Source organism: Chitinimonas arctica, from assembly GCF_007431345.1.
Taxonomy (GTDB): Bacteria; Pseudomonadota; Gammaproteobacteria; order Burkholderiales; family Chitinimonadaceae; genus Chitinimonas; species Chitinimonas arctica.
In genome coordinates, this window is the sequence record NZ_CP041730.1 from 1,375,647 (window position 1) to 1,433,317 (window position 57,671).

A 57,671-nucleotide genomic window follows, 5' to 3' on the forward strand; every position below is an offset into this window, starting at 1 on the left:
GACCAGGCCGGGACTGGCGCCCAGGGCCAGCATCACCCCGAATTCACGGGTGCGCTTCATCACCGAGATCAGGATGGTGTTGAGGATGGCGGCGGCCACCACGACAAAGACGATGACCATCAGCAGATACATGCCGGCCGCGTCCAGCGTCACCGCCGAGTGCAGTTCCGGCGCCACCTGGTCCCAGCGCAGCACCTCGTATTGGCTGGCGGGTAGCTCGCCGGCCAGCCTGGCCGCCAGCGCGCCGACCTGCTCGACATCCTCCAGATAGAGCGCCAGCATGCTGACTTCCCCGTCCAGCCGCGCCAGCCGCTGGGCATCGGCCAGGTCTAGTTCAGCCCAGAAAGCGTCCAGCTCCTGCATGCCGGTCTTGAAGATGCCGGTAACCTGGAAGGCTTCGCGCGATAGATCGGAACCGTTCTTCGGTTTGACGCTGAGCGTCACCCGGTCGCCCACCCCCACTTCCAGATTACCGGCCAATTGCTGGCCGATCACGATGCCCGGCAGTGCGTGCCTGGCCTGCCGTGGCGGCAGATCGGCCAGGCTCAGGCCGGACACGATGGACTTGCGGTCGGCGATGCGCGATACCCGTTGCTCGGCCGCCGGCTCCACCCCGGACAGGGTGATGGGTACGCCATTGGCGCCGGCCTGGATCAGGCCGTTCAGATGCAGGCGCCGCACCACGGTCTGCACTTCCGGTACGGTGGCCCGCAATTTTTCGACGGTGGCGACCGAATCGCGCATCAGTCTATCCAGCGCGGGATCGTCGTTATAGCCGCGCTGATAGACCAGCACATGGCCCAGGCCCATCTTGATACCGATATCGACCATGGCCCGATGGCCACCGTCGGAGAGGCCCTGGAACAAAATCATCAGGCTGACCGTGACGATGATCATGACCGAGGTCAGCAGGCTGCGCTGCCGATTGCGCAGCAGATTGCGGATGGCGAGTTTGCGTTCGAGTGTCATGCTGCCCTCATGCCCAGTGCCGGCGAAATACGCGCCGCCCGGATGGCCGGATGCAATGCCGCCAGGAGGGAAATGACCCACATGGCCAGCAAGGGAATCAACAAGCCGCCGGCGGTCAGGCGGGCCCGCAGGACCGGCGCCACTTCCACGCCGGACAAGCTGAATTCGCCGAAATGGCGGATATCCCAGCCGACCTGCTGCAAATAGAGAATCAGGCCCAGCCCCAACAACAGGCCGGTCAGCGAAGCCAGCAAGGTCAGCGCCAGGGTTTCCAGCAGCACCAGCGCGGTGACGCCGGGCGCCGACAAGCCCAGTGCCTTCATCATGCTCAGCTCCTTCTGTCGCTCCAGCACGCTCATCAGCATGGTGTTGAGCACGCCGCTGCCGGCGATCAGAAAGACAATGAAGACCAGGCTGCCCATCAGCATCCGATTGGAGGTGATCAGGGCCAGGATATCCGGCCGCAGCGCCGACCAATCCTGTACCGCCAAGGGCTGGCCATCCTTCAGCAGTTGCTGTAGCTGGCCGGCCAAGGCTTGCGCCTGTTGCGGTTGCCGCGCCCGGATGGCCAGCTCATGCACCTGCCCCGGCAAGCCCAGCATCTGCTGCAGATCGGCCAGGTGCAGCAGGGTACGGGTGCGATCCAGCAGGTCGGTGCCGGTGCGGCTGATGCCGACTACCTTGACCATGAGCGACAATTGCGCGCCCTGGGCGTTTTCATACAAGAGCGTCACCAGGTCGCCCGGCCTGGCGCCCAGATTGCTGGCCAGCTTGCTACCCAACACCACGGCCGGCGGCTGGCTGGGCGATGGTGCGATCTGCTCGACGATGGCCTGGGTCTGCGCAGCCAATCCGGCGGGTGCGGCGGTCTCCTTGCCGCCATCCAGGCGCTCCAGCTGGTCGAACGCATTGGCGATGGCCTGTTCGGTCAGCGCCTTGTCGTGCGCCTGCTGGGCCGCGCTCAACTGATGGCTGGCCGGCCACGGGGTGGCGGCCGGCGGCAGGAAATTGCCGGCGACGATCTGGCGCGGCAAGCGGGTGACCCGCCCTTCCGCGCCCGGCTCCACGCCCAGCAGCTGCACACCGACGGCGCGTTGCCGGAAACTGAGATAGGCCCAGCCATACAGCCGGCCGCTGACCGCTTCGACACCGGCTTGCGAGGCGATGCGCTGGCTTACCGCCGGCGCTTCCGACACGGTCTTCAGCAATTGGCGGCGACCGAGGTAATCGGGATGGTGGACCTGGATATGGCCCAGCTGGCCGTCGGTGGTGCCGTTGATCAATTCGGCGCTTAGTCCCTCCATGATGCCCAGCACGGCGATACACATGCCCACCCCCAGGGCGATACCGGCCCCGGTGATCAGCGTGCGGCGCCGGTTGCGGCCCAGGTTGCGGAAGGCGATCCTGGCGATGGCGTTCATCCCGTCTCTCCTACTGCAAGGCGCGTTCGCCGAAATTGTCGGCGGACACCTTCACGTTGAATTTGAGCTTGCGATATTCGATCTCGGTGAATTCGCCGGCCTTGGCAGGCACCCGCATGGTGAGACGCGTGGGCACGGTCTTGCCGTCCATCGCCTTCAGCTCGGAATAGACCAGGCTGCGGGCGGCCTGCGCATCGTCGGCGCGCTGGAAGTAGTCGAGCTGGCGTGGATAGGCTTGCTGCTGGTTATCCAGATAGAGTTGGTAGATCACCTTGCCCCAGGCCACCGGCGCCGTCGGCTTGGGGCTCAACTTGACGGTATAGCGCTTGACCGCGCCCAGTCCTTCTTCCTGGCCGGCCTGCTGCTGCAGCAACTCATACTCGTAGTGGCGCGACAGATCCGTTTCGCGCATCAGATCGTCGTTGCTGAAATGGCTGCCCATCCAGCTATCGCCCAGCATGGAGCTGCCCATCACGGTGACCCTGCTGTTGCGCGGGTCATAGAAGCTGATCTTGTCGTCCACCTTGACCGTGGCATTGCCGCGCCACAGCGCCGGTCCCAGCATCTTGATCAGGACCTTGTTCGAGGCGCTGCGATCATCGGTCAGCACCATCAGGTCATAGTCGCGCTGGTAGGCTTCCTTCTTGATCTTCATATTCATGATGGCGGCCGAGGTGTCGCCGCGCAGGATGGTCTCGGCCTGCTTGATCCATTGCGCCAGCGGCGGCGCGTCGGGGGCGGCGGAAGCGGTGGCGCAAAGGCCGAGCGCGAGCGCGAGGGAATAGATGCGATACGAAGCCATGCGTGTATTCCAACAAGTGGGAGTGGAGGGCGCCGCACAACCGAATGGCGGCCGGCGGGGTGAAATGGAGGGATTCAACATAGGAGCGGCTCGACCGTGCGCCGATAGCGGAACTGCATGGCCGGCGGCGCGATCGGCTGCCCCAGGCGAGCGAAGAACCAGACTTCGTTCGGCTCGGCCAGCAGGCATTCCAGCCGTTCGCGTATCTCGCCGTGCTGCAGCACCACGCTGACCGGGTGCAGCGCCAAGCCTTGCTCGGTCGCCGCCAGCCAGTGGGCCAGCATCGCTTCGCCGGCCAGGACCTGCTGCTGGGCGGCCGCGCCGGCATCGCCGGAATAGCTGAGGTAGCACAGCGATGCGCTGCGGCCGACCAACTCGCCCAATTGGCTGGCAATGCGGCCGGTAAAGCCGCAGCGAGCGCTGAGCGGCACCAGCGCCGGGGCCAGCGCGCAGCGATACAGCCAACGCTTCCAGCGCGGCAGCGGGCCGGTCAGTTGCTGGATATTGAAGCCGTCGCCCTCGATGCTGCCGCTGCGGGCGGAGAAGTCGATAAAGCGGTAGGTCTCGGCCCAGGCGCGGGCATCGCTGAAATCACGTTCGGCGTACTGCCCGACAAAACGGGCCAGCCGCTCGATATCCGCTTCATTGTCGCAATGCCGCCAATGCAGCAAGGCGCTGGCCTGCAGGCGATACGGCAGCGCCGCTTCCGGATGCAACGCAGGCGTGCCGCGCTGCGGCCGCATATAGGGCGTACGCAGGGTGCGGCGTGCCTCGACCGTTTTCTGCAACCTGGCCAGCGTCACCGGCTGGGCGTCGCCTTGCTCCTCCCCCACCAGCAGCACCAGCAGCGGTTCGCAACCGTCCAGCCGCTGTGCGCCCAGATCGGTCAAGGCGCAACCGAATTCCGGCACCAGGCGCGCTTCGACCGCCAGCCCCTGCAAGCGCAGGAAGTTGTGGAACAGGGTGGCAAAGGCACCGATGCTCATCCGCATTTCCCGCTGCAAGCTGGGCAAGGCGGATAGGCAGCGGGCACGGTCCAGCCCCAGCACCAGTACCTGCCTGAGCGGGTGGCGCGAACCGGCCGCCAGATCCAGGTTGGCGTAGTAGAACTCCGGCGAGAACACCCGTACCAGCCAGGGCTGGCAGTTATGCGAAGACGGCGCCAGCCGTGCCAGATTGGCGGCATGGCGGATCTTGTCGCTAAGGGTCATGGCGTCGGACCGGCTCAAAACACGCTCACCAGTTTTTCCTTATGCAGTTCAAAGCCGTGCATACGCGCCAGGGCTTCGATCTCGCGCACCTGGCGGGTAGTGACCGCGCCCTTGCTGAAGTCCGACTTGATCCCGGCCAGCCCCAGCAGCAGCGTTTCACCGGCGCAGGCGTAGACCTGGCCACGGCCGAGCTGGATGCCGGGCAGGTCGAACTCGGGATTGTGCGGCAAACCCACCACCCCGCCGCGAATCAGCCGCAGACCGTTGGCCTGGCTGGGCAGGTCGCGCACTACATCGCCGGGAATGGCGATATCGCTGATCAGCACCGGCTTGTGGTCGGCGAAATGGCTGGCATCCAGGAAGGGTTTGCTGCTGTTGGAAGCACTGACGACGATATCGGCCTGCCGGCAGGCGCTCGTCTCCTCGCTGCACACCAGCCGTCCCTCCGCCATCAGGCAATCGAATGCGGAGGCACGGGCCTGGACCGCATCGGCACCATCGCGCAAGGCCCGTTGATAGTGCTGCACGAAGCGTTGCTTGAAAGGGCCGCCATGGGTCGCTTCGCCATCGGCGTGTTCGCTCAGGTCGAGCAGGACATATTCGGCGACCGCCGCCAGGCGCGAGGCGGCGCCCGTCCGGCCCACCAGGCTGAGGCGAGCGCATTCATGGGCGACCAGGGCGGCATGCACCATGCCGATATTGCCGGTAGCGCCCACCACCGCCACATGCGCCTCGGCCAGGTCGAGGCCATGCGCCTGGGCGGTGTGGCGCAGGGTAGCCAGGCTGGTGGCCACGGTCAGCGCATTGCCGGAGGTGACGGCCGGGAACTGATGGTCGAACTCGCTGCAGTTGGCCGTGACGATGGAGGTGTAGCCGCCGAAACCGACCATGGAACAGCCATCCTGGCGAGCCAGCTCATAAGCGCTCAGTACTTGCTTGCGGATGCTGTCGGACTTGTTGAAGCGGATATCGTCCTCGATCGTTTCGGCATCCATCAGGATGCCGTACAGCACGATCTCCACCTGCTTGCCCAAGGGCGAGCGTACCTGACGGCGGACGATGCGCTGCGGCTCCAGCGCTGCCTGGATCTGCTCGCGCAGGCGGCCCAGCTGCTCCTCGTCGAAGGCGGCCAGGGAAGGGTCCCATTCCACCAAGCTGGCGCTATCGATCAGATGGGCGATAAATCCGACCTTTTCCATCGCTTCGCCGCCATCCGGCTCGCGCCGTGGATGGGCCAGCGGCGCGGCTGCCGGCAGGGGCTGGCTGCCGGACTTGCCCGGTTCGATCAAATAGGCCAGCAGGCCGGATACATCCTCGCCGGCCAGCTCCCGGCAAAGGGCATCGAGGCCGTCGTGCACTTGCTGAATGTACTCCGGCCGGAAATAGGCCGATGGCTCCAGGCGCAACACGCCTCGCTTGCCCAATGAGGGCAGGACGCGGATCTGCCGGCGGTGCAGCAGATAACCGGCGCATATCATGCTCAGCATGCCGTCCTGGGCCAGGCTGGCCAGCACGGCGGACGGATGGTCGGCCAGCTCGTGCAACTCGACACCCAGCATGGCGCCCTTGCCGCGCACATCCTTGATCACCCCGGGCCATTTGCGCTGCAAGGCCCGCAGCATCTCGAGCAAGGCGTTACCCAGTTGGGCGCAGCGGGCCGGCAGGCCATCGCGTTCGATGATCTCCAGCGTGCGCTTGGCCACGGTGGCCGACAAGTCGTCCTCGGCAAAGGTCGAGCTGTGCAGCATGCTGAATTCATTGCGGTAGCGATCGGCGGCAATGGCCAGGGCCGATATCTTGGCGTAGCCCCCGCCCAGCGATTTCGAGAAGGTCAGGTAATCGTTCGGCAGACCTTGCGCCTGGCTTTCCACGAAGCTGCCGGAGCGGCCCAGGCCGCATTGGATCTCGTCGGCGATGATGGCCACTTCGGGATGCTCGGCCTTGACGCGCAGCAGCAGGGCACGCCGTTCGGGACTCAATTCGATGATGCCGCCCTCGCCCTGGATGGGTTCGTAGATCAGCGCCGACATGGTGTTGAAGTACTTGGTCTCCAAGCGCAGCGGGGCGAAGGCGAATTGGTGGTAGCACTGGCGCCGGTCCTGCAGCAAGGCTTCGAAAGCGGCACAGTCGTCTATGAATACCGCGTCGGCGTTATTGCGGATAAACGGCAACCGGGCGTCGCGGTTCCAGGTCAACGCCAGCGAGCCACGGGTCTTGCCGTGGAAAGCGCCCTTGAAGGCGGCCACGAAGTCGTTGCGGTTGAAAGCCTGCTGGTTGCGATGCGCCAACGCGGTCAGCAGGGCATCCAGATCTTCCAGCGGCTCTTGCTTGAGCACGCGTTCGCATTGCTGCAGAAAGTCGTCGTCGATTTCCAGCTCGCCCCGCTCCAGCTTGATCTGCAAGGTCCGCACGGTGGCCGTCGCCGCCTCTGCCATCGCCTGCAGGCGGCGGCTGTATTCGTACTGGGCATGCTTGAGCGCCGCTTCCACCGCCTCGGTGCCGGTATTGAGCACGACAATCCGATAGTCGCGCCCGCCATGCTGTTTCAGGCTGTGCGCCAAGGTATCGCGCAGCATGGCGGTCTGGCCGCGCCGCGAACCCTGCACGTGGATGGGCCGGCCGGCCGCCACGCACTGCTCCAACACCTGGCGGATTTCGCTGTTGTTATGCCCCAGCAAGGTGGAACCGAAGCCCCCCACCAGATCCAGCACCGGCGTGGTGCCTTCGCCCTCGTCGCCGTCCTCCATATAGAGCAGGTCGCCCTCGGCCCGGCTGAAATCCACCAGCAAGCCGGCGGCCTGCAACAACGCTTCCTTACCCATCACACTTTGACCGACCAGCTTTTCCATCTTTTCTTCCTCATCAAGCTTGGGGCGCGGCGTCAGTGCGTGCCGCGTATCGTTTTGTTTATTCGTCTTTGTCCTGCCGATAGGCCGCCGCCAGCCGCAGCTGGCGGGCCAGGTTGTTCTTCAGCACCTCGCTGGTACCGGAAAACACCTGGGCAGGCATGGCGTTGCGCAGCTGCCGCTCGATCTCGCCGCTGAGAATGCCTTGCGCGGCATGGATCTGGACGGCGGCCAGGCTGTTCTGCACGCAGGCGTCCGATACCAGCAGCTTGGCCATCGCGGCCGCACCGTTGTCGGGCTTGCCCTGGTCCAGCTGCCAAGCCGACTTGTAGAGGGCCAGCCGCGCCGATTCCAGCCGCAGGGACATATCGACGAGCTTGTGGCTGACCGCCTGGTAGCCGGCGATGGCCTGGCCGAACTGATGGCGCGATTCGCTCCGTGCCACGCACAGCGCCAGCTGGCGCTGCATCACGCCCAGGTAGAGGGCGAACAGGCAGGTACGCTCCCAATCCATCGAAACCTGGAAGATCGGTCCGCCGCTGCCCTCGGCGCCGATACGGTCCTGTTCCGGAACCCACACATGTTCGAAGCGGATATCGCCCATCGCGGCGGTGCGCAGTCCCAGTTTTTCGTGCGGAACCGGGCTGATGCTGACGCCGGGAGTATTGGCGGCGAGGATGAAGGTGCTGAAATCGAAGTAGCGGTGACCCGGGCCGGTGCGGGCATGCACCAGCAGGAAATCCGCCACCGGGGCATTGGTGATGTAGCACTTGCTGCCGTTGATCACGTAGCCCGCACCCTCGCGTACCGCCCGGGTCTGCATGGCGAACACATCCGAGCCGGCTTCCGGTTCGGTGATGGCATGGGCGCCGATCAGTCCCTGCTGGATGCGCGGCAGCCAGCGGTCCAGCTGGGCAGGGCTGCCGTGTTTGAGCAAGGGTTGCAGGCAGGCGCACAGATGGGCGGCCAGGCCGAAAATCAGTCCGCTGTCCTGGCAATGCCGACCCAATGCCTCCAAGGCCAGGGAAGCATCGAAGGCACCATAGCCGCGCCCGCCCCGCTCGCGCTCGATAAACAGGGTATCGAAGCGATGCCGGTGCAGTACCTGCCAGAGCGGCCGCGAAAACTCGCCCGCCAAGTCACGCTGCTGCAGCTGCGGGTCGGCCAATTGCGCGGCGAGTTCGCCGATTTCCCGCTGGATGGCGGTTTGCTGATCGTTCAGTGAAAAATCCATGGCTCACTCGATGGGAAGACTCAAAAATTTGTGAAGCCTGAAAGCTCAGTTCAGCACCAGGGAAACCCGGGTGTTAACCAGCCGTGAAATATCAACGTTTCCTTCGCTTTTTCATTCCACTCCCCCCGCCCTCGCCGCCGCGAGGGAGCCTCGCTGACGCTCGAACAGTGACTCGTCCAGAGGCTCCTTGGGCGTTGCCGCGCTGGGAGAAGACTCCAGCAGCAAGTGGAAATTGATACCGCCGGTGCCAAAGGCATTGACCGCCGCCCGCCGAGGGCCGGCCACCGGCTCGGGCCAGGCTTGCGCGTCGGCAAGCGGATCGAAGCCGAGCTCCGCCAGCTGCAAGTGCGGATTGATGGGCGGCCGCAGGCGGTTGGCCGGCAGCCAGCCGCGTTCCATGGCCAGCACCACTTTGATGACGCTGGCCATGCCGGCTGCCGCGAAACAGTGGCCGAAACGGGTCTTCAGCGCGCCGAGCGGACGGCTACGGTCCGGCAGGGGCCGGTAGACCCGCGCCAATGACGCGATCTCGACCTGGTCGCCGATGCGGGTACCGGTGCCATGGGTTTCGATAAAGTCGATGTGGTCGCCGTCATAAGCCACTTGGTCGAGCGCCCGCTGCATGGCTTTGATCTGGCCTTCGCTATTGGGCGCGATCATCGATTTGCTGTCGGTGCAGCCGGCCAGGGCCGTAATCAGCGCCCGCACCGGCGGGCCGTCGCCGGCACTGAGCGGACGGCGGCTCAATACCAGGGTGGCGGCGCCGTCGCCGGGGGTGAAGCCGTTGGCCTCGCTGCTGAAGGTGGCGATCAGGTCGGGCGCCAGCATGCGCTGCGAGGAACAGAGGCAGAGGTCATTGATATTGACCGGCAATTCCACCCCGCTGACCAGGGCCAGATCGCAGCGGCCGGCCCGCAGGCTATTGACCGCCAGGTCGATGGCCGCCAGCGAACCGGCACAGGCCGCCTCGACCGCCACGCATTGCGCTTGCAGGCCAAATTGTTCCGCCACCAGGCGGCTGATACCGCTGGCCGCCAATTGCTCCAAGGCAGGGATATGGGCGGCTTGCTGGGCCAGGCGGCAGGCGACCGCGACCAGGCCGGCGCGGATGGCCGCATCGGACAGGCCTTGCATCACCGCGGTCTTGCGCAGGCTGTCTTCCACTTGCAGGCGGAAGTATTTGCAGGCGGCCAGCTTTTCGGCCGCCAAGGTCAGATTGGAGGCCGTCACGGCCAATACCCGCCCACCTAGCAATCGTCCCGCCAGGCCTTGGGCCGCCTCTTGCGCGGCGGTGCTGGCCGCCAACTGGGGCGCGCCGTAGCCCTGGCCGGCCAGGTCGGCCTGCACCCGCTCCAGCCATCCCAAGGGCAGTGCCGAGGCGCGGCCGATGTAATAGCTGCCCGGCTCCGCCGGATCGTCGTGGCGATACACCTGCGGCAGGAAGCGTGGCCCTTCCAGTGCGCTGAAGCTGTCGGCCGGACCGACCAGATAGTCCCAGTACTCGTCCAAACCCGCCGCCTGGCCGAAACAAGCTCCCATGCCCAACACGGCGATGTCCGCCCGATCCACGGCGGGTGCGGCTTCGACCGCGCCCGGAAACTCGCTGCTCAAGCGCACACCGAAGGCGCTGCCGCGCAGATCCTCGCCGGCTACCAGGGTGGCGATCCGGCCCTCGCCCAGCGGGATGGCCTGGCTGGGCAGCAATAGATTGAGCAGATCGTTGAAGCGCCGCGCCACCGGCTCATCGGCCGTGCGCGAAGGGGGAACCTGGCGATGGCGCATCACCAACAGCGCCTTGACCAAGCCGGTCAACACGCTGGCGGCATAGGTATAGCCGGTGGTGTTCTGCGCCGCGCCCCAGTAGCACATGCGCAGCGGGTCGCTGCGATAGACGGCGGCGGCCGTGGCGGCCAGCATATTGGCGTAGCGTGCCTCGCAGCAGTTGCGCAGCATATCGACGTAGACCAGGTCGCGATCGCATAGCGCCGTCCGTTGTGCCGCCAGGCCGGCTTCGTCACCGGGCTGGCAAGCGTAGAGGCCGTCCAGATAGGCCAGCGCACGCGGCTCCGGCGCGTGGCAAGCCTTCAATACCAGGGCGCAAGCACCTTCGCCTATGCCGCCCAAGCCATCCTCGGCAAACGTCGCCCCCTGTTGGCGAACGGCAATGCCCTGGCTGGACAGCACATCCAGCATCAATTCGGATTCCACCCCCTGGGCAGCCAGCAACAGCACCGCCCGCGCCCTGCCCTGCCGCAGCGATTCGCATGCGGCCAGCAGCGCCTGGATACCGGCCCCATCCAGCGATTCCAGCGCCATGGATTGACCGCGCAACTTGAAGAATGCTGCGATGCGGGCCGGGATGGAGCTGGCCATCTCACCGACCTTGTCATGCGAAGTGGCCGAGAAATCCCGTTGCAGTCCCTGCCTCAGTTGCGCGGCCAGGCGCTCGGACGGATCGCCCGCCGACGGCCCCCCCAACGTTTCCGCTTCGCCTTCCGCCACGGCGGCAGCGGCGAACTCCACCGCCAATTGCTGTGCATGGATGCGGGCGAAATTCTCATAGCCGCGATTCAAACCAAAGCCGGTGCAAAAGATCACGTCGGTGAATTCGGCGTCGATACCGCCCTCGGCCAGACCGGCTTGCTCCAAGGCCTGCTGGGCCATTTCGAACAGATGCAGCTGGATGGTATTGATGGAATCGCGATAGATGGGCGGGATGCCGAATTGGGCCAAGCCGGCCTGGACCGGCCCCATGCGCCGTAGCGCTTCGGTTGCCGGTGCGGGTGCTTGCAGCCGCTGCCAAAAGGCATCGGGGTGTTCAATGCCGCCATACCGGCAGGCCATGCCCACCACGGCCACGCTCGCCTGGGTCACGGAAGCTTGCGGCATCAGGCGCTCACCAGCTTGTCGGCGTCGGCCAGGGCACGGTAATCGATCTTGCCGTTGGCGTTCTTGGGCAGCGCTTCCAACCGGCACAAGCCGTGCGGAATCATGTACTTCGGCAGCCGGGTGGCACAGAAGGTCTTGAGATCGGCGATACCGATCGCGACATCGGCATCGCGGGTGGCCAGATAGACCATCAGCCGCACGCTTTGGCCCTGCTCGGCCACCACCGCCACCTCGGCGATATCCGGATGGGTCGCCAACACCGACTCGATCTCGCCCAGCTCCACCCGATAGCCATTCAGCTTGAGCATGCGGTCGATCCGGCCGTGGTACACCAGGATGCCGTTGCGATAGGAACCATAATCGCCGGTGGCATGCTGGTTGAGCAGATGGTTCTCGGCATTGGCCGGGTCGTGCCTGCGCCAGTAGCCCGGCGTCACGCAGGCGCCCGCCACCCAGATCTCGCCGATATGCCCATCGTCGGTGCCCAAGGGGTCGCCCTCCTTGTTGCGCAGCCAGACTTCTGCGCCACGGATGGGTTTGCCGATGGGCAAGGGCGAAGCGCTGAGCAAGTCGGCCTTCGTCACCTTGTGAAACAGACAGACATTGGTCTCGGTCGGCCCATAGAAGTTGTACAGCTGGCAGGTAGCCGGCAGGTAGCGGGCCAGCGACTGCAATTGCGGCATCGGCATCACTTCGCCGGCAAAGATGACATGGCGCAAACGCAGCGGGGCGACCGCATCCCAGATGCCGGCCCGGCTGATCAGCGCCAGCAGCGAGGGCACGGTATAGAGCACGGTAATGTCCTGGTAGCGCAGGATGTCGGCCAGCCGGCTGATGGCTTGCTGTTCTTGCTCATGGCTGACATAGACCGCCGCACCGTGACGCAGGCTGCCGAATAGATCGAAGGTGCTGAGATCGAAATTGAAGCTGGCGATATTGAGCAGGCGGTCTTCCCGGCGTAGCCCCAGCTCCTCCCCGCACCAGTTGATGAAATTAGCCAGATTGCGGTGGCTGAGCTGCACCCCCTTGGGCTTGCCCGTCGATCCCGAGGTATAGAGGATGGCAGCCAGGCAATCCGGCGCTACCGGCTCGCCGGCAGCCAGGCTCAAGCCCCGCTCGTACAAGGACGCGTCGTGCAAGACCAGCAGCCTGGCATCGTCCAGCTGGGGCGCGGCTTCGCCCTCGGCCAGTAGCAGCACCAGCCGTTCGACACAATCGGGCACGCCCAATAGCTGCAGTTCGGCAAGGTGGGCCGAATCGACGATCAGCACGCGCGCCTCGGCATCTTCGACGATACCCGCCGCCCGGTGCACCGGTTGGCCACCGTCCAGCGGTACATAGCAGGCGCCCGCATACAGGCTGGCCAGGATGGCCATGGCGTAGCGATTGCCCTTGCTCATCCAGATCGCCACCCGTTGCTGCGCCATCCCCGCCAATTGCTCATCCGCCAGCGCAGCGACCCAAGCCGCCGCCTGTCCATAGGAGACCCCCCCTTCCGCCAGCAGGAACACATCCTCCGGGCGGGTACGGGCATAGTGCGCAAGGGCTTGGTGCACGGCGCCGGCCGGTGCGAAATGACGGTTCTGTTCCATTACGATCTTCCCGAGGAGTCGGGCCCGGCGATGGCCCGGTATTGAAGTCGATACCAGCCCGCGCCGCCGCGCGGGCCGTCAGGCGTTTCTCTAGTGCTTGGCCAGCAGTTGGTTTTCGTGCGCCGACTCGGTAAAGATGGCGATGGCCTGGTCCAGGTCTTCCTGGGTATGGGTGGACAGCACGCTGATACGCAGGCGGGCATCACCCACCGCTACCCCCGGGAACACCACGGTCTGGCAGAACAGGCCACGCTGGCGCACCGAGCGGCCCATGGCCATGGTCTTCTGCTCATCGCCGATCACGATGGGGATGACCGCGCTTTCGCTGTGCTCGGTATTGAAACCGGCTGCCTGCAAGGCACTGCGCAGATAGCGGATATTCGCCCACAGCTTGGCCAGCCGTTCCGGCTCCTGCTCCATCAACTCCACCGAACGGATCAAGCCGGCCGCCACGCCGGCCGGGATGGTGGCGGCGAACACATAGGAGTTGGCGTAGAAGCGCAGGTAGTCGATCACCTCGCGGTCGCCCACCACGAAGCCGCCCATGCCGGCCAGCGCCTTGCTCATGGTGCCGACCTCCAGGTCCACTTCATGGCACAGGCCGAAATGCTCGGCCGTACCGGAACCGCGCTTGCCCAGCACGCCGGTGGCGTGGGCATCGTCGATCAGCAAACGTGCGCCGTACTGCCGGGCAAGTTCCACCATCTGCGGCAAGCGGGCGATATCGCCATGCATGCTGAATACACCGTCGGCCACGATCAACTTGCCACCCGAGCGGGCATCGGCCTTTTGCAAGGCGGTTTCCAGCGAGGCCATATCGTTGTGCTGGTAGATGCGCCGCGCGGCACCGGACAGCTTGCAGCCGTCCTGGATGCTCATATGGTTGTACACATCGCTGATCACCGTATCGTTGCCGCCCAACAAGGCCGAGATCACGCCGACATTGGCGGAGTAGCCGGATGGGAAAACGATGCAGGCCTCCCGCCCCTTGAATGCGGCCAGCTTGGCTTCCAGCTCCAGGTGCAGGGTATTGGTGCCGCCGATCAGGCGACAGCCGGTATTGGTCGCGCCATAGCGCTGGGTGGCATCGACGATGGCCTCGATCACACGCGGATCGTTGGCCAGTCCCAGGTAGTTATTGGATGCGAACATCAGGAACTCGCGTTCCATGCCGCTGAATTCGTCAAAGATCACCGCCCGGTTGGTACAGGCGCTGCGGAAGGGCATGCCGTACCAGAACAGGCCCTTGTCGGTGCGGTCACGCAGGAAGGGAGCGAAGCGATCCACTTTGGCAAACAGATCGCGGCTGCTGTCGCCGACGAAATCGCGCATGGTGAGCTTGTCGAAATCGACCTGTTCCTCGGCTACCGGCACCTTGTCCGCAACGACGTCCGCCGCCTCGGCCACGGACAAGCGGTCGGACGCGCCATCCAGCAGAGGATGGCGGCTGAATCGCTCGATCAGGCACCCCAGTGTCTCCAGACCTTCCGCGTCCACGGTAGCCGGCAGGCTGAACAGCTTGTTCAGATCGCCCACGATATAGGCCAGCATGATGGAATCGACACCCAGTTCTTCCTGCAACAGCGCTTCCGGCGGCAGATCGGCCAGGGCGTACTGGGTATGCTGCCGGACCACGTCCAGCACCACGGCACGCCCGATCGCATAGGCATCCACCGGCATTTCGCCCTGCCCTTCCTCGGCCTGCAGCCGTGCCAGTACTTGCGCGGCATCGCTACGCAGTGCATAGGGGCTGAAGCGTTCGATCAGCATGGCCAAGGTTTCCACGCCCTGGATACCGATGGTCTGCGGCACCTGGAACAACTTGTTCAGATCCGCACCGATGGTGGCGATCATGATCGAATCGATACCCAGCTCCTCCTGCAATAAGGCAGTGGCGACCAGATCCTCGGCGGCGTAGCGGGTGTGCGTCCTGACGACGCTGAGGATCAGTTCTTCCTTGTCCGATCGCGAGGCGATGGCTTGTTCGTTCATTGCGCAGTCCTTGTGCGTTGGCCGCGCCGGCCATGCGGGCAGCGGCGCGGTAGGTAATAGCGAAGCTCAGAGAGAGTTGGTTTCCAGCGGCGAATCGGCGGCCTGCGGCACCAGCTGGATCGGAATGGTCGGCGCTGCCGGCGCCGGACGATTCTCGGCTGCATCACGGATCAGCTTGTCGCGCAGGCGCAGGTAGTAGGCGTTGACCTTATCGACCGGAATCAGGTTATTGGCCTTCAGGCTGGAGGCACGCGGCCACTGGCCTTCGATGGCTTCCAGGTCCTTCGCCTGCTGGATAAAGCGCTCCATGCGGCACATCATCCAAGGTCGCAGACGGCGCCAGAGTGGGATGGGCAAGGGTTTGAAGAAGGGGAACAGCAAGTCCTTCTTCGGCTCCTGGTAGCAGAAGCAGACCCAGGTGTTCTCATCGTCGATGGGCGTGGCGACCAGATAGACATCGAACACGTCATTGCGGATCTGCACCAGGTTGGGCATCAGCACATCCACGCCGATGCGCCAGCCGCGCTGCCAGGGGAACTTGGCCTCCAGCGTTTCCTGGGCCGAACGATCATCATCGGGACGCAGGATAAAATCGCTGGTGATCAAATGGCCGTCGATGGAACAGCGGAACTCGTCCACCCGGCCGCCCTTGGGGTCCCAGATATTCAGGAAAGAGCCCTTGTGCACGAAAGGCACGTGGTACACCTCGCAGACGCTTTCGACGTAGCGGGTGTAATGGATGGGCGCATCCCAGCCGTACAGGGAGGTGAAGCCCTTGTACTCGGAGAAGTTGGTGAACATCGGCACTTCGGGATAGCTGTCCTGCGGCTCGCCATTCCAGAGCCAGACCAGGCCATGCTGTTCATGCACCTTGTAGGACGGCACCTGCATGGTGCGGGGAATGACGCCGCACTTGCCCAGTACCGGCATGTGCACGCATTTGCCCTGCTGGTCATACTGGAAGCCGTGGTAAGGGCAGGCGATGGCGTCGCCATGCTGCTTGCCCTTGCTGAGCAAGACCCCCTTGTGCGCACAGCGATCCTGCAGGCAGGCGACCTGCCCCTCGGTGTCGCGGTACAGCACCAGCTTCTTGCCCAGCCGCATGATGCCGACCGGCTTGTCGCGCTTTACATCCTGACCACGTATTACGGCGTACCACTGGTTGGGTATCATTTTCCGCTCTCTCCGTCAGCCAATCTAAAGATCAATTCCTCCAGCCTGACCACGCTGTGAAAATTCGCCGGGTGAATCTCCTCCAGGGGAATCCGTATCCGGTACTCCGTCGATATGAAATCGACGATGTCGAACACCGAGACGGAATCGAGGATATTCAGCTCCATCAGCGGCGTTTCCACCGTCAGCTGCTTATCGCCGTCCAGAAAGCTGCGCGAGATAAAACCCAGCAGCTTTCCGGAGAAATCATGTAGGGATGGCATAGTTGTCCTGGCTTGGAACGGTGGATGCGATGGCCTCGTCAGGGCCGCTCGGGTCGCGCGTCGGCTGGGCGGGCGAGATCGGACGCAACCCGCCCAGGCGGAAGATCTCGGTCGCCAGCATGGCTGGGGTATTGAATTGGTAGAGCGCTTCCGGCGACACCAGCACACCGTGCTCGGTTTCCAGGGCGGACAGGATGTACAAGGCCGCGACCGAATCCAGCCCCAGCGCGGCAAATTGATCGTCGGCGTGGATATGCGCCAGGCTGCAGCGATTGAGCTTGGCGACCATGGCCCGCAGCCATAGGCAGATACCGTCCTCGCTGGCCAGGTCCAGCCGGGCGAGCGCCAGCTCGGCGGCCTGGTCGTGCGTGCCGGCCGCATCGCTGCCGGCCTCGCTCCAGCTGTAGTAGCTGCTCAGGCAGCCATTGAGGTAATCGCCCTTCAGCGCCACGCGTTGCAGCTTGCCGGACGAGGTCAGCTTGACCGTCTTGCGGGGGACAAAAATGATCTTGTCGGCCTTGACGCCAAACTTCTGGATCAGCCGCTGATTGATGACCGCCACCAGCGCGGCGAAATCCATCTCGGCCTGGCGTGCTTCGATGGCCAGAATCAGCTGCTCGCGCTCGCCTTCTTCCACCGCGAACGCCACCGCCCGGCAATGCTTGAAATCGGTGCAGACGACGGCGGCCTCGTATTCAAGATCCTGCGGGTAGAAATTGACCCCGCGGATAATGATGACTTCCTTGAGCCGGCCCGTGACATACAGCTCGCCGTCGGCCAGAAAGCCCAGGTCGCCGCTGCGCATATAGCGGCCGGTCCGGCCGGCGATCTGCTGGCCGAACTGGTGCCGCGTCTTGGCCGGGTCATTCCAATAGCCCTGCGCGACGCTGGGCGCGCTCAACCAGATTTCGCCGATCTCGCCATCCTGCAATTCGACCCCCAGCTGCGGATCGACCACCCGTACATCGAAGGAGCGGTGCGGCCGGCCGCTGCTGACCAGGTAACGGCTTTCCGGGTCGGATTCGGGCAAGGCGCTGAGCTGGTTGCGGCCCAGCAAGCGGGCGCTGACGCTAAGCGATTTGAAATGGGTATCCAGCGGCTTGCCGGAAACCATCAAGGTCGCTTCCGCCATGCCGTAGCAAGGGTAGAGCGCTTCCGGCCGGAAGCCTGCGCGGGCAAAACGCTCGGCAAAGCGCTGCATCGTGTTGTAATTGATCGGCTCGGCACCGCAGAAGGCAATATTCCAGCTGCTGAGGTCCAACTGCTCCAACTGGCGGTCGCGAATATTATTGACGCACAGTTCGAAGGCGAAATTCGGCCCGCCGCTGCTGGTGCCCCGAAAGCGCGATACCGCTTCCAGCCAGCGAAACGGACTGCGCAGTACCAGGTTGGTCGGCATCAGCATGGTGGAAAAGCCGGCGCAGACCGGCTGCAGGATGCCGCCCACCAGGCCCATATCATGGTAAGGCGGCAACCAGATCACCGAGCGGCTGACCCCGGCGCGATGGCCGAAGCAGGATTCGATCAGGCGCGAGTTTTCCACCAGATTGCGGTTGCTGACGATCACCCCCTTGGGCTTACCGGTCGAGCCGGAGGTGTATTGCAGCATGGCGATATCGTCGGGATTCGCGCTGAAATCGCTGAAGCGCCCTGGTCGCTCGCCCAGGCAGTCTTCCATGCTGAGCCAGCGCAGGCCCTTCAGCGCCTGGTCCTGGTCGAGATCTTCCAGCATGGTGGCAAGACAGGCCAGATCGGTAATGACGATCGGGTCCTCCAGATCGCGCAGAATCAGCTTGAGGCGCTCGCGCTGCAAGGGATTGCGCGGCGGAAAGGTCGGCACCGCGATGGCGCCGGCGGCCAGGCAGGCATAAAAGGCCGCCACGAAATTCTTGCCCTGCGGCAACACCAGCACCACCTTCGCCTGGCCTTCATCGTCGGCCCGCAGCACGCTCTTGATCGAATGGGCGATGCGGGTAACCAGGACTTCCAGTTCGAAATAGCTCAGCACCTCTTCCTGTTCGGCATCTTCGCCGAGCACGGTGTAGACCATCTCGCGCGGGGCATTCTCGACGCGGTATTTCAGCAGATCCAAAAAGGTATGGCAGTCGGACACTTGCTGGCCATGCGGGCGACGATAGCCGGCCATCACATCATCAGCCGCAAGCAGGTCGTCGGCTCCAGTCATCAGCTGGATGGGGATTTCGCTTGATGTCATCGGGGCACTTTCGAGGTTGTAGCCAAATCAGGAATGGGCGCGAGGCCGGACATCTATCCAACAGGCGATAACGGGATTGCCGTCCACCAATACCGGCGAGCCGGCCCGGTCGGCGCTGAATCCGGCCTTGCGCAATAGCCGCTCGACGCCCAACGGCGAGACCGTGATGATGCGGCGGGCACCGCTGCCGGCTGCCCGCTCCAAAGTCGCGCGTAAAAGTTCTATGGCGTTGGGTGAAGAGAATTGCCCGAGCGGCAACTTGGCCGGACTGACATCGGCGCAAGCCGCCGCGCTGAAATCCACCGCCGCGAAACGAGACAACTCCCAGATATCGGGCGAGTTGGGTACGGGCAGATCCCCCAGCAATTGCGGAAAAATCTCACCCAGCAGGTAGGGACGAGTGGTAGGAAGGAGACGAGCACCACCGACGACTTGACCTTCGAAATCTTGAGCGACTATATAAAGTGTATCGGGCCGATCAAATTGATCGAACTCCAGCCCGTCTTGGCACTGCAACTGCCAACCAAGCTTTTCCACGAAGACTCGATGTCGGTAACGGGCGAGTCCCATGAACAAGCCTGACGGTAAATGGTCAGGTCTTCCGGTTACGATTTGCACCACTACCTCCTAATAGAGCGCTTCTATACGAGCGTCTTGGGGCACTATTGAATCGGTCTCAGGCTTTTTACGTAACTACCAATTCTGGTGGGCCAAGGACATGGCTGGAACTTATTTCGGTAACGATGAGCTGCTAGGAACGCCACCAAAAAAGGTAGGGAGACCGTGGTGGGAAACAAAAAGCGGCGCCCTGCGCCGCTTACGGAGTGACTTTGCTGCTCAGTTGAGAAAGCCCATCATGGCGGCCCGCACCACCGCCGCGGTCTTGTTGGACGCATCGAGCTTGGCCACCGCGTTCTTGATGTGAAAATTCACGGTGTTTTCCGATAGCGACAAAATGGCCGATATCTCACCGGCGGTCTTCCCGTCGGCTGTCCACTTCAGTATCTCCACCTCGCGCTGAGTCAAGCGTACCTTGACCTCGATCCCCAGCTTGGGCGCCAGAATACGCGTCAGCGCATTGTGCGAGGTCTGCACCAGCCAGCGCATTCGCAACTCCTTGCTCTGCAGCTCCTCCGCCGTGATCGGTCCGCTGGAGCGGGCCAGCGTCAGCATGCCGCCCACGCCATTGGCCGTGCAGCTCGACTGCGCCCATCCATGGCGCAAGCCAAAGGCCTGTGCCTCGTCCCACATCTCGGCTACCGAAGCGAACACCTGGTCCGACCAGATAATCGGGGTCTGCGAATGCTGGCCATGCAGCACCGTCGCATCCCGCCGCAGATATCCCTGCTCCTGGTAGCGCTGCTGCCAGGCCACGGGATAGTTGTTCAGGATGATCATTTTGGGATTCGACAACGGCAGCGGCACGCGCAAACCGTAGGCGCAATATTCGAAACCCAAGGCGACCGCCGCGATTTCGATCTGCTTGAACAAGGCATGCTCGCAATTGAGCCCCTCTTGTGCGGACAGCAGGTCCTTTTGCCAATTCTTCATCTTCCCCCCAACTGGTTTATCCGGCCATCCTCGGCCGGCTAGCTGCGTGCCTGGCTTACCAAGCGCGACAGAACGTACCCCGTTTTTTACTGCACAGCTTTTTTGCGCTGTTTATCTATCGAGCGTTGCAAAACGACCACGCCATGGCGTCCTCCCGCCCAGGACGGCATGTGCAATCCAACGTAAAAACCTTACAAGACAAGCGGACGACGGGAACAGGGCAAGAGGGGAAGTTGCATAAACGACGCGCAGGCGTGATCGCAACCGATGCAAAGAACGGCTGGACTCCCACGCATACCTGGGACCGGCGAGCGCAAGAATAGGCAAGCCAGGCGCTCGACCACGGCTCAGCCTGCACAAGACCCACTTGTACAGAACCATTGCGGCCTGGATATCGGCCATGACTTTTCCTCCCCCCATTGGCGCGGCCATCTCGCTTGGGCGAGTGCAGCCGCGATGCAGGAGAACCGCACCGACACCCTCAAGGGGCTTTGCGCCGGTGCGAAATAAAATGGGTCTAATGCCCAATAGAGTAAAAACTACTTGCCGAAAAGTACCACCAAGATCACGACGTGAACAGCGCTTTCCGGCTTATCAACCTATTAATATTCAGGTATTTGGCGTTTTTCTAAACAAGGTACGGTTTGCCGAATGCCGGCAAAGCAGTTGCCCGTGGCACCCAAAACCGTGCCGTTCACTCATCCAGACCCAACAATAAAATGCCAGGCAGCGGCCTTAGTTGTCGGAACGGCCTTGCTTATCCAGTCGACCGCGTTTCGCGGTATCGTCGACATGAATCGCGCCGCTCTTATCATTCGCTGACTTGGTATCGGCCAGCTTCTGCTTGGCGGCCCCGCGACGCTGGCCGCCCTTACGGCCGATATCCGCCATATGCGAACGATTGGCGCTGACCGCGGCACCACCCTTGCGGCCCGCCTCGCGCGCCTCGGCCGAATCGAACTCGTGGGCGGTTCCTTTGGAATGGGCGGCCTGGCCGCCCTTGCTGGCAATTTCGCGTTGCTTATTTTCGTCCATCGATGCAAAACCGCGCTTGGACGTCCCATTAGAGGTATCAGAAGTCATTGCATTTCCTTTCATCAAGTATGTAATGCCTAATTCATTGCGGTGCGAGGGCCATTCCTTTCACGCTTCTTGGCACAGGCTAGGCAAGGGGTGGCAAACAACGTGCCCACCCCCAGGTGACTTCACAAAAGATCGTCCGGAAACCACTTAAACAATTGATTTGACATCTTCCCCCGCCACTCGCCAACGCTCGCCGGCTTGAAGCCGGAAAGGGGGGGCTTCCTACGGCGGGGCCCGGCCGCATCGAGTAACTTTTACCGCCCCCGCCCCCCGCCCGCGTCCAGACACCGGATTCCGGCAGTTGGCATCCTCATCCATCGCTATAGCAGCACCCGCACACCTTCGCCGCGCATAGCCAGCGAGCGCACTTCCACCAACTTGGCCAGCTGCGCCACCAGGCTAAAGAGCGAACGGCCACTTTCCACCTCGATGACGACATCCATGCAGCCTTCGCCCTGCGGCAGTAGCGCCTCGAAGCGCCGCACGGCAAAACCACGATGACGTACCACGCGTAACACGCGTTCCAACGCATCGCTATTGTTATCGACACTCAAGTTCAGTTGCTTGGGCATGGTCTTACTCCAGGGCGGGGATTAGTCGTACTGCAAGGCGGGCCGAAAATGACGAAGCCCCCGATCTCTCGACTCGGGGGCTTCGTCTGGCATTCGGCAGTGGGTATCTGTTCTAGCTTCCCCTCCGCGCAAGCACCAACGCGCCCCATGATCGAATCATCATGGTGCGTTTAATGGTTTTGGTCAGCGCGAAAGCTTGGAGAGACATAGTATTGTTGCGGCGCAAAATTAAAACAGACGACCAGACTGTACCTGCTAGGCAGCCAAGCTGGCAAGTACGCAATGAGCAGTATGTTGCCGACCCACCATGACGTTGCTGGCCGCGCCATTTTGGTGCAGGCTCGCCTCGAAACGGCGCGATCAAGGCGGATAAGCCTGCGCCGCGCAGCTACCTCGCTTCGTATTTCCGCTTTGCATATCAACAGCTTGAATCACGAACTGCGCGGATACATCGGACCCACCGTTGCCTGGCACACTTGCTGCATTGCAATATGCGGGCAGCCCACTTTCGAGGAAGTGGATCACTGCCAGGTTCGTTGGGGAGTCTGACTGGTAGCCCACATCCGCTGAACCGGCTTAGCGCCCTCCCGCCACGGCAGGAAAGGGCATCGATCCGGTTGGAATGGATAGATAGCTACGGAAAGGCGTGAAGACGCCGATCCGACAACAACGGCGTCCCCACGTGGAGATATCCGCTTGGGGACGCCGTCTTTTTTTCCAGTCACCGCATGGCGGCGTAAACTGATGAAAGCAATGCGCACCGACATCGACCAAGCGATGATGAACCCTATCCCCCTCCCCTCCGCCCCAGCCGCCAGCCTGATCGACGCCCACGGTCGCCGCATCGACTATCTGCGCGTATCGGTTACCGACCGTTGCGATCTCCGCTGCAGCTACTGCCTACCCAAGGGTTTCAAGGGTTTCGAAGAACCTGCTCATTGGCTGACTTTCGAGGAAATAGAGCGGGTGGTGGGCGCATTCACCCGCTTGGGCGTGCGACGAGTCAGGCTGACCGGCGGCGAGCCGCTGCTGCGCCACCAATTACCGCAGCTGGCCCACAGACTGAATGCCTTGCCGGGACTGCTCGACCTGTCGCTCTCCACCAATGCCACCCAATTGGTCCGGCACGCCGACGATCTCAAGGCTGCCGGTATCCGGCGCCTGAACGTGAGCCTGGATTCGCTGGACCGCGGCCGCTTTGCCGCCATCGTAGGGCGCGACATACTGCCGAATGTGCTGGCCGGCCTGGATGCCGCCGCCGCCACCGGCTTCTCGCCGGTCAAGATCAATATGGTGGTGCAGGCCGGCGTGAACGACGACGAAGTGGAAGCCCTCGCTGCCTATTGCATGGCGCGCGGTTTTATCCTGCGCCTGATCGAAGCCATGCCGGTCGGCGACACCGGCCGCAACAGCGCCTTTGTCGATCTCCAGCAGGTGGTCCAACGCCTGGCCAGGCAATTCGACCTCAGCCCCTCCGCCATCGAACTGGGCGGCGGCCCGGCCCGCTACTGGCAAAGCCAGGATGGCCGCTTCACCCTGGGCGCCATCACACCTATCTCGCAACATTTCTGCGCTACTTGCAATCGCGTTCGGCTGAGTGTGGACGGCACCCTTTATCTCTGCCTGGGTCAGGACGACAAGCTTGAACTTCGCCCCCTGCTACGTGCCGGCATCGACGACCAGCAACTGGAACAAGCCATACGCGACGCCATCCAGCGCAAGCCCGAACGGCATGAGTTCCGGGAACAACCGGGCAAGATCGTGCGTTTTATGGCCGCAACCGGTGGATAGACGGTAGGCGCGCGAATTTTTTCGCATTTGCGTGACGCTCCCCAGCGATTGCCGCCTGGAGATCGGCGCAAAGCGACCTTAAGCGGCAACTTCATCAAAAATTTTTGTGGGTGCCCGCCTTTTTAGGAACAGATACTTAGCGTCGATTCTTAAAAAAATTGGCCTGTAGCCTGCCTCCCGGCTGAAAACACGCTTGACAGTTTTTTTTCGACCCCTATAATGGCGGCTCTTCGTAACACACGAAGCGAAACGAAACGAAGCGGGAGTAGCTCAGTTGGTAGAGCGCAACCTTGCCAAGGTTGAGGTCGAGAGTTCGAGACTCTTCTCCCGCTCCAAGTTTTGCTGCTAAAGTGTGTGACGGAAATGCGGGAGTAGCTCAGTTGGTAGAGCGCAACCTTGCCAAGGTTGAGGTCGAGAGTTCGAGACTCTTCTCCCGCTCCAGATAATGCCAAAAAAGGGAAAGCGACAAACTTTCCCTTTTTTGTCTGTAGCTAACGGCGGGTTAGCAAAATGGTTATGCAGCGGATTGCAAATCCGTCCATCCCAGTTCGATTCTGGGACCCGCCTCCAAAGAATCAATGATTTAGCCCGCTTAAGCGGGCTTTTTCACGCCTGTTTCATCCCTCTGCTTCATTCTCCGCCACCCTGAATTGCGGGTTTGCCAACCAGGCAACGGACCGTCAATCCGTCCATGCGCGTTCTAAACGTAGCTAGTCGGCTGTTTGCCGAAGGGCGCGTTCATACACCAGCAGATCTCCCGCCGAAAAGCAGCAGAAGATCACTTCCTGAATAGTCGCGAACTCGACAAGCACCGAGCGAACAGTGGCCACCGCAAGCGCCGCCGCGCACCATCCACGCCTCCACCGCCAAGAAGCGATGAATTCGCTGCATTCACTATGGCGTCCACCGCTAGCGTGGTGATATCCGCCTGGATGGCGCGGAGGATGGGTGGTTTTGAAAATATCATTTCAGTTGGGAAGTAAACGGGGCCGTACCCAAGGAGCAGAGCGGATTCTACGGAGCGCGCGTGCTCAATGAAATGGCAGCGGTACAGCGCCCAGGGTTGCACACGTGACAGTGGAGATACGGCTGAGCCTGAAATGGCATGCATATAATTTGCCCGCTTGCCATTCCGGTGCAGTCACAGCGGACTCCCCTCCCCGTCTGGGCTCATCGCTGTCCCCAACACGCTCGCCACGAGGCCTTGCCGATGATTCACTCTCCAACCCGCCGTACTTTTTTGCTCACAGCCGCAGCCCTTCCCCTTATAGGCGCCTGTGGTTCCCTGGACATTGCCGCCGGTCCGCGCACCGCGACCGCGCAAGCGCAGCTCGCACAACTCGAACTCGCCTTTAAAGGCCGCATTGGGTTTTTTGCGATCGATACAGGCAACGGCAGCTCGCTTGGCTACCGCGCCGATGAGCGCTTTCCCATGTGCAGCACCTTCAAGATGATGCTCGCCGCAGCAATCCTGGCGCGCAGCACGCAAACGGATGGCTTGCTCAAGCAACGGATCCAGTACGGCCAGCACGACCTGCTCCCCCATTCGCCGATTACCGAGCAACATCTCAAGGACGGCATGCCGGTCGCCGATCTTTGCGCCGCGACGGTCCAATACAGCGACAATGGCGCCGCCAATCTCTTGATGAAGATACTCGGCGGTCCGGCAGCCCTGACCGCCTTTGCGCAATCCATCGGCGACCACACCTTCCGCCTGGATCGCTGGGAAACCGAGCTCAACACAGCCATCCCCGGGGATGGCCGAGATACCACCACGCCCGCAGCCATGGGGCGCAGCCTGCAAGGACTTGCGCTTGGTAACGCCTTGCCCCCTCCGCAGCGAGAGCAATTGCAGACTTGGCTACTTGGCAACACGACCGGCGCCACGCGGATTCAAGCCGGCGTACCCGCCGGCTGGCGGGTGGGCGACAAAACGGGCACGGGTTCCTATGGCACGGCAAACGATATCGCCGTTCTTTGGCCTGCACATCGTGCACCCGTCGTCGTGACGGTTTTTACCACGCAGAAAGAACAGCATGCCAAGGCACGTAACGATGTGATCGCTTCCGCTGCCAGGATTGCGGTGGATTGGCTCGTTTAAAGCTAAAAATGTGCGGCGGGTCGCCTAGGAAGAGCTTCAGCTTTTCTTCGAAGCTGTTCCAAAATCGACACCGCCACACCAGCCTTCAGAGGGCCTGTGCTATAGTCTCGCCCTTTGCTAGTCCAGCTATGCCACCCTCCGCCCGGATGGTGAAATTGGTAGACACAAGAGACTTAAAATCTCTCGACCGAAAGGTTGTGCCGGTTCGACCCCGGCTCCGGGCACCAGCAGTTTTTCTTGATAAAACAGGTAGATAGCTTCGACCCTAGGCTACCTGTTTTTCTTTTTCCAGATCAGGGGTATGGCAAGAATATGACATGACATCGTCAATATGCTTGCTGTGCTTATGCAAATGGTCAGGCGCCAAGTGCGCATATCGCCTAACCATTTCGACCGACTCCCACCCACCCAACTCCTGTAGCTCGGCCAGACCCACCCCGGACTGGATCAGCCAACTCGCCCATGTGTGGCGCAAGTCATGAAAGCGAAAGTCTTTGATGCCCGCCAGATCGCAGGCCTTGTAGAACCCGACATTACTGGCTCCCTTGATAGGTTTGCCTCGGTAGGTAAAGACTACTTCGTGATGCTTCCCGATTTGAGACCGCAATGCGTCAATGGCGGTTTGATTCAGCGGGATACCGATGGCTCTGCCAGCTTTCGCTTCGTCAGGGTGAACCCAGGCAACATGTCGCTGCATATCGATCTGGTCCCACCGCAAGCTGTATATGTTGGTTTTACGAAGCCCTGTCGCCAGTGCAAAACGAACGATAGGGACAAGATGGGGAGGCAAGAACCCAATCAGCCGCTGCGCCTCAACTGGCCTGAGCCAACGAATACGACGCTTTTTTTCTTTATATAGTGAGACGTGCGGGGCTTTATCAATCCAAGTCCACTCTTTCTCAGCCATACGAAGGATTGCGCGGAGCAGTGCGAGATAACGGTTTTTTGTGGAGCTGGAAGCCTGAGTGGCTTCGTTAACTGCGCTTCGGCAGTGCTCACCCGTAATTTGATGCAGCTTTATCTTTTCAAAGAACGGGCGCAGTTTGCGAAGCTTAATCTTGTCGCCATGAATACTGCGCTTATGCGACTTCTCTTTCAGCCATCGCAATGCCGCCTCATTGAAAGACCGCACCGCCTTTTCGTCCAGCCGGGTTATTCGCCATAAGTCGCCCTTGAGCCGATCATGGAATTCCTGCGCGGACTTTTCATCGGCAGTCCCAGTAGAACGTCTAATTCTTTTTCCGCCTGGATCGAGAATATCGACGTACCAGAAACTGCTATTTTCTTGCTTGTAGATGGGCATGTTGTAGTTCCTTTTGGACCTACCGCCGCCTGCCCAGGGCGAACATACTCGCCGCGAAGGTAGGCCGCAAGGTCGTTTTCTAGAATGACGTAGGCTCGACCGACCTTTCGGCCTGGTGCCTCTGACGCCTTTATCTTGTTGCGCAAGGTTTCCGGATGGCATTGCGCCAGTGCTGCAGCCTGTTCAAGCGTGTAGGTCTGCATCGGCGCCCTTCCCCTCTCTACGAAGGCTGTACCGGGCAGGCAAGCCGCGAATGGACTCAACAACGACCACCCCCTCTGCTGCCATAGCCTGCAGTTCTTCGAAAACGATATTTGTGTCGAGGCGCAGGCAATGCGCCAAGTCGTCGGCAGTCACGCTGCTACCAATCTGTAAAGCGGCAACTGAAAGCGCCCTAGTATTCGTCCTGTTCAAGTGCGTTCTCCGTGTTCATCGACTACGCCGCTAAGTCGTCACCATGCGGTGGAGCACATCGGCAGCCACGACCGGAGCCGGAGCCATGTCCGACCTGGCAATGCGTGGACTGGCGTTGCGATGCAGGGCGATAACCCCACGAAGCAAATATTAGCCACAAGTAATTTTCCAGTCAAGTCAAAAGTTAATTATTTGTTAGCTTTACCGCACAGGAATATGATGGGGCGGCGATACCCATGGGAAATAGCAGAGTCGTCCTGCAAAATTTTGGGGGCTGGAGAGGGGGGTAGAGGCTTTACGGTAGGAAAAGACGGGGATGAGGGGCGATGCGGGTTCAGGCCGGTGATGCCCGGAAACGTCAGGCGTAAAAAAACCCACCACAAGGGCGGGTTCGGAGTGCATTTAGTCGCTGGCGTGTATACCGTTGCTGGAACAGCCTTAGACGGTCTTGCATCTCCTCCTTTACCACCATGGCCGCTCTACCGGCTTGAACTTCACGTCGACCACCACACCCATGACTCGCAAGGAGTCGACATGTTCGGCCGCAATGAGCCGGTCAGGGTAGCGAACCTTGTCCGGGCTATCGCTGGTCATCCGGATGGCGCCATCCGGTTCTCGATAGAGCCGCTTGATGTAGAACTCGCCCAAGTAATCCACGGCAAAGACTTCCCCCGAGCGAATGCTGGAGATATGCGTGTAGATGGTCACACTTGCCCCGTTGGGAATGCGAGGTTCCATGCTGTCGCCATCGACTAATACGGTTGTTAATTTTTCGGGGAATCGGATGTTCAGCGTCGCAGCCCAGCGCCTGCTGTAGCGGTGTCGCTTTCCCTCGTCATCCATTACCCATTGTATTGCGCCGTTGCCGGCAGATACTTTTAGTCTCAGTGCCATTACCTCAAATTCGTCTTCTTCTACCTCGTCCTCATCATGGTAGATACTGGCCGGGCGGGGTTCCGTCCGGATATTGCCGGGCTCGGCGCGAAGCTCTTCGCCTCTGCCGGTGGCCAGCCAGTTAGGGTTGCACTGTAGGTACTCGGCCGCCCGGAGCAAATTCTCGCCCTCGACCGACTTCGTCCCCCCGTTCATCCACTTGCTGATCGATGGCGGCTTCACGCCAACGTAGCGAGCTAGGTCGGCCGGTCTACGGCCGATCACATCCAGCCGTTTCCTGATTCGTTCTGCGAGTGTCATGGGTACATATTATTTAGCTAAACTCGTTTCTTGCGGGTCATTTTATTTCTTGCGGCTATCGTTAGCTTAGAGTAACATTTAATTAACTAAAAATCGAGCATTCGTAGATGCAGAAAGCATTCGTGATCCGCAATTTCGGCAGCGGGTCGGAAACAGCCAGGGCGCTGCGTATCAAGCCGCCATCGGTATCGAAGTGGCCGGAAGAACTGCCCGATTCGGCAGTGGGGCGTATCGCCCGTTTACGTCCCGATGCGCTGCGCGCTTGGTGGAAAGAACAACGCAAGCACCGTCAAGCTGCGTAGGCAAATACCCCGCGCCTCACCGAGATCCATTTTGGCTGTTCAGCCAGAGCTTCCATGCGCTGCATGTGTAGGGCGCACTCCCCCCAACAATGCTCGAGGTTGCCCACGCATAAACATTTAAATACGCCGCCTTGTATGAGCGGATTGAGGTGCTGTTACGCATGCAGCAGAAAAGGTAAAGCCCTGCGGGCGTTGATGCGCCAGGTGCAGGGCTTTGTGTTCGGGCAAGGAACGAAAGGAATTATGAAACAACTTCAAACATTACACCAGCGCATTGAGGGTGGCCGGCTTCGCTGTCTCCCCTTGGAGGGCCGCGTATGAGCGCAGTCCTTCGCCTGGTTCATTCTGCCGAGCCCACTGCTCGGCCGGAGGCGCCGCGCATGCAAGACGGCTTTATCCGCATTCCGAACGGTCTGTTCGATGCACTGCTGAGCGCCGATATCCCGGCTCGCCATCTCAAGGTGGCATTGGCGGTGATCCGCAAGACCTATGGCTTCGGCAAGCAGTCCGACGACGTCACCATCACCCAGCTGGCAGAGGTGGCGGGTATCCATCGTCCGGATGCCAGCAAGGCTTTCCAAGCCCTGCTCGCGGCCAACATCGTGTCGGCAAGCAAGGGTCGGCATGGCTCGGTGGTGTCGATCAATGCCCCGGAAATGTGGGATTTCACCCCGTATCAAAACGCTACGGTGAGCGCTACGAACGTAGCGGATTGCTACGGACAAACGTCGCAAAACGCTACACACAATAGACAACTCCAAAAGACAGTTATTACTTCCTCACTTCGTTCGGAAGTTGTCGACGTGCCGGAAAAGCGGGTCAGCAAGGCAAAGCCTCCAGTCGTGCCCTGCCAGCAGGTGCTGGACGCCTACAACGCCGAGCTGGGTGACAGCTTGCCCCGAGCGCAGATGCTGAACGACAAGCGCCAGAAAGCCATCGGCGCCCGCTGGAAGCAAATGCTGGGGACCACCAACCCGGCCGGCAAGCTGCGTTTCGACGACACCGCATCCGGCATCGAGTGGTTCGCCAAGCTGTTCCGCAAGGTCCGCATGAACCCGCACTGGATGGGCGAGAACGAGGACGCCACATGGACGGCCAGCTTCGACTGGATCATGGGGCCAGAAAATTTTATGAAAGTTTTGGAATACCGCCAGGCGGGCAGAGGTAATGCATGAGCGCACCACACGATCTTCCCTACGACGAACTGGCCGACGTGAACGCCCAAGCCCTGGCTGGCTATCTGCCGCCGTGCAATGTGAACGCGGAGCAAAGCGTGCTGGGTGGCCTGATGCTGCAACCGGAACGGCTGCACGACATTCCCGTCCTGAAGTCCGAGCATTTCCACCACGAAGCGCATCGCTTGATCTTCGCTGCCATCTCGCGCCTGGTGGTCGCCTGCAAGCCGGCCGACGTGATTTCCGTCTGTGCTGAACTGGACCTGCGTGGCGAACTGAATGCGGTGGGTAGCTTGGGCTACCTGGGCCACATCGCCGAGAACGTGCCGAGTGCCGCCAACATCAAGCGCTATGCCGAAATCGTGTTCGAGCATGCCTTGGAGCGCGGCCTGCTGATCGCTGCAGCGGAAATCTCCGACTTGGCGGTGGAGCGTAGCGGCCGGACGGTGGCGGAACGCCAGGCGGAAGCGGTTCGCCTGCTGTCCGGTATCGCCGATGCCGCCGCGACCGACTCGGGGCCGACAACGATGGCGGAGGGCGTTCGCCGGGGCACCAATGAAATCATGGACCGGATGGATCGCGGTGACGCCTTGGGCGGGCTTTCCACTGGCCTCGCTGGGCTGGACAAATTGTTGGATGGCTTGAAGCCGGGCGACCTGATCGTCATCGGTGGCCGCCCGTCGATGGGCAAGTCCGCCCTTGGTTTGGGATTCGCGATTGCTGCCGGCCTCAATGGTCAGACGGTTTCGTACAACAGTTTGGAAATGCAAGCGTCCAAGCTGAGCAAGCGTGCCGTGGCCTTCGTCGGGGCCATCAATCTTACCCGCATGAAAACGGGGCGGATGACGCCTGACGAGTACACCGCCTACACCGTGGCAGCGACCAAGCTGTCGGATGCGCCGATCTGGATCGAGGACCGTTCCGGTCAGACCCTGGAACGCATTGCCGCCGAGGCCCGCACCATGAAGCGCAAGCGGGGTCTGGTGATGCTGGTGATCGACCACCTGCACTTGATGCCCATCAAAGGTGAAAACCGCGCCCAAGCGCTGGGCCGTGTGTCCGCCGGGCTGAAGGAGCTGGCAATGGAGCTGGGCATTCCCGTCGTGCTGCTGGCGCAGTTGAACCGGGACAGCGCCAAGGGCGGTGCAGTGCGTCGCCCGACCCTGCCGGACCTGCGTGACTCCGGCGCTATCGAGCAGGACGCCGACGTGGTGATCTTCGTGCACCGCGAGGAGTACTACGACCCGAACGCGAGCGTGGGTGAAGCAGAGCTGATCGTCGCGAAGCATCGCGACGGTGAAATCGGCACGGTGCGCGTGGGCTGGCAGGCGGAATGCACCCGCTTTATCGACACCCCGCCGAGCTGGTCGCTCAAGCAGAAGGCAGCGGCCAAGCGCTGGCAGGAGGAAGAGCTATGAGCGACCGGACTGGCATGCGTAACCACCCCAAATCAAGACCTGGCATCGCTGATGCCGACCAAAAAATGACCCAAGGAATTGAGCAGCAAATGAATCAAATCAACGTAGCGAATGAACTGACCACTGGCCTGAAGGATCTGGACGACCTGCTGGGTGGCGGTTTGCAGCGGGGCCAGTTGGTCCTGGTCGATGGCCCGTCGGGCATCGGCAAGACAGCCCTGGGCTTGGGTATCGCCACGGCGAATGCGCATAAGGGCGTGCCGGCCGCCTTTCACAGCTTGGACAAGCAGCCAGAACATTTGGGCGCGCGCCTTCTTGCTACGGTAGGTGGTGCAGATCTCCGCCGACTGCGCAGCGGCCAACTGTCCGACGACGATGTCACCCGCTGCCATTTCGCCTCCGATCAGCTATCACATTTTCCGATGTGGGTTCCAGTTCGTGACCACCGCACGGTCGCGCAGATCGCCAAGGAGGCCCGCTAATGGCAATTTTTAAGAGCGTGCCGCAAGCACTGCATTTCGCCTACATCATCCAGGCTTACGAGATTGGCGCCGAAAGCGCCATGACCAAGGCACTACGCCGCATCATGATGGAGCTTGGCATCTGGGAGGAACCCGGCGCGACGAATACCTCTGTGGATTTCAGTGGTCTGGACCGCATTGAAGTCCGCGCCCAATGCGCCATGATTCGCCAGATGGTCGACGACCATTTGCCGTGGGCAGAGCGCTGCGCCATCGTCGCGCGCTATGAGCCCGCCGAACGCGTCGAAGAAAGCGGCAGGCGCCGCTTCCTGTTTTCGCCGGTTCGTTACGAGGCAATCCGCGCGCTATCGGACTACCTGGCGCCTTCGTTCGGCCGCTATAACCGCGACACCATCGACCTGATCGTCGCCCGAGTGTCTGATCGTCGGGTGGTCGAAGGTAGCTACCTGCGAAGTGGCAGCCAAGTTGGGCATGGCGCATACGACCTTAGCGGACGTGTACAAGCGGATTCGTGGACGGGTGGTTGATCAGCGCTTCCACTCTGGCACATTGATGCCTATTTAGGAGGGGGCGTCCATCCCTTTGGTTCATTTTTGTACTCCGGTTGGAACTTGTATGTAAGCTTCACAGTGCTGTTGAAGTATTCCAAGTTAGTGCACCAGATACCGAGGCCGCTAGAGCCCTCTGTGCACGAGTGTGGTTTGGGGCTTAGAGGGGGAATATCTCGTGATAGACACAACGCTACACGATGATGGGGGCTTGTTTGCGCCTCCAGCGAGTGCATGGGTACGTTTCCTGAGGAGCTACGGACCTACATCGAACAATCTGACTATGTTCGACGAATACGTGTTGGGTGCACTGGGTCGGGCTAAGGTCCAGCCGATCAGTCTATCGACACCGCTACTCGACGACATGGTCAAGCACATCGAGTCCAAGACCCCGGGTTCACTCTTGATCGCTGGTACAGCAGGGGATGGAAAGACCTACCACTGCCGAGCCCTATGGACCCGCATCGGTGGTGATCCAAAAGTCTGGGCAGACAAAGAGAATGTCAAAGAGCATCGTCTAGCCGACGGTCGCTTGGTGGTTTTCATTAAGGACCTTTCCGAGTTTAACGGTCAAGAGAGCGACTTGCCGCTGCAGCGGCTGGAAAAATCAGTCCTTGGCGAAGACGACTCCGAAATTGTGATTCTTGCAGCCAACCATGGTCAGCTTCTCGACCGGCTGCGTGATCTCGGCAAACGGCAGGATCGAACCCATCCTCTGCGAAAGCCATTGCAGGAGTGCTTTCTGCAAGCGGGACCCGCACCAGATCGCCTCGCTGTTTTTGACCTCAGCCGCTCAACTAGTCGCAAGACGCTCGATGAGGTAGCCAAAGCTGTGGCGGGGCATCCTGAATGGGCTAACTGCGTCCACTGCTCTTTCAAGGCTGAAGGGAAGGTCTGCCCAATCGATGAAAATCGTCGACGCCTGCTTGGCGAGACTGATGGTGGGCAGCTCACTCGCCGCCTCGGGGATCTAGTCGAGATCGCCCGACTCAATGGCTTCCATCTTCCCGTACGGGATTTGCTGGCTCTTTGCTCAAACATGGTTCTTGGTTATGCGGATGCTAAAGGCGCCAAAGAGAATCTGATGAGCTGCGCCGACGTGCCCAAGATCCAGGAGAGCGGGCATGTTAGCAAGGCTAGTGTCTACGCCAATGCTTTTGGGGCAAACCTGCCCAAGCGTAGGGCATCCGATCGCCCTGTCTTCAAGGCTATGGCTAGCTTCGGCGTAGGGGAGGAAACGACCAATGCGGTTGATGGTCTCTTGGTGTACGGCAAAGATGACTCGCGGCTCCAAGCCGACTTTCAACGGCTAGTGGCTGCCGACCCAGTCTACGGTGCGACGGCAGAGTTCTCCGCGGCCCAGGACGCCTACTTGGAGGGCCATGAAAGCTCGCGCTTGGAGGGTGGTTCCTCCGAGTTTTTGGAGATGCTAGAAGCCCAGCGCCGCCGTTTTTTCTTCGCCTTGCCTGAGGCCGAACTCGGATACCCCCATTGGTCGATGACTGTGTTTCGCTTTGCGGGCGATTACCTAGACATCACTGAATCGCTTAAGGCCAAGAAACCTGTGAGCGAAACCACCCGTGGGCGTATCGCTCGTGGTCTCAACCGGGTTATGACCGGTCTGCTTTTGGAAAACGTGGACCGCATCTTCATTGCTAGCTCGGGTGGTTTCACGCAAAGCCGAGTGAGTGTGCTCTGTGACCACGAGACGCCTTCACGGAGGCAAGGTGGGGTGGGCATGGCGATTAAGCTCGACGAGGAAACCGGACGCCCGCAGCTCGAGTTATCGCTTTCTCCTGGAGCCGGTAACTCCGTTGCCTTCGATCTTACGCCCATCCGGCATGAGTTCCTTTCGCGTGTGGCCGAAGGCGCACTGCCAGCAAGTTTCTCCAATGAATGCCTCGAAGACCTTTTGGCTTTCAAGGCCAAGCTCTTGCGCAAGGCAGAGATCGTACGCAAGGCGGGCTTTGCCAGCGACGACGATGAAATAGGTGGGGAAGCTGCCGCACTTACGCTGGTCTTCATCGATATTGAGCCGGGAGGCCGAGGTTTTGTCCGCCCAGTGACAGTGAGAACCCCGGCATGAGCGAGATCTTCAAACGCCCCGAGATCAAGAGCGTCGATTTCTGCGTTGACGAAAACATATGGGGGCACCGCCTCTACGACGAGCAGCTCCCGCATTTGACAGTGCTCGAGTTCCTTGGCGCACTGGGTTCTAACTTGGACCGCCCCCTTCGCCCTCACGAGGGGTTAAGTGGAGCCTTCAAGTTCCAGCCGCAGCGCCAGATTCGCCTCCGCGGCCTGCTGTTCAATAATCCCTATGTCGAATCTATTTCCGCGAGTGCGCTACCCAACGAAGAGAAGTGGCGGCAATGGTTCGAGCGGTTCAGCCAAGGCTCGACAGGCAATGGCGATGGTATCGATGACATGGCCTACCTGCGAGAGTCGTTCACGAGCTTTGACGACTTCGCCAAGGCTGTCGAGCTGTTGCGCTCCTCTTCGTTCGAATCACGCAGCAACAAGCGCTGGAGTTCGAAATTCGTCTTCCCCTTCGGCCCAGATGCTCTCTACGAAGACCTAGAGATCGACTCTAAGGGAAAGATGAGCAACGATCGGCGTTTCTTCGCACGTACTGGTGAGCTGCTCTACATGATGCTCACGCGGGCAAAACGCGGCCCGAGCTCGGAGATCTGCTTGCAAAGCGCCTGTTCGACCGTGAGGCACCGATGAATCGGCTTGCCCGTGCGATGCAGGGGATGCCACAACGGGCGGAGGATTCTCGACAGTCTGGCTATCTGCCCGAGGTCGCCAACGCGCGTTTCGACCAGATCTGTGAAGACTGGCTGTCTATCCTAGCCAAAGACATGCCGATCTACGATGCCTTGGAACACTTGATTGCTATTACGGGCCTCAACATGCTGCTCTACTTCCTCGAGAGGGCGAAGCGGGTGGCTGGTGATGATGAACCGGTGGAAATCGTCTGCGAGATCGTCTCGAAAGAGCGGACGAAGGTCCGTGCGCTCTCTGGCGATAGCTATCAGCTCAACCAGGGCCTGCCCGCCAAGGCGGTACGCGCCCATGTTGAGGCAATCCGCCTGGATACAGACTGGGCCAAAGCCGCCTCGAGTGAGTTCCCGGAAGCCGAGCGCGTGAAGCTCATGCGCGAGCGCTTCCAATGGCCATCGGTCGATGGCGGCGATGACGAGGACTATTCGGGAGAGAGCCCAGACATCTTGGTCGCTAAGCTCACCGAGCTCGCTCTCGCGCGCCATGAGCAGCATGTCGGCAAGATCCATTCTTCCTGGTCGCGCGCTATTGGATTGAGTTCCCGCCGGCTCTCACGGCGCACTCGCTACGCTCCAAATGACCGGCTTTTAAAGTCGATTGTGGTGGCCATCGTTGATGACCGTATGCAGTTCGATGAGTTCTTGACCGAAGCCAGGCGGCGCTATGGCCTTGTGTTTGGCGACGCCGAAGGCGCGCGATTGGTCGACGCTAAGTTAGTCGACCAAGAGGAGCTCAGCGAGAATCGGGACAACCTCGAAGCACGGCTCGTGGGGTTGGGCCTGGTCCGCAGACTCTCCGACTCCTGCTCGTTTGTTGAAAACCCGTTCGCGTTTAAGGGAGAGGTTGCATGCTGACCGACCGCATTATTGGGCGCGTCGGCGCGGACATCCTCGCCAAGCGCATTTCCACCCCCGGTCAGCCCGGCGACTCCACCGCTTTGTTTCGGCTCGACAAGCTCTCGTCGAGTCAGATCGCTGCCGTGGCGCGGGCAATTCTAGCCAATCCGGATTTGTATGCCCGCGTAGATCTTATGATCCCCGAGGCGCTAGTTGATGGCCAAGGCCTGCCCTCTGATATTTTGATCTCGCACAATGCCGGCTATGTGCGCAACAACGCTACTACTTCTAAGGTGGCAATCCTTACCGCCAACGGCAATGAGCATAACCTCGCCGATACGTTGGGCCATGTCATGGCCATCGGTGCTAAAGAGATGCGTACTGACCCCGAGCCTTGGGTTGAGGCCGCCTTGCATGTAGGTGGGCTCTCACCCGTGCCGGATGATCGCTCCGTGTTCCATGCAGCATTGGGTGGCTTGCTGGCTTCTTCCGAGCTCTCACTCGTCCAGCTTGGCGAGTTCTGCTCCGAGATCGTCGAGGCCATGTCCACCCGCGGGCTCGCCATCCGAGACGCTGTTGGCTTCGCTATGCCGCGCGCGGGCTTGCCTCGCGACAGCTCGTTTTTTTCGAACGCGAAAACCTTTGGCTCCCTGCGCAAACCCTGGCAGAAAGCCTTCGCAAAGCTTTTCATCCAGCGTGCACCGCTGCTGAAAAAGCTACGTCAGAACGGCCAGCCGCTCGACCCCGAGGAACTCCACGAGCGTATAGAGGCCAACGCGGCGGAGATTGCCGATGCTGCACGCTTGGCGCTCGACGCCTTCGCTGCGGCTCCCGCGGGCGATCAGGAAGCGACAACCGCATTGGCTCAGTTCGAGTGGGAGGCTGACGGTGTCTACCTGGCATTCGACAAGCCGAAGGAGAAGCAACTCGGGTTGGCCGACGCGACCGTCCACTTCTTCGACCATGACTGCGATCAAGAGAATTCACTCGAGCCGGAGGGCCGCAAGCTCTTAGAAGACCTGAAGTCGCGTGAGCGCCGTTCCGATTTCACCGAGGAGGACGAAGAATTCTTTGTCAAACAGCGTCGGCTGATTGAGCAAGATCCCAAGCTCTGCGCGCGCTGGGAGAAAGCCCTATATGGCAAGCCCATCGAGTGCAATGACTTCTTCGATGGCTTCGCCCGCGTGGTCAATAGCCTCCATGCAGGTCTGCTTGATCCCGAGGGAGAGCGAATCTTGCGCTTCACCGTCACCAAGGGCCGCAAGGAATGGCGCGAACGTTTCAACTACGACGCCGGCAGCTACTTTTCGGTGATGTATCGCGGGTTGAAGGAGCTAATGGGCTCCAAGGTGGACTGGAAGGTCGAGCGTTTGGGCAACGCCAGTCTGCTTGACCCACTCTTCGACTACGAGGCCTTCTTCGCTAAGGAAAAGGAACTCCGAAGCGACAAAAAGAACAAGGTTAGGCCGAACTCGTCGCTCGCTCGCGCGGCCTTGCAGATCAAGTTTGATGTGGCCTTGATCCAGGTATCCAAGGGCAAAGAGACTATCCTGGCAAAGACCCAGCTCCTCTGGAGTTACAAGCCCACATCGATCGGCTTGTCGATGGTCGCAGACATGCGCCGCCTCTTGGAGAAGGGAGCGGTCGGTTGCACCGAGGTCCCGCGCCGCCTAGTGAGCAAGAAAGGTGGTGTCCAAAATGTCTCGCTGCTCGACACTGGTACCTTGGAAGCGACCTACTCGACCGATGCTGGCTCTCTGGTGCCCGCAGTCAACAAATTGCGCAGCCTGCGCCACGACATCAAGACCCGCATAAAGGAACTCGCAGACGAAGGCCGGTTGACCTCCTTGCAACGCGATGAGGTCAAGGCCTCATGGGACAAGTTTGAAGAAGACTACATCAAGGCGATGGAGGACTTTATCTCTACCGGCTTGCATGGTGAGGCGGTTATGCGCCAGGCGGAATCCTATGGCGAGCTGCTGACCAGCCTGATGGCCCATGCTCGTGGTGACGTATGCCGGTCCCGTTTAGTCTCGGAGGTACTTTCGGTGGGGACCGCACGGGTTGCTGGCGATAACCCCGCACTGATCATTCCACCTTGGCATCCGGAGCGCATGAAAGCCTTGGCGGTGAAGTCACGCCGCGTTGCTGGGTTCGCCACCCATTTGCTATCGAGTGGCAGCATCCTCTACGGGGATCGCGAGATCTTTATGCGCGAGCTCTCTGACGAGATTGCCCATCCGTTCTACCCGGAGATTGCGGTTCTCAACAGAGCTGGTGCACCAACACTGGTTTCGGAGAGCAGCACGGTCAACGGCTATAGCCTTTTGGAGTCGCCCACACGCGGCGCCGATGATGCCATGACTGATGTCGATCCTGCTGCGGCCGCCAAGCAGGCGCGCGAGCTATTGGAGCGCTATGTTGGTTTGCAACCTCACGAGGCCTCCAACCTCAGTGTCGTGCTCTATAACGCCGACGCTGCAGAGTTGCCGCTCGCGACAGTGCGCGAACTTTCCTCCATCCAAGAGGATGGTAAGTTGCAATGCAGCGTGTCAGTTCGACACTCAGATCCGGCCAAACTTCGCAGCGTATATGGTGAGCTAGTCAACAAGGCCGGTGACGATCCTGACCTGCCCGTGGTCAGCGAGACCAGCGACAATTTCATATCGAAGCTGCGCATTTCGGTGACCCCGATCTCAGCGACGCCAAGTGAGAGCGCCCAGGGTTTCAAGGCCTTCGACGTGGCCTTCCTGCATGACGTAGTTGCACGTGCTGCTCAGTCCGAATGGCTCTCGGTTCCGTGGACCAATGATAGGCCGAACCTTGAGCATGCACCGTCTCGTTGGTCCTATCGCAGCGTCTCTGGCGAAAACGAACTCAAATCCACCACGTTCTTGGCTTGTCCCTGGCAAACGGCGTCTGGCTGGGCCTATGTATCGGCTGTGGCTGCTGTATGTCGCCAGCTCGACGCACTGCCTGGCGAGCGCTACCTGCCGGCGCGCCGCATCTCTCTGCAAAGCCCCGCGCTGGCTGGAATGATTAAGGATGCCCACGACCTGGCTGAATGGGTTGCCACTTACGATGAGCTGCTCGACAAGCGCCAGCTCCAGCACAACGACATTACGGTCGTTCGCTACCGCCGTGGTTCCACTAATGGTCGGAACATGATCGTGAGTTCGACTTCCGAGTTGCGGCTGTTGGGCGTGCTGGTACGCCGTCGCCTCAGCGAGCTGAATTTGCAGCTCGATGCGGCCGAGATCCAAGCTACCGCCGAGAAAGCCAAACGTGATGCGCTTTCTGTTTCCGGCGATATCGTGCTGCGCGCGGCCAAGCGTGGCGTTTCTGCAGGCGAAATGATCGGCCTAGTGCTCAGCCGCTATCTGCTTGCCGAAGAATTCAAGATCGCTGCAGGCGGGGACCAGGTCTTGACGGCCTACTTCCTGCTTGATGACTACGCAAGTTGGTTATCCCAGCCGGAAAGCCGCATAGCCGACATCCTCGCCCTCAATGTCGAAGAGCGGGACGAGGGTGTCCGTGTCGTCATCTCTATCGTTGAATCGAAGTACGTCTCCGCGGACAGTATGGCCAAGGCGCGTCGAGACTCTAAGGACCAGCTTCTCTCCACACTGGGTATGTTCCGAGAGGCGCTCTTCGGCGATCCCGGGCGGCTAGACCGCGACGTGTGGCTGGCGCGCTTGGCCGACATGCTTATCGACGCAGATATTCCTCCGGGTATGACTGGTCTGATGGAGCGCGCGCGGGCAAAGCTTCGCGAGGGTGATGTTGAGATATCGCTGCGCGGCTACTCGCACGTTTATGTTCACACTTCGGATGCAGGCTCGGCTTCCGCCTCCGACCAGGAACTTTTGGAAGAGTCCGACGGAGTGAATGCCTGGCAAGAGGTATTTGACCGCCCTGATCTACGAAAGCTCGCTGAAGCCTACGCCAGAGGGACAGGCGCACTCGAAGCTCGCACAGGGTTGGGACCTCAGCAGCCCTGGAACGGGCACTGCTTTAAGAAGCCTGCCCCGCGCGTGCCTTGGCTCGCTGCCATGGGGCTACTCGCCAGCGGTGGTGTGGATCCGTCGTTAGAAGATACTCCTGTACCTGTTGAAGCGGCCGTGTCAGCTATAGCTAGCAGCTCCGTGATAGAGCCCACATCGTCAGCGCAAAACCTGGTCCAAGCTGACGTTGAGCCGAGCACTTCGGTCTCGAGTTCCCTACCCGCAACGATCACCCAGTTTGGTGCTGCGCTCTCAGAGTTGGTCGCCACCAAGTTCGCGGGCGGCGCGCAGTCAGACGCTGAGCGCGAGGAATGGGCTCAGGATGTCACCAAGAAGCTCAAGGCCGCGCTTAACAGCTACGGATTGCAAGCCGCGATCCTCGGCACGCGCCTGACACCCAATGGCTGCCTGGTACGTCTGGCGGGCTCCGACCGGCTGCGCGTCGAAGACATCGAGAACAAGCGCACCCAGCTTCTAACCACGCACGCGATCAACCTGGTCACGGTCCAACCCAAGCCAGGCGAGATCGTAGTGACGGTTGCTGGCACTAAGCGGCAGGCCGTGTCGCTCTGGGAGCTGTGGTCCCGCCGCGAACTCAACCGCAACGTCGCCGGCATCAACACTTCTTTCCTGCTGGGGCTCCAAGAGATCAACGGCGCGCTGCTGTATTTGAACCTAGGGGCAGAGTTCGGTGGACTCTCGTCCCACGAGCCGCACTCGCTGGTGGCTGGGGCGACCGGCAGCGGTAAGTCGGTGCTGATTCAAGCTCTGATCCTGGACATCGCTGCGACCAATCCAAAGGATCTGGCCCAGATCATCTTGATCGACCCAAAGATGGGCGTTGACTACGCTCCTTTGGCCGATTTGCCGCACATGCGCGACGAGATCGTCACCACCAAGGAGAAGGCGGGCGAAGTTCTCGAAGCGCTGGTGCAGGAGATGGAGGATCGCTACCGCGCATTCGCCAAAGCCCGTGCTCGCGACCTGCCCACCTACAACTCCAAGATCACGGCTGCCGAGCGCCTGCCAATGGTCTTCCTGGTCCACGACGAGTTCGCCGACTGGATGCTCGACGACGCCTACAAGGCGGCGGTGGGCGCGGCGGTGCAGCGCCTAGGTGTGAAAGCCCGCGCAGCCGGCATCCATCTGATCTTCGCAGCGCAGCGCCCCGACAAGGATGTGATGCCGATGCAGCTTCGCGAGAATCTGGGCAACCGCCTGATCTTGAAGGTCTCCAGCGAAGCGACATCGAAGATCGCGCTCGATCGGCCCGGCGCCGAGCTGCTGCTGGGCCGAGGGCACCTGGCCGCCAAGCTCAACGGCGAGCAGGGCCTGGTCTTCGCCCAAGCCCCGTTCCTGTCGGACCAAGACATCGAAGCGGCGGTGGCCGCCATTCGGGCAGACAACTCGAATCAGTAACCCAGGGAGAACTTCGTGGCGCAGCCTTTCAAACACGATGCCGCCTGCTTGCTCGACTTCTTTTCGCAGAGCGGGCGTGGCTTTTATGTGCCCTACTACCAGCGCAACTACTCGTGGGACGAAGAGAACGCCACGAAGCTGATTGAGGACATTTTCTCCAGCATCAAGCGCACGCTCACAAAGCCAGAAAACAGCATCTCCCTTGGCACGGTCATCTTGCACGACGAGAAGAATGTGCAGACTGACGTCCACTCGGACACGCCAAATCTGTTGACCAAGGTGGCGAATGTCGTTGATGGTCAGCAGCGCATCACTTCGATCGCGATGCTGGCCTGTGTGATCGCGGAGCAGATCTCTCAGACGGTGCCCAAGCTCAAGGCTTTGGCCGGCTCAGCGGCGGAGTTCGACGTGTTGGCGACAGAGTTGACCGATGAGCTGCCCAACATCAGAAAATTCTTCTCGGTTGAGATCACCAAGACCGGCGCCCAGCCGGCGCTGAAGCCGAAGATCATCCGGGCGGGCGATGTGTCGGCGAACCCTGTGTCCGACCAATGGACGCTAAACGGCCCCATCGACAACTTCTATCGCTCCAACACGTCGAGCTTTCTGTCGAAGTTCATCGCCGGCATTTCCATCGACGCGATTCCGACCGACGAGCGAGTGAGCTCAGTGCTAAGGGTCTTCCGGGAGAAAATCAGCGAAGAGGTCCAAGCGGCAGACGCAACCCTCGCCATCGGCCTGTTGTCGGCTGATGGCGTCGCGAATGGAAGCCTATTTAGTTTCATGGCCTATCCGCCCACCTGGTCGAATATCGGCTCCCTGAACCTCGAAGAGCAATCCGTTTACTCCGGCGGGATGTTGCTGCTGGCGGTATGCGCCTTTTTGAAGAACTCGTGCCACCTTGTGGTCATTGAGTGCCTGGACCTTGGCCTGGCCTTCGATATGTTCCAGTCGCTGAACGCGACCGGCACGCCCCTGACTGCGTTCGAAGTGTTCAAGCCGCAGCTGGTCAAGGCGTGGGGCACTGGCTACTCGACGGCGATCAAGCCACAAGTCGACCGCATCGAGAAGGTGTTTGAGACCGAGAGCAATTCGTCGGACAAAGAGGAACTGACAGACAAGGTGATCGTGTCCTCAGCCTTGATTTTCAATGGCATGGAGCGCAGCCGGAGGTTTAGCGAGGAACGCGATTGGCTCACAGACACGCTAGAGGGGTCGTTGGCCGCTGGCGCGCCGACCCAGAAGTCGATCGACTTCGTCACGACCATCGCAGACCAGGCTGAGTATTTCCTGACCTTCGTGAAGCCTCGGAGGTCGCCGAAGAATTCGAACACGTTCGGCCTTTGCGACCGCTTGATGCTCTTGGGGCTGTCCCAGCAGCAAGCTGACCGCGCCGGACTTTGCGTCTTCTATCTCAAGGACGCAGGCCATCAATTCGCCCATGCCGTGCTGAGCGTGTTCTATTCCAAGCTGCTGCGCTCGCAGTCAAATGCGGCGAACAAGGCAGCCGCGGCGGCCGAGTTTGTTGCGATTTGCGAGGCGACGGCAGCCTTCTTCACGCTCTACATGGGCGCGCAACAAGGACGCTTTCCCGATTCAGACTATCGAGCGTTGTTCCAGTCGACCGCTGGGAATATCTCCTTTGCTAACGGGGCGGCCAACCAATCCGTTTCGTTCGTCAAGGCGGCTTTCAGGCAGGCTTTGGAAAACCAGAAGATCTACGACGCCTCCAACGCGGCCGCCGCGCGGCAGATCTGGGTGGACCTGGCCAAAGAGAATGCTTGGTATTCCCGCAAGGCGGTTTGCCGGTTCGCGCTGTTCGCCTCGGCTCACGACGCCGCGTCGGACCTCACGCCAGGCAACGAGGGTCTTTTTACCAACGGCATGGCAAGCTCGGCCGACCTGCTGAACTGTCGCGTATGGCACATGACGAGCTACGAAGTGATCGAGCACGTCGCCACACGCGACCAGCCATCAACTATCAAGTTCCCCGCGCACTTCGATGCCCCGATCTACCCAGGAAACTATTCGATCGTCGACAAACTCGGCAACCTAACCCTGCTGTCCACGGCGGTGAACTCGTCGATCTACTCGGAGTGGCCGGACAAGGTCTTCTACTACTGGCACCTCACCACGCCAGGATCGACGGCCGTAGGCCCAACCGGAGCCACATTGGCCGCCGCGCTGGGCATCGACATTGTTCCGCCCTCGCTCTCTACATTGGTCGCCGCGTCGAACTATCAGTCGCATTTGGCGCCCCTCGCGTTCCGTGGCCAAGGCAGCCACCGGTGGGATGCCGCGTTCATTGCACGGCGATCCGAGCACCTGTGCCAACGCGTCTTCGACAAGCTTGACGCTTGGCTGCGATAACAGACTGACATTCGGCCCGGCCCGTTTCCTTGCGACTCGCACTACGCTTGTGCCGGTCCTGGCAGGACCGTGACGACTTCAATGTCTTCTTCCTCATCGGCATCGTCGAAGCGGTAATGGTCTTGGTGAAGAGCGAAATCGCTTTGCCGATGTAAATCCAGGACGTATTCGAGAGTGCGTCGTTCCCTGAAGCGATCGAATTCTTTGCCGTATCGCATCATGGTGTTGTAGTCGTAGGACTCAAAGCCGGGGCTAGTCGCTGTGCCGTGCTCACTCTCGTAGGTCCACATGTTCCCTAGGTAGCTTGCGGCGAGGCCTGCTTCGATCAAATGTTCTGACAACCTCCGAGTCTTAGCGCAGATGGGGCAGGGGTGAGGAGGAACTGTCTTTGGATCGTCCGCGCTCATTTTCCCCTCGCGTTCCAGGCTACTTGTGGCACACGGCACAGGAGCCGTTGCCCTCGTCGACGCCGTAGATGTCGTCGATGTCGTCCGGGCAGGTCTTCACAGGCCTCAGCGGATTGATGGGGATGCTCTTGAGCATGCGGGCTCGGCGGATGCCGTATTCCGCCTGGATCTCCGCCACGCGCTCGGGCTTTTCCATGTCAAAGAGCGATTCGCCCTTGGACCAGGTGAAGGGCGAGCCATGCTCCAAGGCGTCTTTTTCGAGCGCCTTGGCGGCCTCGTAGGCCTCTGGGTGCCGCTCGCGCAGGCGCACCCACTCGATCTTCTGCTGGAAGAAGCAGAAGGTGCAGCCGCTGCGCGAGCGCCACTCGTAATACTTCGGGTAGCCGACGCCAGAGTTCTCCAAGATGTCGATCACGCCCGCCTTGTCGATGCCGGCCTCGCGGAAAGGCAGCTTGACGAACAGGTTGTCGGCTTTGGCTGCGTAGCCCTCGCGGTAATCTTCGTCGGCCCGGATAGCGACATATGAAGTTACCTTGTCACCAGCCGCTAGCATGGGCTTCACCCATTCCTCGAATGGAGCCAACTTCAACTGCCGGGTACACCAGCGCGAGCTAGGGTTGGGTAGGAAGTGGTTGAACTGGCGAAGCCAAAAGGTGAAGGTGCGCTTCGGATTTAGCCTAAGAATGGGTTTGCCTAGAAATCCTTCTAGCTTGCCCAAGAACTCTTCAACCTCAGGTAATTCTTCACCGGTGTCGGTGAAGAAGTACTCGATATCAAGCTCAGGGTGGTGGTCGCGCATGTAGACCGCTAACGCGGCGCTGTCCTTGCCTCCGGAGATACCCAGAACGTGCCGTTCAGCCATTCACTTCCTCCTTATCAATGGACGCCAGCTTCATCCCGACTTTGGCCAGGATTGCCAGTAAAACTTCCGTCCCCAAACCATGGCCTTCCAGAATCGAGGCGACTTCGTTGGCCTTCGCCTCCACCGTCTTGCGGTGGCGATCAGATATCGCAAACGAGCGTGAGATCGTTTTGGTGTCCGAGCCAGTACCGATAATGACGGCGATGGCCTCGCTGTGCGCTTTGCGACCCTGCACTGCTACGAAAGCCTCGGCTTCACGAAAGCGCCGGGCGAACTTGGCGAGCTCCAAGATCGCCGCGTCGATGTGGCGGTCAACCCAGTCACGCGGCGGCTTCTCGGCCGCCAGGCTTAGGATGCCCTCAAGCGAGCCCCTGCTTCCGTCGAAGTTGGCCAGGCGTGTCGCGAACCCGTCGAGGCGCAGATCGCCTGAGATACCAGAGACGGATCTAGCTCGCTCGCGCAAGTCTTCGAGATCATCGCGGCTCGCGTCGAGCGCTTCGAACATCTTGACTTCGACCTCGCCGAGCATTTTTCCGTAGGCGCCGGCCAGTTCCTGCAGCGGTGCACGTAGGGCCTGCACATAGGCCTTGCCATCGGTGGCGCTCAGCAACGAAGTAAGGTCGACGAACAAGACCTTGTGCGGGTCGCTGGCCTTGAGGAGCATATCGCGCATGTCTTTGGCCGTCTGTCCCAGCCGGGAGGTTCTTCGAGCCCACTCAGGTAGATTGAAGACCATCGCCACTAGTCCGCGAGCGGCCTCAAGCGGATCAGCCGCTTCAGCCTTCTCGCCGATTTCGGCCAGGAGCTTCGAAATACCTTCGAGGATACGGCTCTTGTCCTCATCAATCGCCACCCAGCGCAGCGAGAAGCGATCTGGGTCTTGCAGGCACTCGTCAATATCGAAGTCGGTGAGCCTGGGTACGAACATGCCATCCTTGTAGACGGCGATATTGGCTTTGTGAGCCAGTAGGAAAGCCGTGAGGGTCACTGGCTGAATGCCCAACTTCATTCCAAAGGGCGGCGCGCTCCACAGTGCGTAAATCTCATGCGCACCCACCCGGGCATTGGCGTCAGAGAATAAGGTCCTAGTCGCCTTCCACAACAACTCGAATCCCGAAGCAAAGCCGTCGCCGGGTTGCATGAAAGACCATGCTCCAGAGGTGTCCTGGCGATGCAGTTCCGTACTCTTGAGTAGAGTCTCATAAAGCCCGCGTTCGGCGGGGAATCCTTCGAAGCCCAAGGCCTCTTGTCCCTCGGCATTGATCATCGCGTGCAGCAGGTCACGACGCGCCTTCACGCTGTTGCTCGATACGCTGTCACGATTGACGAGTTCGCTCCAAACTGGAGGCGAATCGCTGAACAGCTCTTCTGCGAGTGCAGAGGCTACAGGCGAAAGCTTTGAGCCTGGCTCGATGACTTCATCTGTTCCGTCGTGCCACTTTGCAAGCGACACTGCAGCTTGGAGTTGATCCTCCAAATCTGCACGGGTAGCGGCCAGTCGAGCGTGCACCTCGCGGCGGGCGACGGGATCGCCCTGGAGCTCGTGGCGATCCTTAACCTGCTCCAAAGCCACTAGCTCGGCGGAGAGTTCGGCGATACGGGCGTGGTTAGTGGGGATGCCAACCATCACGGGCCACGGTCGGAGCTTGGAGCAAGCTTGCGCGCGCAGCCGCGACGCTCGCGGACTCATGCCCTTATTAGGCAACGCAAGGATGAACATTCCGAACTCGCCCTTCTTGGGCTGGAAGTTGGCGGCGATCTTTTCGGCTTGCTCAATGCTGCACAGCGAGAGCTCCATCCAGCGCATGGAGCCTGTCTCGTGGTAATACCGCTTGGCTACCACTGGATGTAGGCCCATGAGCTGGGCTAGGTGGGCGTAGTCAATGCCGGGCGAGGTCGCTAGAGCTTGGGCAACGGCAGCGTCAATGTCGAAGTCGCTTCCCTCGAACACTGACCAAGCCCCGGTGTAGCTCTTGTAGAGGGCGACTTTCAGGGAAGAGAGCTTTTGTAGCGCAGCGTCGAGCTCTCCGCGCTCCGTGTCGTGGAAGAGCGCACCGATCACAGAGGCGTCGGCCGCCAGACCCGAGCCGTTGCGGAACAGGTCGATGACCGCGATGTTCTTAATAAGCGATACCAGCAGAGCATCGCCCGTCTTTGCTTCAGCTCGCTCTACCGCTTCGACGGCTTGCGACCAGCGGTGCCCATCGGGAGAGGCGAGGATAGCCGGCTCAAGGTTTGAACGCAGATAGTCCCAGTAGTCACTTGGGCGATACCAGGTCGCTTCGCTCTTGAGCGTTAAGTTCAGGTAAGAGCGGAAGCCATGAGGCTCCACCGAAGATAGAAACCCGAAGGTGCTACGCTCGTTCTGCCCGAATTGCCGCTTGGAGATTGGCCCCAACAGCGCGGCCATAGCCGGATGCAATGGCCAGCAGGCTTCCAACGCGGCGGCGAAGTTCTGCCCCACGGCGGGTCTGCGGGAACGGATCGCATCGGCGATGATCTTGGACACCTCCCGCATCTTAGGTGGACGCTCCTTGGCCTCGATAGCACGGCCGATAAGTTCGACGACCTCGTCGCTCGCGGCCACGAAGGGTAAGTCGACATAACGCCCTTGCACTTTGGCCCAGTCGTCGCGGGTGTCGATGCCCATGCGAGCTGAATACTGTGCGAAAGATTGGTGCAGCACACCGACAACGACAAGGCGTCCTTCGGAGCGGGCAGCGGCTTCGGCGAGCTCTTGGAAGAAGTAGACATCGTCCCCGGAGCTAAGGGCTGAGGCCTCTAAGAACTTGCCCATCTCGTCGATAATGACCAGCACACCGTCACGCGGGCGACTCTTCGCCTCTTCAAGCAAATCCGCGATGAAGGTTTGCGCGTTGGGCTTGTTGCGGCCGTCTACTGTCTTACCTTGAACACGGCGGAGCGCCGCGTAGAGCTCAGCTACGATGCTGCCTCTACGGCCGACCGCTGGGACGATCAGCCATCCTGCCTGGACGGGGAAGGCTTTGTCGAAGGCTGGCTTGGAGTCCAGCCGCAGGGTCTGCCGGGCTTTCGCGCGAAGGTCCTTGTCGGCGTGTAGCGCGCTCGCCAAGGCGACTGCGAGCGAACTCTTGCCTCCACCAAACGGCCCGGTCCAAGTGAAGCAGCGTTGATTGGTGCCGATAAGCTGATTACACATGCCATCAACTACGGCGGTCGCAGTCGAGTGGCAGATGTATCCGGAAAGGGCGTCGGCCCGCCCGATGTCGGCGTCAACACGGATGGAGCGCTGGTATTGGCGCGAAATCTGGACGATGTCGGACAACGCCTGTTGCTTCTTGTCAGTCATAGGCGCGCCTAATCATGTTCTTCATATCTTCCTTGGACAGGTTTTTGCGGTGAACCTGCCGAAGGCCGGCGGAGTCTGTCCATTCGAGCTTGCGCCCGGTGAAGTCGGAAATGGCGATCAGCCGTTGGGCGATCGACTCCTCGTCGAGCTTGAACACTCGGCCGGGAGACCCTTCGGCATAGGCCACGGTCTCAAATGCCAACGAGCTTTGGCCTTCGGCTGCGCGATTCCAGAAATCGACGAGGGCATAGGCGAACACGCCGTCATGCAGCGAAGACTTCGGGCCACGACGGAACGCGTATTGGCCCTTGTGGACCTCTTGAAGCAGACCTAACTCGCCCAAGAGCGGCTCGGCGAAATCTTCTGGAGAACCGCCGGCAGTGCGTGGCGCATAGCCACGTAGGCATGTTTCCAAGTCACGCGAAATTGTCGAGGCTGAAAGTCGATGTTTCGGATCGAGCTCCCGAGCGTAGCGCGCTAGCGGCTCTTCAAGCTCTTGCCGGGTGAAGGTCGGTGCGGTCACATGATTGAACAGCCAATGCCAAGTCGTCGAGCGGAAGCAACGACGGGCGAGCTGCCAATGTACTAGCCACGCAGTGCTTGGATTTTCTGCATATGGGTCCAAACCACCGTCGCGAAGAATTTCGCTGGCGAGCTGATTGATACGAAACTCGCTGGGGCTTACTTCAGTCATCAGTCCACACGCTAGTGCCCAATGCTTGATCGAAGCCACCATGTTCTTGCCCACACCAAACGATGCGATGGCGTTTGCATCTGCAAAGGCTGACTTAGGGATGACGCCCTCGCTCGTTGCACGGTCAAAGGCTTTCTTCAGCCACATCTGACGGAGCGGAAAGGTCTCGTGACCAGAGAAGTGCGCGCGAGCACCTGATTCTGTTTGTGTAGTCATGCGTAGCATTATAGAGCCAATATGGCTCAACTGGTGGAGTTCACCAGTTCATGTAGCTTGACCGAAGCTTTGTAGCACCACGATGGTAGTAGCGTGGTCTGACAAAGTATCGAAATACCAATTATCTTTATGTTTTATAAGGAAATTATTGCGAACTATGCTGTGTCATCAGCGAGCGCAAGTACGACGGCGCCAGGACCGCATGTCTAGCAGGAGCTACAGCATAGCCTCGTTGTGCCCAGGCCATATCGCACCTCCCCATCAGGATCGAGATAGGGATGGTATTTGAACTTGGGATTGGTGAAGACATCTGGCGAAGGGTGGTACTCGACCCGATTCTCCAGGATGACGCCAAGGCCCCAATTCCGAAGCATGTCCCTTCTCTCGCACCATGTGATGGGCATCTTGGTTGGTGTCGCTCAAGGGTTGCCCAACGCTTCGCGCTGGTGGCGACTGCGGGCGAGATCGCCACCCGCTGGGGGCTGACCGGTTGGGCCGAGGGCGAAGCCATGGCGGCCTCCCTACGGCTGTTCAAAGAATGGCTAGCCTTGCGCGGCGGAGCGGGCGACATGGAGGAACAGGAGGGAATCGACCATGTACGCCACCGACTGCAAACCGGGTTTGAAAGCCAGTTCACGCCCTGGGATGCCGACCCGGCAACGTATTCCCGGACGATCAACCGCCTAGGCTTTAGAAGGCAACAAACAGACGGCGCGCACTTTTACATCTTCCCCAGCTCATTCAGGAACGACATCTGCCGGGGACGAGATGCCGAAAGGATTCTCAGCGCCATGAGCAGGCGCAGCATGCTACAGGTCAGCAACAATCCGAAGGATAGGCGTCTTACCATCAAGCAGCGCTTGCCGGGCATAGGGGGCTCCAATGTCTATCACGTCACGCCCGCCATTTTTGAAAGCGCCGAATGAAACTAGACCTTTCTGCCCTACGTGTTCCCGCTGTAACCGGGAACGGGAACAGGCCGGCCACCCAACCGGGAACAGACAAAGCCTTTTCCATACAAGGAGTTGCGGGTTCCGTTCCCGATGTTCCCGGCGTTCCCGCCCGAAAACACGGCCAACAGGATGCAAGCGAAGCGCTCGCCGACACGCTTGCTGCGCGGCTGGTCAGCTTCGCCAGTACGCAAGGATGGATTCGGCGCGGGGAAGGTGGCGCACTTGCCATCGACATGGACCGGGCCAGCCGAAATCCTGTCTTTGCAGTGGAATTGCCGCGACTTGCTACGGCAGCCAATGCCCTGCTTGCCCCAGCAACACCGTCAGCCCCGCAACGCTACGCCGTGGCGCTGGAATACCGCATAACGCCCGCACACGGCCATAGCGGCGTAATACTGGACCCGGACGGCCCAGTTTCTGCCGTGTTGGCGATAGACGCGGTACAGGGGTCGCACGTGGATTGGGAAGCACTGGCCGCCAAGCTGGCGACACGCGCCCAGCAGGCCGAGAAGGAGGGCCGGACAGAAGCGGCACAAGCCGAACGGGAAGCAAGCCGGCTATGCATGGAGCTGCAAGCCCGCTACGGTGCTACAACCTCCAAGCGTAAGGCCACACTGGACCGGCCAAGCCGTCGGCGGTGAGTTGCCGACAAGGCGGGCAATTCTCGGCACAGTCTCCCAGCGCTACACGGCACCTACATTCCCGCCATGACCGGGAATAGTATGTGTTTAGATGTCGCTCCACGTTTTACCTTGTTCTTTTGCTGCCCCCGCCCGGCTGCCTTTGCTAGATAGTCAAAAATGGCCGGGAACACCGGGTACAGCGGGAACAGATCAAAAAAGCCCATTACCTTCATCCACTTGCCAACGGCTAACCGTTCCCGGCTTGGAAAAGGAGCACCGGGAACGCTGGTCATGCCGGGAACAAGCACAACAGGCGCAGATATAAGGCAGGCTTCTCCCCTTGGCTTGGGCGGTCATAGCTATGGATGACCAAACCACAATGCCGGACGCTGATTCGCCTGCCACGCAAGGGCCGTTGTGCCGGAACGCAGGACATTGCAAGCCAAAGAAGCGGAAAACGACATACCTATGAATTATTGTAGGTTTGTGCTGAACTAAGTAGACATGCCCTTATCGCCACGAATAGTATCCGTGCCACAAATAAGCATGCCGCGACATAGACGGCAAAACGCAGCCAAAAAGGCGCGGGGGTTTTAGGAGTAGGAAATGGTTCCCAAGGGCACTTTTACGTCCCCTCATGACCGCATGGTGTTACCAGCGGCTACACTAGATTTTTCTATTGATCTGCGTATCTCGCGCACTCAAGGCTTAGCCCATTCCGCTTCCCTCTTGGCGTTTGCCTCACCTGGCGAATAGCTAAATTCTCTTTTTGAAAAATTCCATGGCATCGCTTGGCGCGAGGATAGCGCGGTGTTTTTGCGCGCCACCCGCATGCGTGGCATGGGATTAATTAGTCCCAACCCCTGCAAGTAATATTTCAAGGGCGCATTTTCGTATCTGTACATAAGGGATAGCGCGAGTAAAAGCGCACGAGGCACGAAATTAAAACTAAAACTTAAGGAGTAGGAACGCAATGCAAGGATTTTCACGTAAAACACGGCTGACAATTGCACTTTTGGTGGCATTAGGCGGAGTCGGTATGCCCACGGCTTCAGCCGACGGGGACGTTATCGTTATCAGTGCCCCGAGACCAAGGCCTGGCGGCTGTAGTGGCGCACCCAATTGTGGCGGAGGAATGGGGGGCGGCCCCGGCTCTGGTGACCCGCTGCCGGCTCAGCCCGCACCACATGATGGTGGGGGACCGTCGATCAATCAGCTGGCCGCCCAGATGAAGCAGATTGACGTACGTTGCCAGGCAGGTGACCCAAACGTTACCTCACATGATTCTCAAGGTGCGCGTATCGCTTCAGCCCAAGGCGCTTTCGACGCTAAGGGCTTGAGGATGGGCTACGCATGGGACACGATCAAGCGACGCTTGGGTGCGCAAGGTGGCCGTATCACGGTAACCTATGCCGATAACGGTAAGGAAACTTACGACGTTGTCAGCGTCACGAATAGCGTGGCTATCGCTCCTGTGCCTGGCACTCTCGTTCAGGGCTCCGGCAGCGTGGAAGCAACGGATTGCAATAGGGGCTAGCCGTTGCAAGGAGTCGCTCCGTAGGGACTTGAGCCCATGCCAGGAAGTCTCGACGGCGAGCGACTCCCGATACGCTTAAAATGACGTAGGGAACCAAGGTAGCAAACATGAAGAAACCAGTTGTAATCACTCTCTCGTTGTCGCTGCTGGCATTGGCTGGCTTGACTGTCTTTGCGCTTCAGAAGGAAGAAACGACTCCACCGGCAGGCTACATGGTCAAAGCCGCAACCCAAGTCGATGAGTGGCATGTCGTATCGAATAAGCTTGGCGAGTCTATACAAGCCACGCCGGGTGTAGATGCACAAACACAACCGACAACGAAGAGTTTAGGCGACGCCTATGCGAATGCCTCCAACTTGTACGCCTTTGCGCAATATGCCAAACAGCATCCGGAACAAGGGGGCCTTACTTACGCCTATTCACTGGCGCGTGCTTGTACCGGCTTTCTTGACTCGCTGGACCATAAACCGCCCGTCTCTCCGGACGATAAGCGGGATGACCCAGGCACCGAAGCCAAGCGCCAAATAGCGACCAGTAGGATTAATCAGAAGTGTGAAGGATTCGCGCGGGACAATACCAAGGAGCCGATCCTCAAGGATATCTACACCAACACGAAAGCGACAGAGAAAGACCCTTACTTCGGCATATTGGGCAATCCCATGGCCGCGCAGAATTTGATTCGCAGCACCCGTGATACCTATCTGCTGGAAACAGTCTTGTTGGCGGCCTCTCCCATGGTCAATACGGGTGACACCTATGGCCGTTATTTCAAGGGCGAAGTATTGACCGGCGCGGATCGGCAACTGTTCGAGATGGCCGGCAATCTGGCGGCATGCCAACTAGGTACAGGCTGCAAAACGGGAGACGATCTCCTTGTGGTCAGCACATGTGCGTTCGGTGGAATTTGCGCGGATAGCCGCGAAGCGCTCTACAAGGCCCAGATTGCCGAAGAAAAGATGGCGGGTGGCGAAGCAAAGCTGATGCGGTACCGCGACATGATCGTCAGTGCGGCCAAGACGGGCGACATATCTGTCTATACACAGAAAAAATAGCGCTCGTGCCGATGCGGTACACGCCCAGTAGGATGCGAACGAAACGAAGCCCTGATAATGGGGCTTCTTCGTTACCAGCAGCGGCAAGCTGGGGGGCTTATCCCTATCCCTTACTCCTTCGACGACAAAAGTAGGGGAAAAGGAATGGATTACTTATCGAGTAGTGTCTGCCAAAAAGCACGGAGCGGCCAAGCCCCCATAACCTCCCCGGAAGTGGCGGGGGACCCTGGAAGATTCAAGCGCATGCGGGTCGGCATACCCGCGCGATTCAGCTAGTTACCAAGTTTTTCGTCGGTTTCGTTTCCTATCGGCCTAGCTGTGCAGACCACCTCCCACCGCTCCTCGCAAAGCCTTATGGCATAAGGCTTTCAGCAGTTTCCCGGCTATGGCAGCCATCCCCGGTATCGCTCAGCCGAAACGAATTTACCCGTCAAACCGTTTCGTTTTGAAGCGTTTGGAGTCCCCATGCCCACAGTTTCCGTCGATACCCTCGCCAAGCTGCTGGATATGACCCCGCGCCGGGTGCTCTGATCGAGCAAGGAACTAGCCTGGCCAGTTTTCAGGCCGAAAGCGACGGCATGGCTCTCAGTGATTGGCGCATATCTGGATGAGAAGGTGGCGGTATTGATCGCAGGACCCCTGCGGCATGGGTAAAAGCCATCTGACCCAGGCGCTCGGCCATTGCGCAGTTTGCCAGGGCGTGGATGTGCTGTTTATTGGCTAGACGCCATTGGTCGGCAGCCTCAATGCGGCGAGGGCCAGTGAAACGTGTGAGCGTCGATTCTAGCAATTGGCCGGCGGTGCGGTGTGTGGACGGCTTAGTAGCTCTCGCACATGGTGAATCGCCAACAGTGGGATAAAAATCGACACATGAGCGCCAGCCGTCAGTCTCGCCAGTTCAGACGCGTAGAGCTCCGCAACATAAGAAATCGACCTGTTTGTCTGCTTGGCTAGCAGCCAGACGCTAGGCAGATCGGAGAATTCATGATTGGGTCGAGACATAGACACATCGCTCACCTTGGGTTGCCAACGAAAGCGTATCCCCAGTATGAGGCTGGATACCGTACGTCAAACCACATAGCTGAGAAGTCGTGCAGACTGATTGCGACTGCCACACTTCATTTTGCTAACCGGTCGAGGTTTTTCTGTGCGGCCGCGTGACCTTGGGAAGCAGATTTTCGGTACAGGTCGAGTGCTTGCTTATCATCCTGAGGCAACCCTAGGCCGTGTTCGTACAGATAACCGAGTTTGTTCTGCGAAAAAGCATCTCCTTGTGCTGCGGCCTTGCGATACCAGGCAGCGGCTTGGGCATAATCTTGCGGCACCCCACGGCCAGCCTCATACAGTGTCGCAATGCTCAATTCCGCAGTGGCCAGCCCCTGTTCGGCACTTTTTCGATACCACGTCATCGCTTGCGCGTAGTCCTGCGGCACGCCATGGCCCTGTTCGAACATATCCCCGACATTGCATTGGGCAATCGGATGTCCTTGATCCGCAGCCTTGCGATACCAGGCCATGGCTTGTGCATAGTCCCGCGGCACACCGAAGCCTTTCATATACATCAGTCCAAGATTGAACTGCGCGCGGGAGAAACCCTTCTCGGCGGCTTTTCGAAGCCAGAAAAACGCTTCAGAAAAGTCTCGCGGCACGCCTTTGCCATCTAAAAAAAGCACGCCCAGCGCGTTCTGAGCAACTGGCATCCCCTGTTTGGCTGCCCTTCGGTACCAAGCGATAGCCTGTTCATAATCCTGCGGCACGCCGAGCCCCTGCTGGTACATCCATCCGAGGCTGGTCTGAGCAGTCGCACGCCCCTGCTCAGCGGCTTTGCCGCACCAGGCCAGTGCCTGCGAGTCATCTTGCGGCACGCCGAGGCCACCGAGGTACAGCGTACAGAGATTGGTCTGCGCATCCGCATTGCCCTGCTGCGCGCTCTTGCGATACCAAGCCAAAGCTTGCAGGTAGTCCTGCGCAACTTCCTGACCTAGCTGATACATTGAGCCCAGCTTGTTTTGGGCGGCGGCATGGCCGCTTTCCGCCAACGCACGCACCCCATCGAGTGTCGCCTGCTGAAGGTCCGTTTTATGTCCATTCAATCCCGCCCAGGCCATACCGGACAATCCCACTGCCATGGTAAGCAGCCAAATACGTACTTTCATTTCAATTCCCTTTGCTTACTGCGCATCAGCGATTTGAGCTGGGCCCCACCACCACCGCCTTGATCTCAAATTCAACCGTCTCCAAACGCTCCCGCAGCACCGTCTGCTGGTGGCTGAGATGCACCCGGTTCAACACGGCCTGCCCCGCCAGCGCATCCAGATAGGCTTCCAAGGCGCGGCGATCACGCGCCTCGCCGCGCAGGATCAGTTGGCGACTGGTCTTGTCGGGTTGGAATTCGAGTAACTCCACGTCGGCTTTGCCCGCCCGTTCGATGGCCAGGAAGATTTCGGGCCACGGGTAATCGCGCTCGGCTTGAAGTGCCGCCCATTGTTTTTGCGTACGCTGCGACGCCTTGTCGTCTACCGGCTTGGCAGCGCGGCGCTGCTGGGCTTGCAGCCTTTCGCTACGGGCGGCGAGCTGTTCGGTGCGTGCGGCGACTTGATAGGTGTCCTGCGCCAGCCAGGCCGCGCCGATCAACAGCACGGCGACCAGCAGCCACAGCCAGCCGGCATGGCGCAGCGGTGGACGAAGATAGTGGCTAAGCGGGTCCATATTCATTGCCAATCGCTGGGGGTAAGGGCTTGCACCACCGCGCCAGGCAGGTTGGCGACGATCTGTTCGGCACCGCTGCGCGCGTCATCGGTCGCGGCCGACCAGGCGGCGACCTGTTCGACCGCACCGTGCAGGGCAGCCAGACGGCGTAGCAGGCGGGTGGCGGCGGCTTGCGCGTCGCCGGTCACCGGCTCGACGTCGTAGCCGATCAGGCCGGCATGGTCATACAACAGCGCTGTGCTGCGGCTGGCATCGCCCAGCAGCAGCAGGCGCTTACCTTCTCCCGGTGCGCAAGGCGCGCGGTGGTAAGCGGCGGCGGACAGTGGTAGGACGGTGCGCAGGCGCAGGCCGTGTGCTTGGCACAGGGCCGGTAGTTCGGCCACGCAGCTGCGCCGCAATGCATACGCCAGACCCAGCCGACCATGATGACGGAAATCGCTGTGTTGCACCCATTCCCCATCCAGCGGCTGGCCTTGCTGTTCGAAGCAGGCTTGGGCATAGGCGTCGACCTCGGCCGGCGTCTGCAGCGCCGGCTGCCAGGCGAGCGGCACCAGGGCCGCCAGGCTGTCCGAGAGGGTCAGCACCAAGCGGCTGCCCGGACGCCATTGCCCGGTGTGTTCGGTCAACAGCGCGTTTAGTTCAGCCGGCAGATCAAGCGGTGCGGGGCTCGGTGCATATTCGCTCCAGCGCGGCGCGGCGGACCGGCCAAGCTGCAGGCCGCGCCGGCCCGGAAACAGACTGGCGTAGACGGTTTTAGGCCACAAAGGTGACACGATTGACCTCCTGCAATGTGGTCTGGCCGTCGCGCACCCCTTGCAAGGCGACCTCGCGCAACAAGCGGGTGCCTTCGCGGCGGGCCTGTTCCTTGAGCGCGCGCAGCGAGGCGCGGGCGATGATCATTTCGCGCAGCTCGTCGCTGAGGCACAGGACTTCGGCCACCGCCCGGCGGCCCTTGTAGCCGCTGCCGCGGCATTGCGGGCAACCGCGGCCGGCACGGAAGCGGTAGTTTTCCGGGTCAAGGATGCCGGATTCGACCAACAAGGCGGCATCGGGCTGCTGGTCGGTCACGCAGTGCGGGCAGTTTTGCCGCACCAGCCGCTGCGCCACCACGCCCGTCAGGGCCGAGACCAGGTGATACGGGTCCACGCCCATATGCATAAAGCGGCCGATGACGTCGAAGCTGTTATTGGCATGCACCGAGGTGAACACCAGGTGGCCGGTCAGCGCCGACTGCACGGCGATCTGGGCGGTTTCCGGGTCGCGGATTTCGCCGACCAGGATCTTGTCCGGATCATGGCGCAGGATGGAGCGCAGGCCGACGGCAAAGCTGAGG

43 protein-coding genes, 4 tRNA genes and 1 pseudogene (2 of these 48 cut by a window edge) are annotated in these 57,671 nt (G+C 60.5%); 19 read left to right on the forward strand and 29 right to left on the reverse strand.

Annotation, left to right across the window (positions count from 1 at the left end; translation table 11 throughout):
* The 16 genes from FNU76_RS06095 to FNU76_RS06170 all read right to left on the reverse strand — a co-directional run.
* Nucleotides 1-969 carry the 5' portion of an ABC transporter permease gene (locus FNU76_RS06095; RefSeq protein ID WP_143856882.1) on the reverse strand. It extends 300 nt beyond the left edge of the window, so the window shows 969 of its 1,269 coding nt (coding positions 1-969); its start codon is at nucleotides 967-969; its stop codon lies beyond the left edge, outside the window.
* A complete protein-coding gene (locus tag FNU76_RS06100) occupies nucleotides 966-2,390 on the reverse strand; it encodes an ABC transporter permease (RefSeq protein ID WP_143856883.1) in 1,425 nt (474 codons plus the stop codon). Before FNU76_RS06100 ends, FNU76_RS06095 begins: the two co-directional genes overlap by 4 nt.
* 10 nt (nucleotides 2,391-2,400) lie before the next feature.
* Nucleotides 2,401-3,192 carry an outer membrane lipoprotein-sorting protein gene (locus tag FNU76_RS06105; protein WP_179958372.1) on the reverse strand — a complete coding sequence of 264 codons (792 nt, stop codon included), beginning with the start codon at nucleotides 3,190-3,192 and terminating at the stop codon, nucleotides 2,401-2,403.
* Between the two features lie 74 nt (nucleotides 3,193-3,266).
* A complete protein-coding gene (locus FNU76_RS06110; RefSeq protein WP_143856885.1) occupies nucleotides 3,267-4,421 on the reverse strand; it encodes a nitroreductase family protein in 1,155 nt (384 codons plus the stop codon).
* On the reverse strand, nucleotides 4,418-7,252 hold the full coding sequence (locus tag FNU76_RS06115) for an aminotransferase class III-fold pyridoxal phosphate-dependent enzyme (RefSeq protein ID WP_143856886.1): 2,835 nt from the start codon (nucleotides 7,250-7,252) through the stop codon (nucleotides 4,418-4,420). Before FNU76_RS06115 ends, FNU76_RS06110 begins: the two co-directional genes overlap by 4 nt.
* 58 nt (nucleotides 7,253-7,310) lie before the next feature.
* Complete coding sequence (locus FNU76_RS06120; protein WP_143856887.1) at nucleotides 7,311-8,483, reverse strand: acyl-CoA dehydrogenase family protein; 1,173 nt, start codon at nucleotides 8,481-8,483, stop codon at nucleotides 7,311-7,313.
* A 111-nt stretch (nucleotides 8,484-8,594) separates the two neighbouring features.
* Entirely contained in the window at nucleotides 8,595-11,372 is a 2,778-nt protein-coding gene (locus FNU76_RS06125; protein WP_143856888.1) for a polyketide synthase, read from the reverse strand.
* Complete coding sequence (locus tag FNU76_RS06130) at nucleotides 11,372-12,964, reverse strand: AMP-binding protein (RefSeq protein WP_143856889.1); 1,593 nt, start codon at nucleotides 12,962-12,964, stop codon at nucleotides 11,372-11,374. Before FNU76_RS06130 ends, FNU76_RS06125 begins: the two co-directional genes overlap by 1 nt.
* A gap of 90 nt (nucleotides 12,965-13,054) precedes the next feature.
* On the reverse strand, nucleotides 13,055-14,956 hold the full coding sequence (locus FNU76_RS06135) for an aminotransferase class I/II-fold pyridoxal phosphate-dependent enzyme (protein WP_143856890.1): 1,902 nt from the start codon (nucleotides 14,954-14,956) through the stop codon (nucleotides 13,055-13,057).
* Nucleotides 14,957-15,022: 66 nt separating this feature from the next.
* Nucleotides 15,023-16,129 carry a Rieske 2Fe-2S domain-containing protein gene (locus FNU76_RS06140; protein ID WP_143856891.1) on the reverse strand — a complete coding sequence of 369 codons (1,107 nt, stop codon included), beginning with the start codon at nucleotides 16,127-16,129 and terminating at the stop codon, nucleotides 15,023-15,025.
* Nucleotides 16,126-16,392, reverse strand: a complete 267-nt coding sequence (locus tag FNU76_RS06145) for an acyl carrier protein (RefSeq protein WP_143856892.1) — start codon at nucleotides 16,390-16,392, stop codon at nucleotides 16,126-16,128. Before FNU76_RS06145 ends, FNU76_RS06140 begins: the two co-directional genes overlap by 4 nt.
* Nucleotides 16,376-18,607: an AMP-binding protein gene (locus tag FNU76_RS06150; protein ID WP_143856893.1), complete on the reverse strand. Its 2,232-nt coding sequence runs from the start codon at nucleotides 18,605-18,607 to the stop codon at nucleotides 16,376-16,378. The genes FNU76_RS06145 and FNU76_RS06150 overlap by 17 nt, the downstream gene beginning before the upstream one ends.
* Nucleotides 18,608-18,634: 27 nt before the next feature.
* On the reverse strand, nucleotides 18,635-19,177 hold the full coding sequence (locus FNU76_RS06155) for an acyl-homoserine-lactone synthase (protein WP_179958373.1): 543 nt from the start codon (nucleotides 19,175-19,177) through the stop codon (nucleotides 18,635-18,637).
* A 267-nt stretch (nucleotides 19,178-19,444) separates the two neighbouring features.
* Nucleotides 19,445-20,158: an autoinducer binding domain-containing protein gene (locus FNU76_RS06160; protein WP_143856895.1), complete on the reverse strand. Its 714-nt coding sequence runs from the start codon at nucleotides 20,156-20,158 to the stop codon at nucleotides 19,445-19,447.
* Nucleotides 20,159-20,893: 735 nt separating this feature from the next.
* The gene (locus tag FNU76_RS06165; protein WP_143856896.1) at nucleotides 20,894-21,241 is read right to left on the reverse strand and encodes a KGG domain-containing protein; all 348 of its coding nucleotides are present in this window, start codon (nucleotides 21,239-21,241) and stop codon (nucleotides 20,894-20,896) included.
* A gap of 320 nt (nucleotides 21,242-21,561) precedes the next feature.
* Nucleotides 21,562-21,813 (reverse strand): acetolactate synthase 2 small subunit, encoded by a 252-nt coding sequence (locus FNU76_RS06170; protein WP_143856897.1) that lies wholly within the window; start codon nucleotides 21,811-21,813, stop codon nucleotides 21,562-21,564.
* Nucleotides 21,814-22,593: 780 nt separating this feature from the next.
* Here FNU76_RS06170 and moaA point away from each other — a divergent pair.
* The 6 genes from moaA to FNU76_RS06205 all read left to right on the forward strand — a co-directional run bounded on the left by moaA (nucleotide 22,594) and on the right by FNU76_RS06205 (nucleotide 25,932).
* Nucleotides 22,594-23,604 carry a GTP 3',8-cyclase MoaA gene (moaA, locus tag FNU76_RS06175; RefSeq protein WP_144280594.1) on the forward strand — a complete coding sequence of 337 codons (1,011 nt, stop codon included), beginning with the start codon at nucleotides 22,594-22,596 and terminating at the stop codon, nucleotides 23,602-23,604.
* A gap of 259 nt (nucleotides 23,605-23,863) precedes the next feature.
* Nucleotides 23,864-23,939: transfer RNA gene (locus FNU76_RS06180), tRNA-Gly, on the forward strand.
* A 30-nt stretch (nucleotides 23,940-23,969) separates the two neighbouring features.
* Nucleotides 23,970-24,045 (forward strand) — tRNA-Gly (locus FNU76_RS06185).
* Between the two features lie 55 nt (nucleotides 24,046-24,100).
* Nucleotides 24,101-24,174 (forward strand) — tRNA-Cys (locus tag FNU76_RS06190).
* Between the two features lie 640 nt (nucleotides 24,175-24,814).
* Nucleotides 24,815-25,705, forward strand: a complete 891-nt coding sequence (gene bla, locus FNU76_RS06200) for a class A beta-lactamase (RefSeq protein ID WP_143856898.1) — start codon at nucleotides 24,815-24,817, stop codon at nucleotides 25,703-25,705.
* A 140-nt stretch (nucleotides 25,706-25,845) separates the two neighbouring features.
* Nucleotides 25,846-25,932 (forward strand) — tRNA-Leu (locus tag FNU76_RS06205).
* 38 nt (nucleotides 25,933-25,970) lie between these two features.
* Here FNU76_RS06205 and FNU76_RS06210 read toward each other — a convergent pair.
* From FNU76_RS06210 to FNU76_RS06220, 3 genes and pseudogenes are all read right to left on the reverse strand, one after another.
* The gene (locus FNU76_RS06210; RefSeq protein WP_143856899.1) at nucleotides 25,971-27,008 is read right to left on the reverse strand and encodes a tyrosine-type recombinase/integrase; all 1,038 of its coding nucleotides are present in this window, start codon (nucleotides 27,006-27,008) and stop codon (nucleotides 25,971-25,973) included.
* Nucleotides 27,009-27,070: 62 nt separating this feature from the next.
* Nucleotides 27,071-27,211, reverse strand: a pseudogene (locus FNU76_RS25430) (helix-turn-helix domain-containing protein); the annotation flags it as partial.
* A gap of 673 nt (nucleotides 27,212-27,884) precedes the next feature.
* Entirely contained in the window at nucleotides 27,885-28,616 is a 732-nt protein-coding gene (locus FNU76_RS06220; RefSeq protein WP_143856901.1) for a S24 family peptidase, read from the reverse strand.
* A 107-nt stretch (nucleotides 28,617-28,723) separates the two neighbouring features.
* Here FNU76_RS06220 and FNU76_RS06225 point away from each other — a divergent pair, with 107 nt between their 5' ends.
* The 10 genes from FNU76_RS06225 to FNU76_RS06265 all read left to right on the forward strand — a co-directional run bounded on the left by FNU76_RS06225 (nucleotide 28,724) and on the right by FNU76_RS06265 (nucleotide 43,957).
* Nucleotides 28,724-28,918, forward strand: coding sequence for a Cro/CI family transcriptional regulator (locus FNU76_RS06225; protein ID WP_143856902.1), 195 nt, complete (start codon nucleotides 28,724-28,726; stop codon nucleotides 28,916-28,918).
* A gap of 317 nt (nucleotides 28,919-29,235) precedes the next feature.
* Nucleotides 29,236-30,093: a replication protein gene (locus FNU76_RS06230; protein WP_143856903.1), complete on the forward strand. Its 858-nt coding sequence runs from the start codon at nucleotides 29,236-29,238 to the stop codon at nucleotides 30,091-30,093.
* The gene (locus FNU76_RS06235; RefSeq protein WP_143856904.1) at nucleotides 30,090-31,511 is read left to right on the forward strand and encodes a replicative DNA helicase; all 1,422 of its coding nucleotides are present in this window, start codon (nucleotides 30,090-30,092) and stop codon (nucleotides 31,509-31,511) included. The genes FNU76_RS06230 and FNU76_RS06235 overlap by 4 nt, the downstream gene beginning before the upstream one ends.
* Entirely contained in the window at nucleotides 31,508-31,993 is a 486-nt protein-coding gene (locus FNU76_RS06240; protein WP_179958374.1) for a DnaB-like helicase C-terminal domain-containing protein, read from the forward strand. Before FNU76_RS06235 ends, FNU76_RS06240 begins: the two co-directional genes overlap by 4 nt.
* Nucleotides 31,993-32,520 carry a hypothetical protein gene (locus tag FNU76_RS06245; RefSeq protein WP_143856906.1) on the forward strand — a complete coding sequence of 176 codons (528 nt, stop codon included), beginning with the start codon at nucleotides 31,993-31,995 and terminating at the stop codon, nucleotides 32,518-32,520. The genes FNU76_RS06240 and FNU76_RS06245 overlap by 1 nt, the downstream gene beginning before the upstream one ends.
* A 304-nt stretch (nucleotides 32,521-32,824) precedes the next feature.
* Entirely contained in the window at nucleotides 32,825-34,627 is a 1,803-nt protein-coding gene (locus FNU76_RS06250; RefSeq protein ID WP_143856907.1) for a hypothetical protein, read from the forward strand.
* Entirely contained in the window at nucleotides 34,624-35,271 is a 648-nt protein-coding gene (locus tag FNU76_RS24440) for a hypothetical protein (protein ID WP_223879245.1), read from the forward strand. The genes FNU76_RS06250 and FNU76_RS24440 overlap by 4 nt, the downstream gene beginning before the upstream one ends.
* Nucleotides 35,268-36,182, forward strand: coding sequence for a hypothetical protein (locus tag FNU76_RS24445; RefSeq protein ID WP_223879246.1), 915 nt, complete (start codon nucleotides 35,268-35,270; stop codon nucleotides 36,180-36,182). The genes FNU76_RS24440 and FNU76_RS24445 overlap by 4 nt, the downstream gene beginning before the upstream one ends.
* Nucleotides 36,176-41,587 carry an FtsK/SpoIIIE domain-containing protein gene (locus tag FNU76_RS06260; protein WP_143856908.1) on the forward strand — a complete coding sequence of 1,804 codons (5,412 nt, stop codon included), beginning with the start codon at nucleotides 36,176-36,178 and terminating at the stop codon, nucleotides 41,585-41,587. The genes FNU76_RS24445 and FNU76_RS06260 overlap by 7 nt, the downstream gene beginning before the upstream one ends.
* 15 nt (nucleotides 41,588-41,602) lie before the next feature.
* On the forward strand, nucleotides 41,603-43,957 hold the full coding sequence (locus FNU76_RS06265) for a DUF262 domain-containing protein (RefSeq protein ID WP_143856909.1): 2,355 nt from the start codon (nucleotides 41,603-41,605) through the stop codon (nucleotides 43,955-43,957).
* 41 nt (nucleotides 43,958-43,998) lie between these two features.
* Here FNU76_RS06265 and FNU76_RS06270 read toward each other — a convergent pair whose 3' ends face one another.
* From FNU76_RS06270 to FNU76_RS06285, 4 genes are all read right to left on the reverse strand, one after another.
* Nucleotides 43,999-44,286, reverse strand: coding sequence for a hypothetical protein (locus FNU76_RS06270; RefSeq protein ID WP_143856910.1), 288 nt, complete (start codon nucleotides 44,284-44,286; stop codon nucleotides 43,999-44,001).
* Between the two features lie 97 nt (nucleotides 44,287-44,383).
* A complete protein-coding gene (locus tag FNU76_RS06275) occupies nucleotides 44,384-45,226 on the reverse strand; it encodes a phosphoadenosine phosphosulfate reductase domain-containing protein (RefSeq protein ID WP_143856911.1) in 843 nt (280 codons plus the stop codon).
* Entirely contained in the window at nucleotides 45,219-48,554 is a 3,336-nt protein-coding gene (locus FNU76_RS06280; protein ID WP_143856912.1) for an ATP-binding protein, read from the reverse strand. The genes FNU76_RS06275 and FNU76_RS06280 overlap by 8 nt, the downstream gene beginning before the upstream one ends.
* On the reverse strand, nucleotides 48,547-49,464 hold the full coding sequence (locus tag FNU76_RS06285; protein ID WP_143856913.1) for a DUF4007 family protein: 918 nt from the start codon (nucleotides 49,462-49,464) through the stop codon (nucleotides 48,547-48,549). Before FNU76_RS06285 ends, FNU76_RS06280 begins: the two co-directional genes overlap by 8 nt.
* 278 nt (nucleotides 49,465-49,742) lie before the next feature.
* On the opposite strand from FNU76_RS06285, the gene FNU76_RS06290 reads away from it, so the two are divergent.
* Complete coding sequence (locus tag FNU76_RS06290) at nucleotides 49,743-50,390, forward strand: hypothetical protein (protein ID WP_143856914.1); 648 nt, start codon at nucleotides 49,743-49,745, stop codon at nucleotides 50,388-50,390.
* A gap of 299 nt (nucleotides 50,391-50,689) precedes the next feature.
* Nucleotides 50,690-51,058, forward strand: a complete 369-nt coding sequence (locus FNU76_RS06295) for a hypothetical protein (protein WP_143856915.1) — start codon at nucleotides 50,690-50,692, stop codon at nucleotides 51,056-51,058.
* A 53-nt stretch (nucleotides 51,059-51,111) separates the two neighbouring features.
* On the opposite strand, the gene FNU76_RS06300 is transcribed toward FNU76_RS06295, so the two are convergent.
* Together FNU76_RS06300 and FNU76_RS06305 are read right to left on the reverse strand one after the other, a co-directional pair.
* Nucleotides 51,112-51,333 (reverse strand): hypothetical protein, encoded by a 222-nt coding sequence (locus tag FNU76_RS06300; RefSeq protein WP_143856916.1) that lies wholly within the window; start codon nucleotides 51,331-51,333, stop codon nucleotides 51,112-51,114.
* Nucleotides 51,334-51,741: 408 nt separating this feature from the next.
* Nucleotides 51,742-52,029, reverse strand: a complete 288-nt coding sequence (locus tag FNU76_RS06305; RefSeq protein ID WP_143856917.1) for a hypothetical protein — start codon at nucleotides 52,027-52,029, stop codon at nucleotides 51,742-51,744.
* 655 nt (nucleotides 52,030-52,684) lie between these two features.
* On the opposite strand from FNU76_RS06305, the gene FNU76_RS06310 reads away from it, so the two are divergent.
* Entirely contained in the window at nucleotides 52,685-53,629 is a 945-nt protein-coding gene (locus tag FNU76_RS06310; RefSeq protein ID WP_143856918.1) for a hypothetical protein, read from the forward strand.
* 1,118 nt (nucleotides 53,630-54,747) lie between these two features.
* Here FNU76_RS06310 and FNU76_RS06320 read toward each other — a convergent pair.
* The 4 genes in view from FNU76_RS06320 to FNU76_RS06335 are tightly spaced (at most 25 nt apart) and all read right to left on the reverse strand, a layout consistent with a single transcriptional unit that may run on beyond the window.
* Entirely contained in the window at nucleotides 54,748-55,785 is a 1,038-nt protein-coding gene (locus FNU76_RS06320; RefSeq protein WP_143856919.1) for an SEL1-like repeat protein, read from the reverse strand.
* A gap of 25 nt (nucleotides 55,786-55,810) precedes the next feature.
* Nucleotides 55,811-56,344 carry a hypothetical protein gene (locus tag FNU76_RS06325; RefSeq protein WP_223879247.1) on the reverse strand — a complete coding sequence of 178 codons (534 nt, stop codon included), beginning with the start codon at nucleotides 56,342-56,344 and terminating at the stop codon, nucleotides 55,811-55,813.
* Complete coding sequence (locus FNU76_RS06330) at nucleotides 56,341-57,111, reverse strand: hypothetical protein (protein ID WP_143856921.1); 771 nt, start codon at nucleotides 57,109-57,111, stop codon at nucleotides 56,341-56,343. The genes FNU76_RS06325 and FNU76_RS06330 overlap by 4 nt, the downstream gene beginning before the upstream one ends.
* A protein-coding gene (locus tag FNU76_RS06335; protein ID WP_143856922.1) for a GspE/PulE family protein crosses the window boundary here: on the reverse strand, nucleotides 57,092-57,671 show its final stretch. Its footprint extends 1,088 nt past the window's final position; 580 of the gene's 1,668 nt are visible here — the last part of the coding sequence; its start codon lies beyond the right edge, outside the window; the stop codon is at nucleotides 57,092-57,094. The genes FNU76_RS06330 and FNU76_RS06335 overlap by 20 nt, the downstream gene beginning before the upstream one ends.

Bases quoted from the DNA above. Each gene is read 5' to 3' on its own strand.
- FNU76_RS06245 (WP_143856906.1), top strand. From the start codon at position 31,993: ATGGCAATTTTTAAGAGCGTGCCGCAAGCACTGCATTTCGCCTACATC.
- FNU76_RS06290 (WP_143856914.1), top strand. From the start codon at position 49,743: ATGGTATTTGAACTTGGGATTGGTGAAGACATCTGGCGAAGGGTGGTA.
- FNU76_RS06135 (WP_143856890.1), bottom strand. From the start codon at position 14,956: ATGAACGAACAAGCCATCGCCTCGCGATCGGACAAGGAAGAACTGATC.
- FNU76_RS06320 (WP_143856919.1), bottom strand. From the start codon at position 55,785: ATGAAAGTACGTATTTGGCTGCTTACCATGGCAGTGGGATTGTCCGGT.
- FNU76_RS24440 (WP_223879245.1), top strand. From the start codon at position 34,624: ATGAGCGAGATCTTCAAACGCCCCGAGATCAAGAGCGTCGATTTCTGC.
- FNU76_RS06300 (WP_143856916.1), bottom strand. From the start codon at position 51,333: ATGACCAGCGTTCCCGGTGCTCCTTTTCCAAGCCGGGAACGGTTAGCC.
- FNU76_RS06160 (WP_143856895.1), bottom strand. From the start codon at position 20,158: ATGAAGAATTGGCAAAAGGACCTGCTGTCCGCACAAGAGGGGCTCAAT.
- FNU76_RS06165 (WP_143856896.1), bottom strand. From the start codon at position 21,241: ATGACTTCTGATACCTCTAATGGGACGTCCAAGCGCGGTTTTGCATCG.
- FNU76_RS06155 (WP_179958373.1), bottom strand. From the start codon at position 19,177: ATGGGACTCGCCCGTTACCGACATCGAGTCTTCGTGGAAAAGCTTGGT.
- FNU76_RS06145 (WP_143856892.1), bottom strand. From the start codon at position 16,392: ATGCCATCCCTACATGATTTCTCCGGAAAGCTGCTGGGTTTTATCTCG.
- FNU76_RS06275 (WP_143856911.1), bottom strand. From the start codon at position 45,226: ATGGCTGAACGGCACGTTCTGGGTATCTCCGGAGGCAAGGACAGCGCC.
- FNU76_RS06280 (WP_143856912.1), bottom strand. From the start codon at position 48,554: ATGACTGACAAGAAGCAACAGGCGTTGTCCGACATCGTCCAGATTTCG.
- FNU76_RS06235 (WP_143856904.1), top strand. From the start codon at position 30,090: ATGAGCGCACCACACGATCTTCCCTACGACGAACTGGCCGACGTGAAC.
- bla (WP_143856898.1), top strand. From the start codon at position 24,815: ATGATTCACTCTCCAACCCGCCGTACTTTTTTGCTCACAGCCGCAGCC.
- FNU76_RS06130 (WP_143856889.1), bottom strand. From the start codon at position 12,964: ATGGAACAGAACCGTCATTTCGCACCGGCCGGCGCCGTGCACCAAGCC.
- FNU76_RS06105 (WP_179958372.1), bottom strand. From the start codon at position 3,192: ATGGCTTCGTATCGCATCTATTCCCTCGCGCTCGCGCTCGGCCTTTGC.
- FNU76_RS06310 (WP_143856918.1), top strand. From the start codon at position 52,685: ATGAAGAAACCAGTTGTAATCACTCTCTCGTTGTCGCTGCTGGCATTG.
- FNU76_RS06250 (WP_143856907.1), top strand. From the start codon at position 32,825: ATGTTCGACGAATACGTGTTGGGTGCACTGGGTCGGGCTAAGGTCCAG.
- FNU76_RS06150 (WP_143856893.1), bottom strand. From the start codon at position 18,607: ATGACATCAAGCGAAATCCCCATCCAGCTGATGACTGGAGCCGACGAC.
- FNU76_RS06325 (WP_223879247.1), bottom strand. From the start codon at position 56,344: ATGAATATGGACCCGCTTAGCCACTATCTTCGTCCACCGCTGCGCCAT.
- FNU76_RS06140 (WP_143856891.1), bottom strand. From the start codon at position 16,129: ATGATACCCAACCAGTGGTACGCCGTAATACGTGGTCAGGATGTAAAG.
- FNU76_RS06220 (WP_143856901.1), bottom strand. From the start codon at position 28,616: ATGACACTCGCAGAACGAATCAGGAAACGGCTGGATGTGATCGGCCGT.
- FNU76_RS06125 (WP_143856888.1), bottom strand. From the start codon at position 11,372: ATGCCGCAAGCTTCCGTGACCCAGGCGAGCGTGGCCGTGGTGGGCATG.
- moaA (WP_144280594.1), top strand. From the start codon at position 22,594: ATGAACCCTATCCCCCTCCCCTCCGCCCCAGCCGCCAGCCTGATCGAC.
- FNU76_RS06120 (WP_143856887.1), bottom strand. From the start codon at position 8,483: ATGGATTTTTCACTGAACGATCAGCAAACCGCCATCCAGCGGGAAATC.
- FNU76_RS06100 (WP_143856883.1), bottom strand. From the start codon at position 2,390: ATGAACGCCATCGCCAGGATCGCCTTCCGCAACCTGGGCCGCAACCGG.
- FNU76_RS06210 (WP_143856899.1), bottom strand. From the start codon at position 27,008: ATGCCCATCTACAAGCAAGAAAATAGCAGTTTCTGGTACGTCGATATT.
- FNU76_RS24445 (WP_223879246.1), top strand. From the start codon at position 35,268: ATGAATCGGCTTGCCCGTGCGATGCAGGGGATGCCACAACGGGCGGAG.
- FNU76_RS06260 (WP_143856908.1), top strand. From the start codon at position 36,176: ATGCTGACCGACCGCATTATTGGGCGCGTCGGCGCGGACATCCTCGCC.
- FNU76_RS06230 (WP_143856903.1), top strand. From the start codon at position 29,236: ATGAGCGCAGTCCTTCGCCTGGTTCATTCTGCCGAGCCCACTGCTCGG.
- FNU76_RS06225 (WP_143856902.1), top strand. From the start codon at position 28,724: ATGCAGAAAGCATTCGTGATCCGCAATTTCGGCAGCGGGTCGGAAACA.
- FNU76_RS06115 (WP_143856886.1), bottom strand. From the start codon at position 7,252: ATGGAAAAGCTGGTCGGTCAAAGTGTGATGGGTAAGGAAGCGTTGTTG.
- FNU76_RS06240 (WP_179958374.1), top strand. From the start codon at position 31,508: ATGAGCGACCGGACTGGCATGCGTAACCACCCCAAATCAAGACCTGGC.
- FNU76_RS06285 (WP_143856913.1), bottom strand. From the start codon at position 49,464: ATGACTACACAAACAGAATCAGGTGCTCGCGCGCACTTCTCTGGTCAC.
- FNU76_RS06170 (WP_143856897.1), bottom strand. From the start codon at position 21,813: ATGCCCAAGCAACTGAACTTGAGTGTCGATAACAATAGCGATGCGTTG.